The sequence below is a fragment of the Sphingobacterium sp. LZ11T8 genome (assembly GCF_024261425.1).
Classification (GTDB): Bacteria; Bacteroidota; Bacteroidia; order Sphingobacteriales; family Sphingobacteriaceae; genus Sphingobacterium.
Genome location: NZ_JANBZY010000003.1, coordinates 115,344 through 173,014 on the forward strand (window position 1 = coordinate 115,344; position 57,671 = coordinate 173,014).

A 57,671-nucleotide genomic window follows, 5' to 3' on the forward strand; every position below is an offset into this window, starting at 1 on the left:
CGGTGATGATGTCTTCCGCCATCACGGATTGTAACCTGAGAATAGTTCCTTGAGTAACCATGATAGCGATCATGATAATGCCTATGGTTCCTCCAAGGCCTTGATTCATTGATCACCACTTTATAGGTTCTATGGAAGTCACGACCTCTATATCTTCTCGGTATATTCCTGTGTGACACCCATGTACGGCCATCGTAGTAGGTATAGTAACGATTAGAAACATCGTAATACATATCAAACTCTGGCATGTAATAATACCTGGCGTAGTCATAGCCAACTGGTCCCCATGAAGGTTGTACACCAATGTTCAAGCTTACATTTACTTGGGCATCTGCCGGTTTGACGAAGAATAATCCTCCAAAAACTAATGCTGCGTAGAATAACTTTTTCATAAAAACCTCCTTATATCTTTAGGACCAATCGTCCGGTTATGTTTAATGTTCTGACAGGCAATTTGAAGGAAAGGATTAATATGAAAATGTTAAAAAATGTAAATTCATAGCTACAGTATTCAGAATCAAGGCTTTAAAATTCATCTTTTTGTCATTTTTTACAATTTAACATTCAGCAAAACTCTCGAAAAATACTCTGTCTGCCCTACCCGATTCTATCAGCATTTTTGTTATCTTTGTCGCAATTTTAACAAAATAGCAATATGGCATTACAATGTGGGATCGTAGGCCTACCAAACGTAGGTAAATCAACCTTATTTAACTGTTTATCAAACGCTAAAGCGCAAGCTGCAAACTTCCCGTTCTGTACCATTGAACCAAATGTTGGTGTCATTACAGTTCCGGATGCTCGCTTGAACAAATTAGCAGAACTTGTCAATCCGCAACGTATCGTTCCTAATACCATCGAAATCGTCGATATCGCTGGTTTGGTGAAAGGTGCTTCCAAAGGTGAGGGTCTAGGTAATCAGTTTTTGGGTAATATCCGTACCACAAATGCTATTATCCATGTCTTGAGATGTTTTGATGATGGCAATGTGATCCACGTTGATGGTTCTGTTGACCCTATCCGTGACAAGGAAATCATCGATACGGAATTACAGCTTAAAGATTTAGATACCGTTGTAAAACGTATCCAAAAAGTTGAAAAAATGGCCAAGACTGGTGGCGATAAGGATGCAAAGAAAACCTATGAAGTTCTTTCTGTAGTGAAAACGCATTTAGAGTCTGGAAAATCTGCCCGTACTGCCCCTATTTCGGAGGAAGATTTCGAATTCATCGATGACTTGACCTTATTGACCGTAAAACCTGTACTTTATGTATGTAACGTAGATGAGGCTTCTGTAAACACAGGAAATGCGTATGTTGATCAGGTTAAGGAAGCTGTAAAGGATGAAAATGCGGAAGTATTGGTTATCTCGGCACAGATCGAATCGGAGATTGCCCAACTTGAAGACTATGAAGAACGTAAAATGTTCTTGGAAGATCTAGGTTTGGATGAATCTGGGGTTCACAAATTAATCCGTGCAGCTTACTCCTTATTGGACTTAGCAACTTACTTTACGGCAGGTGTTCAAGAAGTACGTGCTTGGACCATCGAAAAAGGATTTACAGCACCACAAGCTGCCGGCGTAATCCACACCGATTTTGAAAAAGGATTTATCCGCGCCGAAGTAATTAAATACAATGACTTCGTACAATTCGGATCAGAAGCAGCCGTTAAAGAAGCTGGTAAACTATCCGTAGAAGGTAAAACATATATCGTTGAAGACGGGGACATTATGCACTTCCGATTCAATGTTTAGGTAAATAAAAAAAGCGACTTTAAAAGTCGCTTTTTTTATTTAGACATAAGATCTGGGATTGGGGTCAGCTCCCCCTAGACTCCGCTCGGGGTTCATGCCCAAAATGGATGGCATTTTTGCCAAGATCTTGGTCCATCCTCCAATCCTTTGAATCCTGGCTCATTCCATAATCTTGGTCCATCCTCTCATCCCTTGAATCCTGGTTCAACTCATTTGTCTAAACCAGCCTTTTAACTATCCTCAACTTATGGGTAGTCTGTTGGAGGTCATGGTTATAGATACCTTCATTGTCGATGGAATCGATTCGGACCTTTTCTACGACATGCAGGATTTCCTCATCGGAAATGACGATTCCGAGATGATCTACTTCGCCTTCTTCGTTGATGAAAAAGGCTAAATCACCACCTCTTATTTCTGAAATAAAATCTATGGAAGTGCCTAATTGGAGAATGGAGGGAATGTCTTTAGGGATTTCAACACCGAAATGACGGTAAAACAAGCCGCATAAGCCTATATTATCGACTCCATGCACTGTTCTTCCCTTATAGGAAAATGGGGTATTCAGATAGCTTGCTACGAAGTTCTCCAATTGTTCGCGATCTCTTTCCTCTTCGTAACCTTCTTCGGTATCGCGGAGATCAGAGAGGATCTTGTAATTATCTACAGCAGTAATGATGCTCTTGTTTTCCGGAATTGGGCTACCATGAAAGATCTGCATGGTTTTGTTCTCCCCAGCGACGGCATAGCCCCCTACCTCATCGATGATAAAATCTGCGGGGATAATCTCTTCCACCAGTTCAAACTGTCCTTCCATGATCCAACCTTGGATCTCTGAATCGGGAAGCTGGATGAATGCCCATGACTTTTGTCGCTCAATAATGGTAAATGCTTCCGCAAATAGAAGTTCATAAACGCGGTTAGCTGAAAACTTTGGGGTCTCGAGAACCGAGATCGAACTTAAAACACAAATTCCTAATGCCATAAAATATGCTGTTTTTATAAAACAATTAAGCTAATTTAATCGTTTTTTATATATTAGATATACATTATAATCTAAATATCATGACTACAAAAAAGTTCAATCGAATATTATTAGCTATCGATGAAACCCCTTGTTCCCGTCGTGCCATCGACTATGCAAGAGAGATTGTTGAAGAAATACATCCAGCCCTTGCTTTAGTTACTGTCGTACCTCCCACTTCGCCAACATCTTATGGTGTGGACCCCCTATTGGGTCAACAACCCATTATTGTTCCCGAAGTTTCCGAAATACAGCAACAAGCTTCTCAGGATTTCCTAAATAGGCTAGCCACGGAATTTCAAGGTGCATCTGAAACATTCACTTTCAATCGCGTAGGTGATGTGCGGGATGAAATCCTTCAGGTTGCCAAAGAATGGACTGCGGATTTAATTATCATGGGTAATAATGGAAGAACAGGATTTGACCATTTCCTTTCAGGATCCGTTTCGGAAGCCTTGATCAGAAAAGCTACATGCCCTGTATTGGTCATTCCTTTAAACTGTGATTAGACCTTCACAAATTTCGCCACAAACATAGAGTCTGCTTTCTTATCGTAGCCGATAATGGGCTGCTGTGCAACTAACTGCAAACCCAGCGTATCGGAGATATATTTGCTGACCTCCTCGTTCTCTGCTTCAAAAACCGAACAAGTAATGTAAAGCAATATTTTCCCAGGCTTAAGGAATGGAACGACATGCTTGGCAATCTGTTTTTGCAAGTCAGAGAACCTTTGTAGTTCACTGCTCGTAAACTTCTGCAGCATTTCCGGCGTCCTGCCCCAAGTTCCAGAACCAGAACAAGGTGCGTCAAGGATAATGCCATCGAAAGACTCCTCGCCCATGATATGGTCAACTGGTTTGCTGAGATCCAATATTTTCTTGCGAAAATAGGTTCTCACGTTGGCTTTCTCGAAACGCTCATCTAAATTCCTTAGGATGCTCAAACGAACGTCTGAAACCAAAAGTTTAATATTGGGTTCCTTATCCAATAATAAAAGTGATTTCCCTCCAGAAGCAGCACAGCAGTCCCACCAAGAGCTCCTTGGAACAACCTCTAATTCATTGAGGCTCTGTTGGGATGAAAAATCCTGAACCTCATAATCTCCATCCAAAGATTTGATCTGTTGAAGGTTCGTTCCGTTCGGTAAGGACAGGGTCTGAGCAGAAAGTTCTACAAAGGGAATTTCATTCTTTTCCAAGGTCTTTTTCACCTTACTTTCCATACCCTTTTGGATTCGGATATACAGGTTAGGCTGGACAAAGTGGGATAGGATAAATTCAGTTTTATGGATACTTCCTGAAAGGAATCCTGAAAATGGAAATACCTCATCAAGAAAGTTTCCATATTTCGATTGGATAAAACTCACTTTTTCCTCTAAGGTCAAATTGATCTTATCGGACCAATCAGGCTGGAACACCTGGACAACAGCGGAGCTTTCCTCACATAGAAATTCAGCTATGCTAAGTTTTTCGGAGAGTTCCAGATCAGAAAAGGCTTTTCCTAAACGGAAGAAATTATAGCAGAACCGTGAGTTCATCCTTCTATCGGATGAACCCATTTGTCTGTTATTCTTATAAAACTGAGTTAAGAACCTAGAGAAAGGTTCTTTAAATTGATATTCGTTGATAGTACGTTCGAAGTTGCGAACTTGCTGCTGTACTCTTTTGCTATTGATTTCCAATGCTAATTATTGAAAAGAACCGTTACGGTAGGTCCTTATTTTTACTGCTTGGTTTACATATCCCCAAGTTGGATTGTAATTGAACTGGTAATCGCTGAAGATTCCGGAGAATTTTTCGTCAACTACTTTCTCGGCATATTCTGTACCGTATTTGCTCAACAGGGTTGCGAAGTATTTACCTGCGTCATAACCTTTATAGGCAAAGTCAGAAGGATCAACCTTAAAATTGTTCTTATAGTTTTTCTGGAAATTCTGAACATCGGAACTCCACACTTTTAAGTGGCTCTCAGAGCTGATCGTAGGATCCATACGGTAGAAGTTATCGTATGGTCTAAAGTCAACACGGGACCAAAGCGGGTGTCCGAATAAGCGAATGGCATAGCCTTCAGCCACTTTATCGTCCAAAGCGGTAACCAGCGATCGCAGTTGCGTCTTTTCGGTTGTGCCGCTGATCACAAGTGCGGTTCCTAGATCTGGAATGGTTTGCTTCAATTGCGCTACTGAAGTAACATGAACGATCTTCGCAGTTGGGTTCAATTTCTTGATTTCCTCATCAAATCCAGCGATGAAATTACGGTGATCGGTATCCCTCGCATCAAATACGATGATAACGTCATTGTCCATATATTTTTTCATCATTTCACCAGCGATAGCGCGCATATGGATACGGATCGGTGGAGTTAATGAAACAAGGTTTGCGATATTGAATTCCGTTGGCATGGTTGCAGCCAATGGATTTACCTGTAGGACTTTGGTGTTTTTATTGCCTTTGGCAAAGGAACGGATTTCCTTCGGATAGACTGGACCCACGATCAAACTTGCACTTTCCACTTCTTTAGAAGCTGCAATGCTCAGGTTTTTCATTTCATTATCCTGTGTGTCCATCACCTTGAGATTGAAATCGCCAGGTTTTTTGGCAACTTCATTGACGCCTAACTGGAAACCTTGGTAAAAATCCAATGCCAAAGCAGAGCGCTTCACATCGGCTTCCACCACGTTTTGGTTGGCGATCATATTCAGTTGAAAAGGTAAAAGGAGAGCAATGCTGTTCGCTTGCTCTGATCCTTTTACTTTATCGTCTTTTTTAGCATCCTCTTTCTTATCGCTTTCAGATGGGTTCTTTCCAGGGTCCTTATCTTTATTGCCATATACATTAGGGTTTTTCAAAACGCCACCCGTAGTTTTTGGCGAACAGGAACTTACTGCAAGGACAGCACCTAAGCACAATGCGGCGAGGGTACCTCTATAAATGTTTTTCAAATTATTATTCCCACTCAATTGTTGCTGGTGGTTTTGAGCTGATATCATATACGACTCTGTTGATTCCTTTGACATGATTAATAATCTCGTTTGAAATTTTAGCTAATAAATCATAAGGCAAATGAATCCAATCAGCTGTCATTCCGTCTAGGGAACCTACAGCTCTAAGCGCTACTACGTGTTCATAGGTACGTTCATCCCCCATCACTCCAACTGACTGAACCGGCAAGAAGATTGTTCCAGCTTGCCAAACCTTATCATACCAACCTGATTCTTTCAGGTTACGAATGTAAATGTCATCAGCTTCTTGCAAAATCCGTACCTTTTCTTCCGTAATATCACCTAAAATTCGAATTGCTAATCCTGGACCTGGGAAAGGGTGTCTTCCAAGGATCGCTGGATCAACCTCAAGGGACTTTCCAACACGACGAACTTCATCTTTAAATAAAGTTTTTAAAGGTTCGATAACCTTTAATTTCATGTAGTCTGGCAAGCCACCTACGTTATGGTGTGATTTAATGGTAGCTGAAGGACCTTTCACTGAAATGGATTCAATAATATCTGGGTAGATAGTTCCTTGACCCAACCATTTCGCTTCTGTGCCTTCTGGCAATTCTTTTTGTATTTCTTTCGCAGCCTCATCAAATACATCGATAAATGATGCGCCGATGATCTTACGTTTTTGTTCTGGTTCTGATACGCCAGCCAATCTAGAATAGAAAAGCTCTTTAGCATTAACACCTTTGATGTTTAGGCCCATGTGTTTGTAAGATGCCAATACTTGTTCGTATTCATCTTTACGTAATAGTCCATGGTCCACAAAGAAACAGTGTAGCTTATCGCCAATGGCATGGTGCAATAAAACTGCCGCCACGGTGGAGTCAACACCACCAGATAAAGCCATAATAACATGGTCATTACCTAATTGTTCTTTAAGTTCCGCTACTGTTGTGTCAACAAAAGCATCAGCAGTCCAGTCTTGGGTACATCCACAAATATCGATAACAAAGTTTTTCAATAGAACTTGGCCATCTGTACTGTGCGTAACTTCAGGGTGGAATTGGATACCGTAGGTCTTGCTACCTTCGATCTGATAGGCAGCAACACGTACCTTATCGGTACTCGCAATAATCTTAAAGTTTGATGGAACCTCTTTAATGGTGTCACCATGTGACATCCATACTTGAGATTGGGAAGGTATGCCTTTCAATAAATCATTCTCTTGATCAACAAACTGCAAATTAGCACGACCATATTCACGGATTTCAGATGGAAGAACCTCACCATTGGAATGCTGAGCAATATATTGCGCACCATAACAAACTCCTAATAATGGGAATTTTTCCTGAATGGCTTTGAAGTCTATCTGAGGAGCGTCTTCCTGACGCACTGAATAAGGGCTACCTGAAAAGATCACACCTTTTACAGATCCATCAAATTCAGGAAGGTTGTTGAATGGGTGAATTTCACAGTATACATTTAGTTCCCTAACGCGACGCGCAATTAACTGGGTATATTGCGATCCAAAATCGAGAATGATAATTTTTTCTGACATGGCGCAAAGTTACAAATCAATACACAATTTATCAGAGGAAATGTTAACTTATTGACGTAAAAAAGAAAGCAAGCATTGATTCAATGCTTGCTTTCCTAAAAAATCTTATTTTTTATTGATGGAAAACTATCTTTCCACCGGCAATTTTCTTATCTCTTTTATTCTTAGGGTTTCCATAGACATCAATGGTACCACCCATTCTAGTCTCTACATCAGCAGATTCTGAAGCATTGACCTCAGTTTTTCCACCAGCGTTGACACGTACATATACGATATCTGTCTTCAGGTCCTTTCCATAAAAGTTACCACCAGCTGTAGTCTTGACATTCAACTTGGTCGCAGTTCCCAAAAGGTCAATTGATGAACCTGTATTGGAGGATACATCAACCCCTACCGACTTGATATAGGCCCTGATTTTTGATCCCTCCGTCGCCGTGAAGATCATCGCTTCTTCTTCCATGGCGGTCTCCTCAATATTTACTTCTGAACCTTTCTTGGCAATGATACTGGAAACAGAAGGTGTATAGACCACCACATTGGCCTGATTACCCTGCATAATATAGCTGCCCTTCATCTTTAATCGAAGCTCGCCTTTTGAATAGACCGCTTCAACCTTGTCTGCCAACTCACCATTGATAACGATTTCATGCTTATCACTTGGAACCACACTCACCCATAACCTATCGGTTACTTCCAACACGGAAAATTCATTGATGCTCTGCTTGATCTGAGCCTGCACCGAATGAACTAACATGGACACTGCAAATAATAAAATGTATTTCATCTTCATAACGCTAATATAGATATTTACCTACCTAATAACGCTAATTCGTCCTGAGTATACATATTTGCACCCTTTAAATATTTGTAAATTTTTTCTTTGGTGAATTTATCCGACATTTTATAGAGGTTATTCATTACAAAATCCTTGTCAGATTCAATTTCGTTGTGGTAGCCCAAGTATTTGGGGATATGGTACTGTATACTGAGACGGATAAATCTCAGTTCCACATTGTTAGGGTTGGATTTGAGTTCTTTTTCCAACTTGTTTTTCCCATCCTTGAAATAACTCATTTTTTTGAATGGATTAGAGGTATGTTTGGCCATAAACATATGAAATGCGGCGGCATATCCGCGTTCAACTGGTGAGTCCGCATTTTCTTCCAAGGCTTCCAAATGCCTTTTACACAAATCCTCATCCTTAACTCCCTTGTTAAAATCATTTCGAACGCTGTTCAAATCCAAGTCTTGAGAACGTATCTCATTGGAAATCAACAGAACAATGGCTAAAATCATTATTCTCATCATAATTAAAAATGGTTTATCTCCCATTAATTTACAAAAAACACGCCAAGTAGGATAAATTTTAACACTTTCAACTAAATTTTATTAAACGGAAAACTCATTTTTCCCATATTCAGGAATAAAATTTAACCCAGCGCCAATAATTATTAGTAAATTGTATTGTAAAAATTAAGAACCTAATTAATCAACTTATGGAAAACGATGAAAACAACTTCGGTCAACCGGAAAACATCAACCCGCAAAACAACCCGTATCAAAACTACGATTTGAAAATCGGACCTGTTGCCATTGAATATCTGCGAGAGACTGCGAAATGGACAAAATTCCTATCGATCCTCGGCATGATTGGCATGGCCATTTATTTGGTGGTGGCATTTTTTATGTTCCTATATTTTGTTGGAAATAGTTCGACAAGCCGCGAACAGGTTAATGCTTTCGCCATGATACCTTTCCTACTGATGATGATCATAATGATTGCCTTATACTTCGCTCCGATTTTATGGTTATATAAATTCTCCAAGAACTTACAGGAGGCAATCAATTTGCGCAATTCAGATCACCTGACGACAGCATTTAATTTCCTCAAAAAGCATTATAAGTTCATTGGCATCTTGGCCATTATAATGGTAGGACTGTATTTATTGAGTTTCTTTGGTCTGCTGGCTACAGGTATTCTATCGAAAATGGCTGGAGGCGGGGGATTGTAAGTTTAAATAAAGTATACATAGAAAATATGAAGAAAGAAGAGGTTCAGTAATTGCTGGACCTCCTTCTTTGTGCCTCATACTTGGCATTCCGGCAAAGGAACCTATTGACCAGAATAGATAAAATATAACTCTTGATAACAAAAAAAATCTCTTTAAGAACATCTTTAAAAACATTGATTAAAATTTACTGTTTTATCTACATAGACTTATGATAAACAATAGATTATGAAGACATACATTTCAATTTTCACAAAAGCAATGGTTCTATTCGGCCTCATTGCAGCAAGTTCTTGCCAAAAAGAACAGATCCCTAGCCCTGAAGGCGATCAAGCTAAAGAAAACGCTAAGAACACCAAGGCTAAATTACCAGGTGATGTTTCAGGCACTTTAAAATCGGCTAAAATTTATTTCAACAGCACAACGAAAACTTACACCACGGGTTATGCAGGCGGATTGGATTATAGCACCATGTTCACTCACCCTACAAACAAGTACGATTATCCAGATTACTCCCCTTGGAGCCCTGTAACTGGTCCGGTTACGGGTAAATCCAGCTTTATGGATTATCATTCGGATGGGAATAAATTCGTTGTGGTCTTAGGGACGGTCCCTGGAGGCATGATTTACAAGTATGATGCAAAAAAATACATAGACAGTCTTTCCAAAGGCTATATGCCTAGTGTGAATGGGTTTATTTCAAGGTCTGGTGGTGGTGCCGGTGGATCAGGAGGCAGTGAGGATTTCTATATCGTCCTTTCGGGACAATATGTAATCGACCATTCCTCGCCTACTGGGGTAGCCATTGTAGATATCAATACGAAATTACCGGATTCAAAACCGAAACCGCCAATTGAATCGGTTCAATAAAAAGATCTGAAAAAACGAAAAGCTCATCGAATGATGAGCTTTTCTGTTGTACCCAGGGCCGGGATCGAACCGGCACGAATTGCTTCATTGGTGTTTGAGACCAACGCGTCTACCAATTCCGCCACCTGGGCTTATTCCCTTTGGAACGATGCAAATATAGGTACTCTCGTTTATTTTCCAAAAATAAAATTACTCCCACAGCTAAACTAACTGATTTTTAGTCCATTTATTTTTCAAAAGCCCTCCAAAAACCATCAAATGGTTGCATTAACAATATTTAACATGGATCAAAATAAACCATTCCCCCACTTTTTCATCTTACCAATAAGCAAAACGAAAAAGGACAGACACAATCTTGAATCCGTTAACATTCTTTAACTAAACTCGATTTAAACGTTTGCCTCCAGATTTGCTCAAAGAATAAAAGGACAATAAAAATAGATAGACTATGAAAAAGATATTAACATTTGCTGCTTTATTTGCTGGATTAAGCTTTGCAGCTTCTGCTCAGACACAAGATAGCGTAAAGAAAGATAGATCTGAAGTACGTCAGGAGATGAAACACAGGAAACATGTTCGTGGCGGTGATAGAATGGGTAAAATGACAAATAAAACCCCTGAAGAGATCGCTAAGATGAAAACAGATCGCTTGGACAAGGAATTGAAGTTTACTGATAAACAAAAACAAGATGTTTATTCGTACAACCTAGACCAAGCAAAGAAATGGAAGGAAAAACAAGAAACTAGAAAAGCTGATCGCGAGGCTCGCAAGAATGAAATGAAAGCTGAGCGTGATGAGTTCATGAAATTGTTGACCCCTGAACAGCAAGAAATATTAAAGAATAAAATGGCTGAAAACCGCAAAGGCAGAATGGACCGTGGCGACAGAACGCAACATCGTCAGATGAAACGTAGGGATATGGACCGTAAGCCGGTGGAAAAACCAGCGCAAGAGACTACAAGCGTAGAAAGTTCAAATGGATAAATAGTGATTAAGGTTTTTTATTAGTTAGTGGTTATATGTTTAATTGATGAAGGTCCCGTGCTTACGGGACCTTCATATTTTATGCTATATCATGAAATTCATCAATTCCATGATGCTTTCACCTTACTTCCCAATTCCTGATCTTTCTCCACCGAAACAGACCTCGGAATCCGTTCCTTCAATTCGTCGACATGGGAGATTATCCCCACTACCCTATTTTCATGATGTAAATATTGCAGGGTATCAAAAACGGTATTGATGCTTTCAGAATCTTGGGTACCGAATCCCTCGTCAATAAAGAAGAAGTTTCTGTCTGATTTATTCAGGGACTGAATATTTTCAGCCAACGCTAATGCTAAACATAGTGAAGCCTGGAAACTCTGCCCTCCGGATAAGGTCTTCACAGAGCGTCTATAGCCGTTATTGAGATAGTCGATCACCTCAAACTCATTGTTCTCGTTGATGGTAAGGCTAAGTTGGTTTCTGGTCAACCGATGGAAACGGTCATTTGCCATTTCGCACATCTGCCTTAAGTGGATGCTGGAAACATAATTCACAAATCCATTTCCTTTAAACAGGTTCTCCAGAACCTTTAAATTTGCAGCTCTAGCATTCAGTTGATCAAACTCTTCCATTAACTTCTCTTTCTTACCTATCTCTAAAGTCAGGTGAGCTAATTCTTTTTCTAATCCGCCCGTCAATGACAATTGCAGTTCAAGCTCCTCTTTTTTAAATTCAAATAACTTGCTGCTTGTTTCCAATTCCTCTTCGGAGAAATCTCTATCTTTCAAGAACTCTCTTAACGAGTTGATCTGAGTCTCTAGGACCTCCAATCTTACGTAGAACTGTTGAATTTCCTTACGCAACTGCTCCACTGGCATTGGCCTCTGAATAATATGCTGCACTTGGGTAATGTCTGCAAACTGATATTCACGCAATAATTTGGCAAGTTGTTCCTGCCTTACCTTGATCTGCTTGTTGAAATTGCTCAACTGCTCTTTCGCAGCACTATATTGACCAGCGATCTCCGCCAGTTTTGTCTTGTAAGTATTTAGTTTTTGGTTCAGGGTCAAATAATCACCCTCAATCTGTAAAATCCGTTGGTCAAGGTGCAACTTCAATCTTTTCAACTCTTCAAGATCAACTTCAGTGAATTCCTCAAAATTCAATTGCTGAAGCGAGTTCCTACTGTGCAAACTTACCCCCTTCACAACGGCTATCTCAGCTTTGATGCTATCCAGTTCCTTCTCAAATTTCTGGATATTCTCCCTGCTCTTTTGCAGATCTAAACGCATCTGCTTGATTTCAGCTTCTAGACCTGAGGTAATCTGTTCACTTTGCTTAACACGCTCTTTCTGAGCCTCGAAAGCATCTGTGTCTTCTGAGGAATAGCCAGACCATGAGAATGCTGACAGATGCTCATTCAAATTACTGGAATGCCCATCATTATCTTTCTGCAACTGTTCTAAACTTGTCCTTTTGGTATAAAGGGAAATACTGGTCCTTGTCAGCTGTTCTTTTAGCTTTTGAAACTCAGTCCTTTTTCCATCCAAACTATATTTTTCTTGCGTAATTTTATTCAGCTCTTCCTGCACATGTGTTGCCACCATAGGTTCAGGATGATCTAACGCCCCACAAAGCGGACAAGGCATACCTGACTGAAGCTCAGTAGCAAATCGACTCAATTTCGCTTGAACCTGCAGATGGGTCTCTTGCTCCCTCAACTTATTCAGATCGTTTTCAATCAATTTCAGCTCATTCCCTATCATCTGCTCCCAGTTGTCCTCGGTATAACCCAACTTATTGAACTGGCCTTGTTCTACCTCTGCCTCTTGGGTCAATTGCTCCAACAGTTTATTAGAATTTTTCTGTTGCTGTTCGATGGTATCCTTCTTATGGTACCATTTTTCCATTTCAATCAATTGGGAAGTATCGATTTTCTCTGATTTCAAAGCCTCTAGCCTTTCCTCAGCCTCTTCCAACTTCTTGGCAAGATTGACCTCAGCTTCTTTCGTTCTTTCTACAAAAGGAGTTCCCTTTGTCAATCGCGTTTCCAGTTCCTTTTCCTTCTTATCATTCTCCTTGATCTGGATCAGCCTTTTATAATCTTCGGTTTTAGCCCTGAATACATTGAGATTAAGGTAATCATGCTGAACAGAAGCTATTTCCTTCTCAACGACATCGATCTCCCGCACCTGACGTTCTTTAACCACCTGAAAATTCTCGATCTTATGGATCAGGGTCTCCCTTTCCACATTTAATGATTGTAGATAATTCAAAGGCTCCTTAAACGCCTGAGAGGTTCTTTCATATCGATTGACCTCAGCTTCCTGCTGCTGAACCCGCTCCTTTTTGCTATTCAGCTCATTGAACTGAGCCTCTTTTTGATGCAGTTCAATACCTTTATCCCTATATTCCTGCAAGGACTGAACCTTTTGTTGCAGCTCTTGATAATCAGTTCTTGTAATCTCAAGCGTCTTTTTAGCCTCCTCGACCTCCAGTTTTTTCTGATTGAGAACCTCCGTTGAAATGCTTTCAAATCCTGACAGAGCACCTTTTAGATTTTCGAGCTTCCTATTATTGCCAGCCTGTAGAAAACCAACCTTAGGACCAAGATCAAATTTATTGAGGTAAAAGATCTCCTTCATCATTTCAGAACGGTCCTTACCCTTCAATTCCAAAAACTCCTTAAACTGACCTTGTGGAATGATGATGGTCCTTCTGAAGTTTGCATAGGATAAATTGGTTACCAAGGCTCCATCAGCAGATTCCATAGGCACCCATTCTCCAACAATCCATTCATAGGCGGTACGTTCAATCGGGGTGGTGTCATCAAAATTCTTTCTTCGTCTCCATTGAGCAACAAATCGGAATTTACGCTTTTCAAAGTTCAGGAACTCAAAGACTATCATCGCTTGATTAGACTTTAGGTTCATCATATTATAAGCGCGCTTATCCGTCTTATTCAGGCGTTCAGTATCACCATACAGCGCAAAACTGATTGCTTCCAATATGGATGACTTTCCAGAACCAACCTTACCGAAGATTCCAAATAACCCCGCTTCCGTTAATTCTGTAAAATCTATAGATTGTTTTTCTTGATAGGAATATAACCCTTCAATACTTAAAAATAATGGCAACATACTTAATCTTCTTTTTCTAAGGTATTTGCTGCGACCTCGTTAAATAGGGTCATTAATTCTTCATTGGGCTCCTGTCCATATTTCGATTTGAAATAATCCTTGAACAGGTCCTTCATATCTTGATCCAGGTTTACACTTGGCCGCCCATTTTGCAACTCCTGTTTTTTAGTCAATACTGGGATGACATGGATAATGCCATTGTGAGCTTCATGGACACGCTTTAGATCACTCGAACTTAAAAAGTTATCAGACTCCAAGGTTAGCTCTACTAAAACACTGGGATTATCGTGCAACCATTTAACGGCCTCGTCAATATCATTGAACCTTACTCGCACCAATGGTCGTCCTTTCTCCAGATGCACGGTCCTATACTGGGCAATTCTATTAGGCTCCAAATCAACGATAATAACCTGTTTAGTTTGTCCACTTTCGGAAAAAGAATAAGCTAATGGACTCCCTGGATAGATCACAGGCGCTGTTCCCTGCCCAATTTCATGGAATTTATGCAAATGCCCCAAGGCGGTATATTGTATCTGCGAAGGGATGCTGTCAGAATACACCAGATCAGCAAAACCTAGGCGTAACGGTTTTTCACCTTCAGGCTCCTCCAATACCTCAGCACCTCTTTTCAACATATAAAGATGCGTGGTCAATAAATTAACCCCATAAGTATCACAATATTGATCAGCAGTATCCTGCCACTTCTTTTTCAATAACTCCTGTAACTGACTTGCCTTATCCGTATCTCCCAAATATTGCTTCAATCGGATCTCATTAGCAAATGCAGTACTCAAAATCCGAATGGGATAATAATACTTAGGCAGCTTAATCTCCAAAAAGCCTTCATCTACCCGGATCACATCGAAACTGCCTTCTACGGTAATTGGATTGATCTTCAGACTGGGTTGTCCAAAGAAGAATATCCCCAATTCCCTGGCCAATGAATCCGGCGAATCAATACGATCCGGCGAATCATGGTTGCCGGCAATGGCAATAACAGGTCTTTTCCCATTCTTGGAAAGACGTTTTAAAGTTCGATAAAGTAATTCGGTTGCTTCTACTGGGGGATTAAAAGTATCATAAAGATCTCCAGAAACGACAACAAGGTCAACTTCTTCGCGGTCGGCAATCTGACAAATTTCTTCCAAGACTTCTTTCTGCTCTTCGATCCTAGAAAAGAAATCAAGCTTTTTACCCAGATGCCAATCTGCTGTATGTAATATGCGCATTTACGATAAATCTGTTATGGTGAAAGTTAAAAATACAGATTTTTCTTTTTGTAAAGGGTTAAGAAATGTGAAAGATTTAGCGTCTTTACCCGCTCTCGATTACCTTAACGATCGGAGTGACCAAGGTCTTTTTCGGGATTAACCCTATTGCGAACCAATTGCTTAAGTTCTTTGATTTCCGGGAAACGGCTTTCGCGTTTTCTGTCAAAAATTATTTCATCATCCACGAAAACCGTGTAACGACCACTGATCTCGCTAGGCTCCAAATTTACCGAGTGCAGGTCATCAACAAAAGTGGTCAGAAGCTCCTGAGCCATATAGGCAGCCCGGAGCATCCAACCACATTTGGGACAGTAAGTTATGCGAACTGTTGCTTTCAATAGATTAATACAACTTATTGTTTAACAACAGTAAACGCTTCGGTTTTTCCGTTATGACAGGTATTACAGGATATATTGTAAACCACCCCATCATAGGCATGCTTGAAATGTTTTTTATTGATCTGTTTAGTCATTTTGATCATATGTCTCGCAATATCTTTCTTCGGATTCGCATCTGAAGCAAAGTCCAAACCTTTCTCACCGTTAGGCTTAGGGGCATGACAATGGTTACACTTCACGCCTAATGCCATATTGAAAGATTTCATGGTGCTATCCAACTCTTCATGGCTGATGTTCTTTGGAAGTACTTTTAAATTCTGAGGTCTTTCCTCCTGTCCCCCAATATGAAATGCACTCAAGCCAATGACCAAGGCAAATAAACTTAACAGTGTGATAGCTTTTCTCTTCATATCTCTTTGATTTTTAATGGTACAGCAATTTAATAAAAAATACATAGAATTGTAATATAAATGTCATGAAAAAATATAGAACACTACACAACAAGCACTTATAGCACAGCATTTGGTTTAAAACTTCTTTGTTTTTATCTTGCGAGCCTTGATTTCTAACTGATTCAAGCCGGCTCGAAGCCTCTCTTCTTGCCAAAAACATGAAACGATAGCTATGTACAAACATTTTTTGCTCTTAACCTGCTTTTTCTTGGCGATGACCTTATCATCTTCTGCCCAACTAAAAGCGATTAAATCCAAAACAGGGTATTCCTATTGGGTGAGAACTCCAGAAAACATCGAAAAGAATGAAAAACTGCCCGTTATTGTCTTTTTGCACGGCCGAAGCCTTTCAGGCCATGACTTAAACCGTGTTAAGCGTTACGGCGTATTAAGGGCAATTGAAAGAGGAAAAGACCTTGAAGCCATTATCGTTGCGCCTCAGACCTCCAATGGCTGGGATCCAGACAAAGTTATCGACGTATTGGATGCCGTTCTTAAGGACTATCCAGCTGATGAGCACAGAGTGTATGTTTGCGGCATGAGCATGGGTGGCTATGGCACCATGGATGTTGCCGGAAAATACCCAGACCGATTTGCGGCAGCAGTCGCTATCTGTGGCGGCGGAACCGTGAGTTACGCCTGCAACCTGACCCAAGTCCCGCTGTGGATTCAACATGGAAGTGCCGACCGCGCTGTCCCGGCTTCTGAATCCAAAAAGATCTACAATGCCATCAAAAAATGTAACAAAAACGCCGATGCAACCCTCACCATCATACCAGGTGGAACCCATGGAAGCGTTGAACGATTATTCCATGGAGAAAAGATTTACGACTTCATGTTCAAACACAGCAAAGGCTCTTAATCAATATTTTGAGATAAAATAAGTTAAGAACAACTTTAACAAAAACTATGCTGATTCATGTCTACGATAGTATGCAAAAAGACTATTCCTATGAGCTTACGGAACCTATGGGCAAAAACTTTGACCCAGAATTCCAACCTCAGTTAAGCCCACAGGAAATGCTTGAATTAGGCGTCTTCAATGGTAAGTACCTCAATGACTGTCGAAATGAATTCCCTAAAGAATGGTTTGAACATGCGAAGCTGTATAAAGGTGAAAGCAATGCTGGAGACCCTAGCCTAAATTTCTTTAAAATAAAGGCTTCCCAGCCCCTATCAGAATGGCAAAGAAAAGGCTGGATACACCCCCAAGATCCTCGAGGGTGGTTCCAGTGGTACTGCAGATATTTTATGGGTCGAAGATCTGAAGACGATGAAAGACAGATCAAACGTTGGAAAGCTTTTAAAAGACATATTGCCCAAGTAAAAGGCAATTGTACATTTGGTGATTTTCAATGTCGTCCAAAGCAGAGACAGGCACTTTTACACTGGGCATATGATAGCATCAATCTTTAAGCCTAGAGACTGCTCGCAAAGCTCAACATAAACTGTTTTCCGTTGTATGAAGGCATTAACAAATATGGGTGCTTCCTTTTTTGGATGCGCTCCTCTAACTTTGGCAGCATCCAGTAAGCCATTTTCGTGCTCAATATTCCTATGCCTGCCCCCATTACTACATCTGACAGCCAATGCCGATTATTGTACATCCTGAAAAATCCTGTCCCAGCGGCAATGGTATAAGCTCCTATTCCATACCAAACAGACTGATGGCTATACTCTTGCCAAATCAGTTCTGCTCCCACAAATGCTGTAGCGGTATGTCCTGAGGGAAAAGAGTTCGAGGCTGAGAAGTCAGGTCGCATAATCGGAACACTCTTTTTCAATAGATTCACTGAACTCCCCATGATAATATGGGCTACAGATGCCACGAACAACCTTGATTTAAAATCATGCTTCGCCCTTATACCCATGAGATCAAAAGCAAAATAAGATCCAGTGGCAGCATATTGGGTAAAATCATCTATCCTTATCCTAATTGGTCGCGCAGACTGTAAGTTATCTTTTATTAATTCATTCTGTTTCTGCAAGTAAGGATTTTTAACTGAAGTAACACCATAACTAATAAAACCAATAGGAGCTATCAATCCCTCATTCAACATCAATTTTGAAAAACTACTTCGCTTAACCTGATTTAACTGAGCGAGTACACTGTCTTGCTGACAGAAACAGCAATTTCCATTGAAATGCAATATGAATAGAAGGAATATACGCAGAAACAGCATTCCAGGCTCCAATGATGACTTCATATAAGAAATAGATTAGATCTACAGGCTAATAATTGTTATTTATTATAATTTATTGTCTTATTATTCAATATTTAAATTATAAAAACTAATATATTATTAAATTGCAATAAAGGAAATACCCAAGACAAGGTATTTTTTCGAAAGTCACCTACAATCTACATGTTAAAAGAAAAAACACAATCTTATTTAATTCAGCAAAATAGCCTTCACAGTATTCAAAACTGGTTCATTTATATAATTCAACCATACTTCGGCACAATATTTCTACCATTTCAGACATTCATCATGTAGCTTTAAGGTAATACAGCTAAACATAGATAATCCTATTTTTTTTAAACATGAGCAATCCCCCGTATTCAAATGATACCCAGGCAACCCAGTTCTTAAAGAAAATGGGAATATTAGATCAACTTTTCGAAGCCATTGCACCTTATAGGCCTCAAAACATAGCTACCGAGGCAAAAAACACGGAAATGTTTTTGGACTACGAACAGAAATATGCTGATTTAGAAATTGAAAAGAGGTTATTATCATTGCTAAAGCAATTCTATTCTGAAGCTGACCTCCAAAAATTCAGCGTAATGGATGCCGATTCTATCTATGAAGCCGATAAATCAACATTTAAATCATTCGAAAAACAGATTGAAAGCTTATATGACGAAATCTATTTAGCAGGCAACAGACTATCCTCAGGGGTAAAAATCGTTGGAAACCCTGATCAATCAAGACCCTTTGAATTTTTCACTGTAGAACGCCAAAACGGCATCTATGTGGCCAAAGCCTTTGATAGCTTTATGCCTCAAAACATACAACTCAGCCAAGTAGCATTGGTGGATCCTATGCACTTCGTTTCCATAGAGGCAAAAGACCAGGAATTACGGATCGAACTTTCTGCTGAAGGCCAGGAATTATTTTCCAAGCATTTTCAAGACAATCCTTACGAACCATTGGCTCTTTTGTTAAATCAGAGAATAATAAATATCGTCAGAGATACAGCAAATCTTCAAAACAACGTTTTATTAATTTGGAGTCCTTGGTCGGCTCAAGAACTTATTGAATTCACAAAATCAGCTAATAACGAATAAAAACAACATAATTAAACTATATCCTATGTTTGAAAAGACTCCATTAATTCAGGCCATTGACAGTGGCAACTTCGACAACGCCGTTGAATTGTACAACCAAGGCGAAAGAATCCCCCATAGCCAACATGCCTACGATTATTCCCAGCTTTACGATACCCTAATCAGAAAAAAAGGCTACGAACTTATTAGCCTTATGCTTCAGAACAATGAAATCGAGAAGGACATCTATATGCTCGATAAAATTGATGACAGTATTTTTTCTAAATTGATCCGAGTTAAAAATCCAGATGAAGAATTTATTTCATTTTTCAAGGATCTATTAGAACAAGCTGAAAACATCAATGATGAAGTAGCCGGACAGACCTTGATCAGTTTCGCTGCTGAGAATGCAGCCGATCCGCAAATTATACAAGCCTTAATTGATGCTGGCTGTAGGGTTGATTTCAAGAACCAAGCGGAGGACAATTTGCTGAACATTAGCATTAGAAAACATGGCATAACTCCCGAACAGATAAATCGTTATATTGACATATTCCTTAAAGAAGGTTTAGATGTAAACGAAGCAAACAAGGTTGGCAAAACTTCCTTGCACGTCGCCTTGGAGAGCAACAATAAACATGTTTTGGAAAATCTGTTGCAGAATGGAGCAAGCCCGAACCAACAAGATCATGAAGGAAATTCAGCATTCTTTATTGCCGTTGCACATAAACATGATTTTGAACAATACAAACGGCTTTCAGAATATGAGGGCATGGATTTCGAACAATCCAACAAACGTGGCGAAAAAGCCCTGCACGCCCACCTTAGAGTGACAGATGGTGCGGATAACACGGAATTAATTTTGCAGATGATTGAAGATGGTGCAGATTTAAACAACACCGCCCCCCATTACGATAAACAGCTTTCTGCCTGGCATTGGATCGCCGAGAAAAAAGCACCATTTTTTGAACAGGTTTTTAAGGCCGCTCAACCGGACATCAATGAACAGGACGACTTGGGCAACACCTTATTACATAAAGTCGTTATGAAGGACAGCAACTATGATCAAAATGCTGCCAAGGAAACTTACAAAAAAGTAAAATTCCTATTGGATAACGGGGCAACAGCCAGCATCCTGAACAATAAGGAACAATCAGCCATGATGATTGCTTCGGAAGATAATTTAAAAGCAAAGACCGTCGAACTGCTATTAATCGCTCAACAAAAAGAAAACTAAGAAATTATGTCCATGTCATTTATTATCGCCTGTGAGGGCGGCAAACGTAAAATAGCCGAATTACTATTAGAGAACAATGAAGTCGATGTCAAGTATACAGATGAAAAAGGCAGAACCGCCATGCATTATGCAGCACATCGTGGCTACCTTGACCTGGTCAAACTATTGGCAGAAAAAGGTGCTGAACTAGATTATGAGGATCAACAGGGCGAAACTCCCCTATTCTTCGCATGTCTCCAAAAGCAGAAACAAACGGCCATATATCTGATTGAAGAAGATGCAAGGGTTGACATTAATGACCTCAAAGGCAACAGCCTCCTTCATTTGACAGCTTCAACTGGTCAAGCTGATGTCCTCAAGACCTTGATCGAAAAAGGACTTGACGTCAATGCATTAAACAACAGTACCGAAAGTCCTTTGATGCTAGCTGTATTGAACAGAAGCCTTGAGGCAGCCAAAATCCTACTTGAGAATGGTGCTAATCCAGAAGCTAGCAACAAATCAGGAAACACGCCTTTATTAATTGCCGTAAAGAACAGGCACCTCCCTATGGTTGACCTGTTATTGGAAAACGGGGCAGATGTCAATCAGATCAATCAATTTGGCGAATCGGCCATCTTGGTTGCATGTTACGAAGGCAACAAAGCCATGGTTAAGACCCTGTTAGAAAATGGTGCTGATGTATCAATTAGCAGTTCTGAAGGAGTTTCTCCTATTTGGTATGCCTGCAGCCATAACCAAAAAGAAATCGTCTCCCTGCTTCTTGATAACGGCCTGGATGTAAACCACAGCCGACCAGTCACTGGAAACAGCCAAGCCATGTATGGATATCTGGACTTTGTAGAAACCAACAACAACCTGTCTATAGATGCCCAATTCAATTTTAATGTCAATGAATCCCAAGGTGGTGAAAGTTTGCTACAACATGCCGTTAAGAATGGACACCTAAGTATGGTCAAATTACTGATTGAACGTGGTGCCAATATCAATCAACAGGACGAGTCAGGAAATACAGCCCTGCACTATGCCGCAGCAAATGGCAAAAAAGATGTGCTCAAATTCCTTTTAGAAAACAATGCTGACCCGCAATTGGTCAATGTAAAAGAGCAAAAAGCGATCGATTACTCCAACATCAAGGGTTTCAACGAAATCACGGCCTTGCTGATCCAATTTGGATCTACCCAAGGAAAGGAGCAAGCAAATACCGCAGCACCAAGTCCAGCGGCAAGCGCAGCAGCACCAGTGGATAAGAAAAAAGCCCTGATGGACCTAAAGGACCTAATGGATGCCGGCATTTTGACACAGGAAGAATTTGATGCTGAAAAGAAAAAGATATTAGCAGGTTAAAATTGTAAAAACATTTTTAACTAATTCATGTTGCATTGGGAAAAAGTTATTTATGACCAACACATCATTTGGAATCCTTCTTCTTCGAATTTTCATAGGCTTAAGGCTTATGTACGGCGTATCGGATAATCTGATCAGCTGGGACCATATGCAGGAATTTGCTGGCTTTTTGGGAAAATATAAATTCCCATTCCCAATGGTTTCTGCTATTAGCTCAGTTGCTGTACAGATGATCGCTGGCTTCCTAATGTTGATTGGTTGGCAAACAAAGCTTTCCGCAGCAATTATTTTTATAAACTTTTTAATCGCCATTTTCATGGTTCACTTCCCTAATGGCGATAGCATAGACCTTATGACACCGGCTCTAGCTATGCTGTTTGTTTCGGCAAGCCTCTTTTTCACTGGGGCTGGAAAATATTCAATAGACAAGGTATAATTAAACTATAAAACAATGGAATTGACAAACTTTAAATACAATCAGAAAAAACTAAACAATATGGCCATGATATTTCTGCTATTGGGAATTGCAGGCTTAGGTTTTGCATACTATAAATGGTTTGTAGACACATCTTCCTACGTGGTTTCGATGGGGAAATATGGCAGTATATTTATTGCCATATTGGGCTTTGGGGCTTTTACCTACATGAAGTTATTTGGCAAAAAAGCGGATGAAATCGCCCTAAGTATTGGCACAAATGGAATAACGTCCAATACGACGCCGATTGCTAAGGCAGCGGAATTAATTGAATGGGATGATTTAGTAGATATCAATTTCCATGGAAACTACCTTGACATCCATGTCAAGGACCCCAAGAAATATGCCGACAGAATGAATAACTTCTTTGTCCGTGACACCTATCTAAAAGGCATGAAAGGAGTCATCCGTATTTCCATTGCCGAAGTTGATGGTTCTCCGGAAGAAATGTCCGCAGCCATAGGGAAATATTTAAACCTTTAGCGAGATTACCTGATATCGATACCTGTATACAGGTAATTTCCAATATTTTCTGTCCCTAACTCTTTTATTATTTTAGATTTGCTAGAAACAAAATCTATCCTAATATGAAAAAACAGTTTTTTATGGCATCACTAGTTCTGGGATGCAGTCTATTTGTCGCATGTGGCAGTTCGAATAATTCAGAGGAAGAGGGAGATTCAGAAGATACGGGGGTTATTGAGAACCTAAGCAATGCCGGCGAGGCCATCAAAGGTCTAAGTGGTCTTGAAAAAGCCATGAAGGATATTGAGGTTCAGATGAATGCCTTAAAAGAAAAGACACCTGTAAGTAACGATGAATTAAAAAAGGTCCTACCTGAAACATTAGAAGGCTTGAAAAGGACTTCCATCAACCTAGGTGAATCTGCATCCATTGGGATCTCCAGTGCAAATGCGACCTATCAAGACGAAGGTGCTACAAAAACAATTGAAGTATCCATCTTGGACGGAGCTGGTGAAGCGGCAAGCTCTATTACTGGTCTCGCATTTTATGGTTTCAACCAGGATTCGGAAAGAATCACGGACGATATGACCGAAAAAACGATGGAATATAAAGGTCAAAGAGCAAAACTAACAGAAGAAAAATACTACGATAAGCAGACCTCAAAAATTGAATGGCTCCATAAAAAAAGATACTTAATGAAGGTACAGGGAGAAGGATACAGCATTGACGAGGTGTGTAAGATCATGGATAATTTAGCGTTAGGAAATTTACCTGAATAACAACTACACTACATAACACAGATAAGGGGCAATGAAATTCATCGCCCCTTATCTTTTAATTTTATATTTCTTATTATTTTTTAGGTTTGGATGCCATTACAAACTGCAACTCTCCTCCATTTGAAATATCGGCATGCGAAATCTTAAAATCTTTCAGCTCTTGTCCATTCCACAATACCTTGCTCACATATACATTTTTCTCCGATTGGTTCTTTGCAAAAACCTTCAAGGTCTTCCCATTATCCAATTGCACTTCAGCTGATTTTACCAATGGACTACCCAACCAATAATGTGGATCTCCAGGCGCTACAGGATAGAATCCCAAAGAACTGAAGAGATACCAAGCAGACATTTGCCCACAATCATCATTTCCTCCTAATCCAGCAGGACCATTATGATATTGGTTACGAATAATCTGTCTGATTCTTTCCTGAGCTTTCCAAGGGCTTTTGGTGATATTATACAGATAGGCAACATGGTGCGACGGTTCATTCCCATGCACATAGTTCCCAATGATGCCTTCACGGGTAATATCCTCGGTATTTTCAAAATACTTATCTGGAAGGTGCATGGTAAACAAGGAATCCAAATAAGTTTCAAATCGTTTCTGTCCGCCCATTGTCTCCATCAATTGAACTGGTTGGTGTGGTACATATAAAGAGTAATTCCAGGTATTTCCCTCAATAAAACCTTGCCCATGGGTATCTAGCACATCAAACTTCTCTCTGAACACCCCTTTGCTATCTTTAGGACGCATAAAACCAATTCGCTCATCATACAGGTTCTTCCAATTCTCGGCGCGTTTGTTAAATTCTGCAGCGATTTCCGCCTTACCCAATTTTTCTGCCAATTGAGCAATACACCAATCATCATAAGCATATTCCAAGGTATTTGACACTGAAGTCCCATTTTTATCATCCGGAACATAGCCCAAGTCGATGTAATCCCCAATACCTTCATATCTTCTTGCATTTGCCGTTTGAACACAGGCTTTCAAGGCAGCTTCCGCATCTCCTTTATATACACCTTTCATAATAGCGTCTACCACCACCGATACCGAATGGTACCCACTCATACACCAGTTTTCATTCGCATAATGCGACCAGATTGGCAACATATTCAAGACCGACTGTTCATGATGCGCCATCATCGAAGAAACCATATCTGCATTTCTTTTCGGATCGACCAAATTCAGCCAAGGATGAAAAGCCCTAAAGGTATCCCATAAAGAAAAGGAGGTGTAATTCGTAAAACCCTCAGCTTTATGGATTTCTTGATCCAAACCCTTATACTCGCCATTTAGGTCCATATATACGGTTGGCATCAGGTTCGCATGATAAACGGAGGTATAAAAGTTAACCAGATCCTCTTTGTTCAACATATCGACCTTAAACTTCTCAAGCTCCTTATTCCAATCTGATTTTCCTTTGTTTACAATTTGTTCAAAATTCCAGTTTGGAGTCTCTGCTTGCATATTTTCCAATGCATTCTTCATGCTCACTGGACTCAATGCCACTTTCATCATCACTTGCTCCCCCTCTTTGGTATCAAAATCCAGGTGCATCTTGATATTATGCGCCGCTAGATCTGGAAAGTTATCCTCTTGGTTGAATTTCCGCCAAAAGCCTTTGTACTGCACATTTTTATCCAAATACTTCGCTCCATAATTTTTGAATGCTTTGGAAGTTTTGATAGCAAAATAAACGGTTCTGGTTCTTGCCCAACCATTGGTCTGCCTATACCCTGTTATGGTGGAGTCATTCAATACCCTGACCACGGTCCAAACATTTTTGCCATCATAGTTATAGATACCCGCTGTCAAGTCTAAGATCAAATGGGAATGATCGGAAGCTGGAAAGGTATAGCGATGAACTCCAACACGGGTACTTGTAGTCAATTCCGCCTGAATATTATGCTTATCCAGTTTCACTTTATAGTAATTGGCTTCGGCAATTTCATTATCATGGCTATATGCCGATCTATACCCATCTTGTGGCCTATCGGCTGTCCCTGGGTTCAATTGCACCTTTCCTTGAGTAGGCATCACCAATATATCGCCAAGATCGGAATGTCCTGTTCCCGAGAAATGCGTATGACTGAAACCAACAATGGTTGGATCATCGTATTGATAACCTGCACAGTATTTATATACATCACCCGTATATTGTCCGTTGACTGCATATGGGATGGTATCTGTCTCAGGGCTCAATTGTACCGACCCAAAAGGAACCGTTGCTCCAGGGAAAGTATGCCCCATTTTAGCCGTTCCGATCAATGGTTTGACGTATTGACTCAGGTTTGGCTGCTGGGCATTCGATAATACCGGAATGACCATAAAAGCCAATACCTTGGCAAAATTCATATAGTTCATTTTCATCATTTTAAATTGCGGGGTTTAAAGCATATTCTGCCCAAAGTTCATCGATCGTTTTTCCGGTTTCATTTGCCCAAAAAGAGTCCGAATAGGTCTTATTGCGCATAGCCAGGTCTAACTTTTTGACAAAGTTCTTTTTCTTATTATGCTCAATCCAATTGAAGAACCGAGCAGTAATCCTGTAAGAATCGGTATACTTCTGTTTTTCATTAAATTCAGGAAGCCTCCAATTGCCTGCTTCATTGGCGACACCATATTTATATCGAATATAATCAGCAATCCCTTCTGTAATCCACCAAGGACCCGATCCATTTGGATAAGCCTGAACGATATGCATGACTTCATGCGTCACGACATCGATATCATGTGGATTTTTCTTCAACCAATTTGGACTATATCGAACAATCCCTCCTGCAGTGGCTGCAACACCATCATATTCAGGGTCAATGACAAAAGTCACTTCTTTTCTGGTTTTCTTATTGAATTTTTTGACCAATTTAGGATAGTTGATAAAATAGGTATCAATAAGCTGCTGTTTAGTTTCTGCACTAAATTCTTTATCCTTATTGATCCAGATCAGTGTATATCCCTTCTTCTTTAACGTATCTACTTCTACTGCAACCTTGCGGTCGGCATCAGTATGTTCCCAGCTTTGTGCATAACTTGAAGAAACTGAAATACCCAAAAATATGCTTAAAGCAAATGTTAATGTGTTTTTTCTCATTGGGCTAATTGATTTATAAAAATTTGAGTCAACTCTAGTCAATAATTGCTGTTTTGAGCTAACTAAAACGAATAATCTAGTATTCAAATATATTTAAAAAGATTAGTAATACTATAAATTTCTAGGATTGTTACAACAATATTTATTAACCTAGGTTCATTTTTTGAGCTTTAATTCTCCTGCATTAAAAAGCAACAAGGAAATGAGTCAAGAGGCTAAGCTAGGAAGTGGATTATTTTCTATTATTTCTATAATCAAAAAAGGGTCATATCATTCTGATACGACCCTTTTTTGATTACTTAACGGTAAACCAAGTATAACCCTTTGCAGGAATCTTGACCGGTAAATTCACTTTATAATCTCTTGCTAACTGATACTTTTTCGGGTTCTCTCCTTCAAAAGCAATCTGTACATCCTTGTCCAAACCGGTATAGTAAAGCGGCAGGTCTATTTGAATAACCATCTCGCTATCAGTTGGATTATACAACATCCCCAAACCTTTCTCCTTTCCATTTGGATCAACATGCAGTATCCCATCCCAATTTCTGCCATCTGCCCTTCGCAAATGGATGATATCCGCATTCAAGATATCTCTATATTTTTTGTACCAATCAATGACTTCTATGACCGTAGCCTTAGTCCTTTCAGTGTCATACAAACGGGGGCCTCTGTAACAGGCTTGAACCCCGGCTCCATAATATTGCATCATCAATTGTTTATAATCATCCAAATGATCATTTAAGGGTTCTAAAACGGCATCAGCGCCACCACCATGATAGGCCGTCAGGGGTACAAAACCCCAACCCATCGAAGGAGTTTTTTCCCAAGTACCATCGTAGATATTTTGTCTGTTTAAAATCTTCTGTTGGTCTCGCGACAAAGAAAAATTCACCTCCCGATAACCCAACGCAATTTTATTCGTTCCATCTAGAAAATACCAGTCCGGGGCATTGATATAAACTCCCATCTGATTCAATTCGTGGAAGATCGACTTCTGTATTTCCATCTGCGCAAATTGGGAATCTTCCAACCCATGGTGACCTGGGTGATCATGGGACGCACAGACATCGCCCGGATATGGCCCATCCATTTCTAAAATACTGAAACCAGTATTCCTGAAAAAGTCTTTAATGGCTTGCGCATAATCTAACCCCCACTGACTGCCAAAACAGGGTGCATTGCCAAAAAATGCGCCCCCTGGCTTTCCTGTTTTCGGATTGATCACATCCGTTTCAGCGTTAATAGTCCTGGAACTGAATAAGGTGTAACCGCCCAATTTCACGCCTTTTGATTTCGCATAATCCGCCAGTTCCCGCCATTCTTTATGATTCTCTGGGGTATTTAACTCCATTTTCAGATGGCTTCCAAAACTCAGGATAACCGCCTCATAACCTGTTTCAGCACATTGATCGATAGCTGTGATCACCTCCTCCCTATTTTTACTGACTAAATGCATAAAGATTGGGTTAGCATTGATCCAAGGAGTTAATTGACGGTACATTTTCCGTACAGCAAGCCCTCTACGCTCCTGATCATGGCTATCATGCAACAATTCAAAAGTCTTGACCGAGGTAAACTTCTGTTTCGGTAAAACATCAATCTTCGATACATCCTTCGGATAGATTAAGGCTTTTGCCGGAGTGGTCAGATCATAATTAACTTGAGAGGTATAGCTGCTATCCTGCTCCCAATGCAAAGTCTGTTCAGATAGTCGATATTTCATGGCATTGTTAAAAGCGTAATTGGTTTCAAAATAGATACCCGATTGCTTTTTCATATCCTCTGTACTTCCTACGACCGCTGATTCCTCTTCTACCAAGGAGAGGATTTCATTGACTAAGCGGTTTACCTGAATTTTGTTTTGACTCTCATTTCGCACTACTACCCATTTTCGAAGAACTGGCAATCCATCATAGATTTCATAATGTACATCCACGGAAACCCCAGCTAATTCAGGATGCTGAAATTCTAAAACTAAACCTATCCCTTTTGCCTTTTCAGAATTTGAGGACCAAAACGGACTATTGCTGTTCAAGGCCTGTTCTAGTGGCAGTTCCTTGGCCGACTTAAAGACAAAAGCATCTGGATTCGCTTTTAAGGAAGGAAACCATTCTGTCAAGAAATAAGCTTTTTCTTTCTGTCCCTTCAACCCGCCTATCTCATAGTCCTTCCCATTAATATTGACGATTGCCTCTGGTTCTATCGCACGTATCAATTGCTGACCATTGCTCAGGTTGCTAAAATCATAACAAGCTAGGTTGGCAGCTTTCTTAAAGGCTCTTCTGATAAGTCCATTTTCAAGGACAATCCCATCCTTATTGTTAACAATTTTCGATTGAAAGCCTGTTGATTGGATTAACCAATCTTTGTGCTCGGATTGTGTTGTCTGCCCTTCTGCGTATTGTACAGTTGAAACTGCCAATAAGGCTATCAGGATTAGTTTAGTGTTGATTCTCATAATTCAAAAAAATAGGCAGTAGAAAAAGGATACTACTGCCTGATGCATAATTAATTTTATAATCTAAAGACTTCTTGACAAATCGTTCAATAAGGTCTTAGCATTGTTCAATTCCTCATTCCACCCATCAAATCGCTGATTGGCCTCCATTTTATTGATTGCGGTCTGAAAGCTATCTATGGCTTTTTGATCGTTTTTCTCTTTCAGCGCTTTCATCACAATTCTCGCTTTTTCATAATCTTGGATACCTTCCAACATCCTTTCGTATCGAATTGATGAACGTCCCTTAGGATAGACGATATAGGTATCACCAGCAGGCCAGGTCCTGAACCTGGAATCCGTTAAAGGGTTTTCTACCCATGAATTATAGGCCCACCTCAACATCCCATCAAAGCCGGTTGCTAAAGCATACCAACCTAGGTAGGTCGATTCCGCAGGTTCTGAAAATGTAAACTGATTCGGAAAACCATCCGAACAACAGATATAAAAAGTACTGTTTAACCCTCTTTTATGGCGGTCCATGATATCGGCCTTTGAAAATGGATGCCCCACTGAAATGCTGATATCTTCCGAATTTGGAAACCTTTGATAGGTTTTTTGATTATCAGCATACGAAATCCCGATTTCCGGTGCTACCTTCTCCAATAAAGCAAATGCAGCATCCATTTGTTCCTTTTCGCGTTCATCCATGGCAATATTGGTTTTATCCAACCAGCCCTTTGCTTCAAGATGCTTAACGAAATCCTTTAAAAAAGGTGTCCAAAGTTCTTCAAAAATAGCTGTGCCCGGTTTTGTGACCACATTGACCAACTCTGCTTTAGTGGCATCCTTATAATGGATTTCATTGTTCCAAGGAATAATTGAATAACAGTTTATCATATCATCAACACCCAGATCCATCATAAATTGCACCCAACGGTCAAATACGGTATAATCATAAGTCCATTTTCCATTGCTATTTTTGGTCCATGTGATCATATCGGCATAGGGATCATAGGTCTGAACATTCCAGGGGTCTTTGTTCAATGTGGTGGTTATTACTTTTTGGCCAGCATCAGCCAGCATTTGCATCACTGGTTTCATCGCTTCAAAATGGGCATCACTCCACATTTCCAATCCTTCAACACGAGCCACGGCTGATGGATGCTGCCATTGGTCTAGGTGATAGCTCCATTCCGTTGCTTTCGGCAAGGTTTGATTGATCACATCCAGCTCCAAGGCCAATTTTTGTGCAGGTTGACCTTTGGCAGAAATTGTTACAATAGCATTGTATGTACCTGCCTGTGCATTTTCGGGAATCTTTACACTAACCCAGACAGGTCTAGCTGTTTTCTTAGGGATATCGAAGGACTTTAAATTATCCAACATATCCGGAGCTAATGAGGAGGCGAAATCCTCAGGTTTCCGGTACCCACATCCGCCTGCAAACTCATCAGTCATGACATAGCGGACAAATCGTGCATCCGTCGCTGCTTGGGGAATCACCGCCTTATTTTTCGATACTAAATCCGAAATATCTACATGAACATCAGCAATATCGGAACTGGTCCATAAAAGGATCTGTGCAGATAGCTTCTCCCCTTTCCAACCTTCAATTTTCACCCTGTTTTGCTTGGCAATTTCTGGTGCCAAGGATTTGGCAAATCGCTTATCGATTGTTACAAAAGAGCTATGCAAACCTGGACCAACCTTTGACCAATCCGAATTGACATCGGCCGTGGGATCTGCTAATTCGATAAATGTTTCTGAAAGCGCAGTTTTACTTTGGGCGTTTGCTTCTTCAACGTTCAAGAACGCTAGGCCTAAACTCAGTAGAACCACCCATTTAGGAGTGTTGATTTTCATTTATTAAAAGTTTAGTTGATTAATCTGCAGCAATGTCTACTGCAAGAATATAGTTAACAATATACAGGAATTTAATTAAAAGTCGCCTTCAATTAGGCTCTGTAAACAAAATATTATCAAACCTTTCAAATACCGAAACAGCTTTATATCATCATGCAATTAACTGAACTTCAATTAATTTATTAATTATATAAAAATTGTTGCAAACAAACATTTTCATTCTATATTTGTACTTGTTTTTAATGAGTCTAAATAAACTAACCTCTACCTGTTAGTTTCGTTTATATTTTAGCACTATAATTCTTCATGTTTGTGGAGGGACGGTTTAAAGGACTGCTTATAAAACAAAATAGCGCCATGCTAAAGACGGCAATCTCTGCATGACGCCAAAAATCTAATATCAGCTGTAACTGCTATTAGTTGATTGACTCAATGAATCAATCACCTTTAACACACTGTAAGTATGAAAGGACCTGCAAGATAAAAAAAATTGGGCGCTCTCCCTATTTATTTATCCCAAGGTTCTTTCATAAACAGTTAATGGAATTTTTAACACTATACATTAACATTTATGATTTACAATCTTTTTTCTAATCACTCCCCTACGAGTAAAACTAGTTTTTTTACAAATCTTTTCTTTTCAGGGACTTGCAATGTACTTTTTCAGACCCTCATGTTTATTCTTTTTCCTTCTATTCTAAAATCGATCCAGTCCTATAATGAAAACTAACCTCTTAACCACTCTATTTATAATATTCTTAATAACATCCTCATACGCCCAAAATGGCATTATCAAAGGAACTATCCTGACACAGAAAGGAAATCCAGCCAAAAATGTGGTTGTCAAATTGAATGGCTCTCAAGAGATGGAAGTCGATTCTCTAGGAAAATACCAGTTCATTAACCTACCGGCAAAGACTTATGAGGTTAGGGCAAAACATATTGGTTTCACCTCCCAAGTCAGCACTATCGCATTAAAGGAAAATGAAACCCGAGTATTAGATTTTACGCTTGAAGAAGGGACCAATACTCTTCAGGAAGTAGTCATAAGTGCCAAGAAACCCATAGTGGAACATGAATTATCCAATTCCTTAAGGGTTCAGACTCCAATTCTAGAACTTTCCCAGAATGTGCAAACCATAAATGCTGAAGTGCTTGCAAAACTACAAGCATTCAATTTAGCGGATGGTGCATTCAGGAATATCTCCGGGGTAAGCCGACAAACGCATTGGAATGATATGTACGTCAATATCCATATGCGTGGGTCACAAATACAGGCTTTCAGAAATGGGATGAATATTGTCAGTTCCTATTGGAGTCCACTATCTGAAGACATGGCAACCGTAGAAAAAATTGAATTCGTAAAAGGACCAGCCGGATTTATGATGTCCAGTGGAGATCCTGCAGGAATCTACAATGTGGTTACCAAAAAGCCAACCGGACAAAAAAATGCCGAGGTAACCTTTAGCCTAGGAAGTTTTGAAAATTACAGAACCACCTTAGATTTGGATGGCAAGGTCTCAAAAGATGGCAGGTTATTATATCGATTGAATATTGCCGGTTCTTCAAAAGCTTCATTCCGCCCGAATGAAGACAATAAAAGACTTGTAATCGCTCCTGTTCTATCTTACAAAATCAATGATAAGACAACCGCAACATTAGAATACACCTATCAGAAAGCAATCATGACTGATGTTGGATCCGGTTATTTAATGTCTCCTTTTGGTTATAAAACCCTTTCTAGAGAAACCTCCTTTTCTCAAAAAGGAACCGAACCTATGGACATTGATGAACACTCCGCATACATCAATATCGAGCATAAATTAAATGAAAATTGGAAATTAACTGCTCAGGGTGCCTATTTTAATTACAACCAAATCGGCGCAAGCAGTTGGCCAAAAGATATTCTTCCCAATGGCAAGGTCATCAGGAAATCAGACACCTGGGATGCACAAAGCACCATGTTATTAGGCCAAGTCTTCTTAAATGGTTCATTTAACACGGGACAAATCAAACATCAAATATTGGCAGGGATTGATCTAGGTAGTAAATCCTATTTGGCAGACTGGAATCAAAGTATTGTTCTGGATAGTTTGAATGGTGGTGAGTTTGATCCTAAGAATCCTGTTTACGGATTTGACTTTGGACTTCAGAATTTTGACCGATCACATTCCTTGGCCCAACGCGCAGCTGTAGGCGGTGGTAGTATGGCCACGGATTACACCTCCGCCTATGTGCAAGATCAAATGAGCTTTTTTGATAATGCTTTACGTTTGACTTTGGCTGCTCGCTATACCTCCATGTCTATCAGTACCTGGGGCGGAGCACCAGTAAAAAGCGAAAAAGTCACACCGAGAATTGGTCTATCCTACTCCATTGATAAAAATACCGCAGTCTATGCATTACTTGACCAAGCTTTTCTTCCCCAACAAGGAATTTTATTTGACGGTTCTAAAATAAAACCAATCACAGGTAACAATTATGAACTTGGTATCAAAAGAGATTGGTTCAAAGGAAAATGGAATAGTACCATCGCGATCTATCAAATCACCAAAAACCATGAAATAACATCCTATGGACCTAGACCTGAGATGTCAGTCGAAGTTGGGCAAAAAAGAATCCGCGGGCTCGAAGTCGATATCCGTGGTGAGGTATTAAGGGGATTGAACCTGATTGCGAACTATGCATATACCGACGGACAAGTAACCAAAATCAATGAAGGTGTTGATGCCTTTTTTGTTGGACAAAGACTTGATGGTGCCGATGTTCATATCGCCAACCTATGGCTGGACTATGAATTGACGCGAGGAAAGGCAAAAGGTTTGGCCTTCCAATTTGGAGGGATGTCAAATATCCAACGTGCCTTGGAATTCTATTCCAAGGATGAACCCGAAAAAAATATTGAAGACTATTTCCGCTTTGATGCCGGAATGGGCTACCGCATCGACAAATTCAGTGTCAATCTAAATGTACAGAACCTTTTGGATAAATACTTGATTGAGGGCGGTAGTTATTACACCAGCTACTTCAGTACCCCTGTTTACTCTTGGCAAGCCGGTGCACCAAGAAACTATAGATTAACATTTGCATATAAATTCTAAAACCATGAACACAAAAACATTATTGACAATTTTAATAAGCCTTGTAAGCCTTCAATTTGCAAGTGCACATGCATTATGGATTGAAACCCAAACAAATGGCAAATTGAACCAGAAACATACGGTCAAAGTTTATTACGGTGAATATGCCGAAGGTTTGGTAGACCCAATCGATAAATGGTATTCAGATGTCAAGAATTTCGACCTGATTTTAATTGCGCCAGATGGAAGTAAAAAAACCTTAGAGAAAACTGCATCAACGGACCATTTCGAAGCTTCATTTTTACCTACTGAAAATGGATCCTATATCCTTTCAGTGGTAAAAGCTGCAAAAGAAGCCTATGAAACCATGAAATTCGAATTTTCTTCTACAGCCTTCGTCCAGGTCGGAAACGGATCGACTAAATTAAATAGCCTTCCTTTCCATGTTGAATCAACAGTCCAAAATCCAAAAGTTGGTGCAAGCCTGGAAGTCCAGGTATTGGAAGATGGTCAGGCTGAAAAAGAAAGAGAAGTGATTATCATGGGACCTGAAGGTTGGACCAAAACGCTCCATACCGATATTCAAGGAAAAGTTTCCTTTAAACCCTTGGTAAAAGGAAAATACATTATCGAAGCTTCTAAAACTGATGATAAAGTTGAAGATTGGCATGGCCAAAAGATTGAAAAAATCTGGAGAGGCAGCACTTATTCCATAAATGTAAATTAAGCTTATGCCTAGTAAAATGCTTGCCGGCATTTTACTAGGCTAATTTCCTTCTCAAATATTATGTACAGCCTGATCATATTTTTCGTTTTCACCGGTTCCTACTTCCTTTATTGTAGCAGCAAAAAAATGAAGAGCATCCATCAAGTAGAATTCAGTATTTTAAAAATTTTTCACCCCAATCAACTGAAACTCGCAGGATTTATCCTTTTGGCAATTGCCGCTATCTTAACTCTTTGGAAACAAGGTCTAGAAGCGGGAAGTTTTGCGTTTAGCGTTTATTTAATGACTTTCCTAAGTCTTTTGAATTTGCTCTTCCCCTATAAGACCATTAACTGGAAACATATCCTTCTTCTTTTTTCCATATCACTGACAATTGAAATTATTTTTTTCTAAATCCATCTTTACCCATGCCCGCAAACAAGAAATACCTAAGCTCTCCTTTCCAACGCTTTTTAAAAATCACCGCAGGCTTCTTTGCAGGATATATGCTCATGCTTGCCTTCCACAATTTCTTGACCCTATTCTGTGAAAGGAAAAACATTGTTATGCTGTCTGGTTTTTCTGGGTATATCATTTGGGCAATCCTGCTCCTATTGGCTTTTTTATCGAAAAATGGTTGGTACATCTGGGGAATATATCTTTGCCTAACCTTCCTTTTATCAATCCCTTTCATCTTTTAATTCATAATGAATACCAGAAATTATAACATCTACTTTAATACCCATACCATCAGTGGGATTATCATCTGTGCGATTCTCTATGTCATATTCTTTGCTGGATCATTTTCATTTTTCAGAAATGAAATTGCAGCTTGGCAGCAAGGGGATTCGTTCTCAAAAATGACTACTGCCGATGTAGACTGCGATTATTTATTGGATTCCCTCGGACAGGACATGGAACTAAAGGGAAGAGATATTACCTTTTCCTTTTATCATAAGAATGCTCGATCCTACATGAGCTATACCGAATCCAAGGACAGCTTGCAACATGAGAAAAACTTAGCCATAATCAATGAAAAAGTAGCCAACAAAGCAGATTGGACGACTACTGATTCAAAATATTTCGGATATAACTTTATCAACAGGAAGTCCGGCAGTTACAGTGAAAACTATGACCTTGCCGAATTTTTATATAGACTGCATTTTTTGGCTCAATTGAATGAGCTGCCCATCAATATAGGTATTGGCCCATTTGGTTATGTGGTTGCAGGATTTACCTCCTTTATCTTTCTCTTTGCGCTGATCACGGGCTTATTGCTACATTGGGACAAGATCGTTTCCAATTTCTTCATCTTTCGTCCCTTTTCCAAATGGAAGACGGTCTGGACCGACTTGCACACTGCCTTAGGGGTTGTAGGCTTCCCTTTTCAATTTGTCTATGCCGTGACCGGTATCTTCTTAATCTTAAATTCTGTCTTAGCTATCCCATTTGAAAAGATAATCTACAAAGGTGATTCAGAAACCATGTACACTGACCTTGCCTTTAACCATAAAGTCAACCTGCCATACAGCTATTCAGCCTTAGTTCAAACCCCAACGGTCAATCCTTTATTGGATTCAGTAAAGAGAAAATGGCCGGATAGTCGTGTATTTCGTCTCAGCATAAAGAACTATGGGGACCAAAATATGCAAATCATTGCTGAAATTAGCCCAACCTACTCCAAGCACATGGCTGGTTATGGAATCTATAACATACGGGCGATGGATGGGAAAATACTGGAGGAGAAGACCCCCATGTACAATTCCACTTTTGTAGATCATGTCAAGAGTCTCTTGTATAGGTTACATTTTGGAGATTATGCTGGTTACCCCCTTAAATATCTTTCCTTTATTATGGGAATCATGGGTTGTTTGGTCATTTCATCGGGAATCATGATCTGGTTAGTCGCAAGAGACAAGAACAATGTACCAAAGCATAAAAGAAAATTCAACTTCTGGTTGGCGAACATATACCTAGCCATCTGTTTATCCATGTTCCCAACGACTGCAATTACCTTCATAGCGGTAAAATTAACTGCAAATGTAAATCAGGAATTCCTATATCAGGTTTATTTTTGGACTTGGCTCCTATTTAGTGCTTATTATATCATCCGTAGAAATATCAACAGAACGAATAGGGAAACCCTATTGATCGGAAGCATCCTTGCCTTTATGGTACCCATCGTCAATGGGGTCTTTGGTAAAAATTGGGTATGGAATAGTTTGATTGAAGGAAATATAGATCTGTTCAGTATCGATTTTCTTTGGATCTGTATTGGTCTGGTCGGAATATTTATCTATAGAAAAATCAATAAGCAGAACAACGCAAGAGCATAAGGTCAATTACCTCAATAAAGTCTCTTTAATTAAGATATATAAGCCTACAATAAGGATCATATATCCAAAGCCTTTTTTGAGGTTTTTGTTGCTGATTTTCTCTGAAAGGTAAAAACCAATGAAAATACCGATCACGGTACCACCGGTATAACCGATCAATAATTCCCAATCAAAGAGTTCAAACTTCTCCAGATCACCCATTACGCCAAAGAAAGAATTAATACTGATAATGATCAAGGAGGTAGCCACGGCCTTCCGCATGGGCAAATGGTAAAAATTGACCAATGCGGGAATAATGAGGAATCCTCCTCCAGCACCGACCAAACCTGTCACCAATCCAACCAAAGCTCCTTGAAACACAATAACCTCTATGGGCGTTTTCACATATTCCGGAGGCACTTCAGGGTTGTATTTAGCAGAGCGAATCATACTCAACGAGGAAGCTACCATAACAAAGGAAAACAAGATCATCAACAGTACATTTTGATGAAAGCTATATCCTGCTATGTGGATGACCTCTGGAACCAAAGGAAGAATGAAGGAACGCGTAATAAATACAACAATCAGAGAAGGAACACCAAAGGTCAAGACCTTTGGAAGGTCTGCTTCCTTTTTTATAATCCCCCGCACGGCACCGATCAATGAAGTGATACCAATGGCGAAAAGCGAATAGGTCGTGGAAAGTGTTGGTTCGACTGCCATAATGTAGACCAAGATCGGCACAGTCAATATGGTACCACCACTGCCAATTAACCCTAAAGTTATTCCGACCAAAATTGCTAATACACAGCCAAGGATTATCATATAATCAATAGATTGGTTAAAATATCATTATTCTTCCCACTCATAAAAGTAAAGGAAATTAATTAAAATAAACCATTTCCAAATCTTTTTCCTGAAAGCTGATAATTTTTATTCTTTTCCTTTAAATTGCATTTAATCTATACTACCCTGATCTAAATTTCCCGGAAAAATCGCAGCACATCAGAAATTTATTGGACAACAAAGGGGACTTGTTTTGGACACATTGCTAACCACAGCAATATCTCTCGAATATGCCTCGAATAAGGCCAGGCTAATTCCCGAAAAAAACATCCAAAAGTAGAATGTTCACCCCATCAGATTGGTCAGAAAAAAAGCCTGAAATTGGAAAAATCAGGCTTTGACTAACAAAAATATAAAAGAATGTGATTATTGGGCAGTATCTTGAACTGTAGTATCGACCTCCGTTGAATCTAAATTGATAACTTCAGCATCCGGAGCGTTTATGTTATAGCGTTCTGCATCTCCCCCCTGTTCAGGGTCTGGAAGAACTTCAGTTTCTGTTTCTGTATTTTCGCTATTGTTACAGCTGGTCATAGTAAAGAATCCCATGGCAAATATTCCAATTACTAATTTTAACTTATTCATATGCTTGTCATGTTGATTTGTTAATAAAACCATCCAAAAGAAGAAATGTTTTAATGACGATAAAAAAAAAAAACCTGACCTTCAAGAAGAAAGCCAGGTATCATTCAGGTTATTTTTAGTTAATAAAGGTCACAACTTTTCACCATGTTGGGAGATATCCAGACCAACCTCCTCATCGGCATCAGATACCCGTAACGGCGTAATCATATCAGTAAGCTTCAATAAAATGAATGCCATTAAAAGGATAAATACCGCAGCCAGAACCAGTCCTAGCATATGGGCTGAAAACAATTTCCATTCACCATAAAACAATCCATTATCTGGGATAGCGGGGTTAATGGCATTCGTGGCAAATACACCGGTCAAGATCATACCTACCATACCGCCTACACCGTGGCTTGGGAATACATCCAAGGTATCATCGATCCTGGAGCGTGTTCTCCAAGCAATCACTACCCTGCTGATCACAGCGGCAACAGCCCCTATGACCAGGGAATGTCCAAAAGTGACGAAACCTGCCGCTGGTGTAATGGCGACCAATCCCACAACGGCGCCAATGCAGACTCCCATTGCGGAGGGTTTGATTCCCTTGGCTGCATCAAAGAATATATAGGTCAGGGCAGCCGCTCCAGATGCGGTAGAAGTGGTAATCAATGCTGTCGCTGCTAATTCTGAAGCCGAAAATGCCGAACCAGCATTGAAACCTATCCAACCAAACCATAGTAATCCAGTACCCAATAGCACATAGGTGATACGTGCCGGGCTATGACTATGCATATCTTTTCCTTTTCTCAAATATATTGCAGAAGCCAATGCCGTTAATCCTGCAGACATATGGACCACTGTTCCGCCAGCAAAGTCCAATACACCTAGCTTGAATAGGAAACCTTCGGGATGCCAAGTAGCATGTGCCAATGGCGCATAGATAAAAACAAAGAACAAACAGATAAAGAGCACATAGGAAGTAAATCGAATCCTTTCTGCAAATGCACCTGTAATCAGTGCAGGCGTAATAATGGCAAATTTTAACTGATAGATGGCAAAGAGTGCAAATGGGATGGTTGGCGCTGCATCCCAAGGTCCGCGCTCCAATACATTATTGAACATAAAAAATGTGAAAGGATTGCCAATAACCCCTCCTATTGACTCGCCGAAGACCAAACTGAACCCAAAGATTACCCAAATCACGGCAACCACAGCCATACAGATAAAACTTTGCAACATGGTGGAAATAACGTTCTTTTTTTTGACCATACCACCATAAAAGTAAGCCAAACCGGGAGTCATGATCAAAACTAGGGCCGTAGAAGTCAACATCCATGCGATATCGGCATAATTATACCCAGAATTTGAATGGATTTGAGGTGTTTTTGAAAAAACAAGCGATATTAACACTAAAACACTCATAAAAACGAGGGGAACATAAGACTTTTTACCTGACAACACCATAATTATTAAATTTTGTTCAACAAAAATACGTTTTTATTGATTTTATCAAAATTTATTTTGATTTTTTATGAAAATAAATCAATTATTTCGTTTAAACTTTAAATATATACCAAATTAAATTGAACAAAACCATCAAATAACAGCAAACAGCAATAATTAACAGTGTATTTCGAAGTTTAAAATTGATAATTATTAAAATATTGTAAAAACCTAACCGATTTTAAATAAAGACTAGAAAATACTAGGTTAATTTCAATTACTACCCTATTTTTCCAATTCTATTTGAGTTAAAAAGCTGAAATTTTGATTTTGGAACAAACAATTCGACAAAAATTGAGATATTTAATAGAAACATTGGCTGATACATGGAAGATCTGTTCAAAATATATAAGGTAGATAATAAAGAGGCATTATACATACAAAGCCAGAGCAATGAGCCCCATAATCATCAATTTGAGGAACTCATCATTGGAATGAAAGGAAAAATTGAGCATTTCATCGATTTCAAAAATGAGACCTATACAGCTCCGTTTGTTTGTTTTGTAAGTCGAGGGAAAATCCATCGGATAGTGCCGATGTTGGAAAATGGAGCCTGTGATTTTTGGGTACTGCGATTTAAAAGTGAATTTATTCCTGAAACCACCTTTAACCTATATGGTTATTTCCATGATAATGCGAACCTGGCTTTCCCTACGGGACGGTGTTTTGAACGGCTGGAGCAAATCTGCAAAATGATATACGATGAGATGCAACAGGAAAAGCCTGAACTTGCCATTGTAAGGGAATTATTGAACAGCTTATTTACCATGATCGAAGCAGAAAGGAAAAAGCAACAACCCGACCATTTGAACCTCTTTAAAAATCAAGACATTACGTTCAAGAACTTCCTCAACATTTTGGAAGAGAACTTTCGCAGGCCTGAAGGCGTAAATTATTATGCAGAGAAGCTCTTTATGAGTCCCCGGAACCTAAACAGCATCACCCAAAATATTCTCCAACAGAGTGTTTCCGAAATTATTGAGACCCGAAAACTCATTGAAGCCAAAAACCTGTTGATCAGCAGCAATAAAACCATTTCAGAAATTGGTTTTGAATTGGGTTATTCCGACAAGGCCTATTTTACCAGTGTTTTCAAGAAGAAGTCAGGACAGACGCCCACGGAATTCAGGGAAGAAATGAACCGCTTGATTTCCTAATTCTTATACCTTTCTTCCAAATTCTCATACCACCGACCAACATATCCTAGCGATATTTGTAAATACATTGGAAAGGTATTTATAATGGAAGATATGACAAGAAAACAATTTTTAGCTGCAGCCGCCACCTTGCCTTTGGCAGGTGCCGCAGTGAAGTTGAAAAGTCTCAATAAATTTATAGATGGACTGAACAGTAGCAGCAATATGCCGGTGCTGTTTTTGGGCCATGGTAGTCCGATGAACGCTATTGAGGACAATGAATTTGTTCAAGGGTTCAAAAATATAGGTAAGGAAATCGAAAAACCAACGGCTATCCTCGTTATCTCGGCTCACTGGGAAACCAAGGGAACCTATGTAACGGCAATGGAAATGCCAAGTACCATCCATGATTTTGGTGGATTCCCGCAAGCACTGTTCGATGTACAATATCCGGCTCCCGGCTCTCCTGAATTGGCAGCGGCAGTAAAAGATATCGTGCACAGCAAAGAGGTTCACTTGGATGATAAATGGGGCTTGGACCATGGATCTTGGTCGGTAGTAAAACACCTCTACCCCAATGCCGATGTTCCCATTATCCAAATGAGCATCGACTACAGCATGCCTGCCGCCCATCATTATGCATTAGCCAAGGAATTAGCTGCCCTACGCAAGAAAGGTGTATTGATCATCGGGTCAGGAAACAATGTACATAACCTGAGAATGGTGTCTTGGAAGCATCTCAACACGGTTGGTTTTGCTTTTGATTGGGCACAAGAGGCTAACGAAAAAATGAAGGAATATATTTTGGACGGCAACCACCAACCTTTGATAGACTTTCAAAAGCAAGGTTCTGCCTTTCAAATGGCAATTCCTACAGCAGAACACTATCTGCCAATGATCTATGCTTTGGCCCTGCAAGAGAAAAATGAAGATCTACAGATATTCAATGATGCCGCAGTAGCTGGTGCATTGACCATGACATCCTTTAAAATAGGTTAATAACTGATATTTAGAAGGTTAATTGTTAAGAAGCTATCGAGAATTCGATAGCTTCTTTTTTGTTTTCTATTCCTGCCATTCACCGAAACGAATTTTTTGCAGGGTTTTTTCGCCGAATAATCTTCAAGTTTTACCGAGTTTTCCAAAGGCCTTGCCTATTCTCCCTGTTCGCGCCTCTGTTTTACATATACCTTTGAATCAAACAATTACAAACATAAAAAACTAATAAATTAAAAATTCAAAATCATGAAAACGCTAATCTCACTAATCGCAGCAACAGTATTTACACTTGTCAGTTCATTTGTATTTGCTAACAGTAAACCAGAACCTGTAAAGTTCATTAAGGTAGAATCTATTATCGATCACTATATCGATGCCACCAACAATGGCGAAGTAGCATTGGTAGACCATCTATTCACTGAAAACTTCAAATACGCAACGCCAAACAACGGTCAACGTGAGCTTATTGGAAGAAGTACCTTGGTCAATCACTTGAAAAAGCAAAAAGGAGTAAAATTAAGAGCTGAAACATCCTACAATTTCGTGGAGAAAAACGATGACTGTAGCATTGTAAGAATCGCTACTAAATTTGAGCATTTCACAAGATATGATTATGTTACCCTATGCAACAACAAAGACGGATGGAAAATAAGCAATGTAACCGTAACATACCCTGTAAAATAAGTCCCTCTTCGTTTATAAGTAGATTTTTGCCCAAAAGGTGTAACTGAACGTTATGCCTTTTTTCTTTAATACCCCAACCCATTCTTAGTCTAGGCTTAACCTAGTTCCCAAGAGCTAGAACCAATGAATTTGTAATCAGGGAAAATTTCTGTATTTTCAAATTCTTAAACCTATTTAAAAAATGAAAAACACTATTCTTTCACTGGCAGCAGTAGGCCTATTATTTTGCAGCACAAGTCAAGCACAACAAAATCCTGTTTTCGAAGGCTGGTATGCCGATCCTGAAGGCATCATTTATAATAATGAATATTGGATATTCCCAACATATTCTGCTCCGTACGAAGAACAGATTAAGTTTGACGCCTTTTCCTCAAAAGATCTTGTAAATTGGAAAAAGCATCCCAACATCTTGAACAATACGGAGGTAAAATGGGCCAACAAAGCTATGTGGGCTCCATCTGTAATTGAGAAAGATGGAAAATACTATTTCTTCTTTGGCGCCAACGATGTGCATGAAGGAGAAATTGGTGGGATTGGGGTAGCAGTAGCAGACAAACCTGAAGGTCCGTACAAAGATTTAATTGGAAAACCATTGATCAATGAGATCGTTAATGGCGCTCAACCCATAGATCAGTTTGTATTCAAGGATAAAGATGGTCAACACTACATGTTTTATGGTGGTTGGGGACATTGTAATGTTGTGAAATTAAGTGATGATTTTAAGAGCCTTGTTCCATTTGAAGATGGAACCATTTACAAGGATGTAACTCCAGAAAACTATACCGAAGGTCCATTCATGTTTATCAAGGACAATAAATATTACTTTATGTGGTCTGAAGGCGGATGGACAGGTCCTGATTATAAAGTAGCCTATGCCATTTCAGACACACCATTTGGTCCATTTGAAAGAATAGGCACAGTGCTTCAGCCTGATCCTAAGATCGCATATGGTGCAGGGCACCATTCGGTGATCAAGATCCCTAATGAGGACAAATACTATATGGTATACCACCGTCGTCCATTGGATAAAAAAGGTGCCAATGAACGCGAAACCTGTATCGATGAAATGAAATTCGATAAAGACGGTAAGATCCTGCCTGTACAGATGACATTTGAAGGCGTAAAACATGTACTGAAATAATGGATAAGAACCAAAAAGAAAAGCCATTCCTATACATGGGAATGGCTTTTCTATTTTTAACCTTATCTTAGTAGCCTCAAAGCATTTAACATGAAATTCGGAAAAGTAGACGATCCTAGCCATATTGATTTTTCTCTGCCAGCGACTCCCATAGAGACCGTCAAATTGTTGAACAAATATAAAAAAGATGATGATTTTGAAATATTTGTGGGCTACCCGAAATGGTCAAAGGCTGATCTGAAAGGCTTTTATCCACGCGGTACGAAAGATGAACTGAACCTCTATTCCCAAAACTTCAATGCAGTTGAATTTAATGGCACATTCTACCGAACACCGAGCAAGGAACAGGTATTGATCTGGAAGAACAGAACAACGGAAGATTTTAAATTCTGCCCGAAGTTTACCAATAGCATCAGCCATTATTCTAGATTAAACAATACCGATGAAAAGGTTGCGGCCTTTGTGGATTCTACGGTGCTTTTTGAAGAAAAGTTGGGCATGGCATTTCTGCAAATGCCAGAGAACTTTAGACCAAAGGCATTTGAAAGGTTGGAAGGTTTTTTGGAACGATTTCCAAAAGGATACCCCCTCGCCTTTGAAGTTCGTCATGAAGAATGGTATAATGACAAAGAGGTTTTAGAGAAATATCTGAAACTGCTGACCAGCACCAGGACAACGAACATCATTGTGGACACACCCGGGAGAAGGGATATGCTGAACTTTAGGCTGACCACTCCGGTAGCTTTTATTCGATTTGTGTCATCTACCGAAATACTTGACAAAGAACGGCTTGCCAATTGGGTCCTGAAGCTAAAAGAGTGGAAAGATGCGGGTCTGAAACAGGCTTATTTCTTTATCCACCAAAAAATTGATCCTGCAACTTCTTTCTTATCGACTGATTTTGCTGAAGAACTCAACAAAGAACTGCACTGCAATATTCCAATAGCAAAAAAGACGCTCTAAAAGCGTCTTTTTGTATTTCTGTTAAGGATATACCAAAGCTCCCGAGACGTTCCAAAAGCTAAAGCTATCGCCTTCGCGAGGTCCTTGTGGAATCTGTACTCGTACGGTATGTTTTCCAGCTTTCAAATCTCCCAAATCTATAAAGACAGGATTGGTAACTGTTCCTGGGCACTAATTCGACCTGCTCAAGTCGGAAGAAGACAATCCATCTTCAAAATTCCCACTGACTGGGTTATATAGTCGGTAGCTACCGCAATCTAATCGCCAAGGAGTGAACTGTGCCTGCAATTTACCATCCATAAAAATCTTATTGGGTTTAGGGACAAACTCATCTCCATTCCCCCAACCACCATGGCCAGTAGTAATATATCTTAGCTTCGCCCCTTTGATATCCTCTGTTAGGTCAAAGGTCAACTCCAATCCCTTTTCATCAGCAAACATGGTCGGATAGATCTGACCGCCCATTTCCATGATATTAGTCGTATTGAACAATGGCATAATCTTCATACCACTTGCATAATTGGATCCACCGGGATGAATGGTCAGCTCTAAACTAACCTTGTGGCCACCTTTGTCATAGTTTCCAATATAAGTACCGATATATACTTCCTTGCCTGAAAGCACGGAAAGGAATTCGGAAATATCTTGCCGGTAGATTACGCTATCTTGCCAGGTTTTACCCTTTAAAGCCAATCGATCATTAAAGTGAGAGACTCCAAATGGGGTAAAAAATCGCATGAGCTCAAATACTGGCGAGAATTCTGAAGTACGGACCATACCAGGATAACTGACCCCTGCAGAGTCTGTGACCTTTGGAAGGGTTTCCATTCCATTTTTCATTCCATCCAAAAAACTGATTTTTTGATCTTCAGCAATCAAGAAAACCGAGCCAGTCCTGTCATAGGCATCGCCATTTGATTTTTCGATCAACTGGATAAAGGCTTGGCTATTTTCGTCGACCTGAGGAACCTGTACTTTTTTGAGTATGACGGTACCTTCTGCAAACCTGAAAATAGAATCAGATTTGATTCCCGGTTGAAAACAGATCTGTTCATTTTGGAAAATAGGAATATGTACGAACCTACTCTTCCAAAGCTCGTCCCTATAGGATAGTTCATCTAGCAAATCTGCCTTATTAATTTCCGGAAGGTCCTTTGGCCAAGCTTTAAGCTTCTCAATTGAAGCAGCGACTAGCCCAGAATTGCCATTTCTGCGGTATTCTAGTACCAATCCTAAGCCTTGCCCCAAGTCATTTGGAGCTGCATTGATCGATAGATCATTACTGTATAATAATTCAATCTTATTGGAATTGACTGAGGTAACCACTTTTTTAGTCTTATGCTTTAAGATTTCAGTTCCAGCACCCTGTTCTTCATAAGCATACTTAGTCAAGGTTGTACTATCCACGGTACTGATCTGCTTTGAGGCAGATAAATAGGCAATCCGATAGACCTTTTTATTGGAATAATCAAAACTGGAGACCTCTGCAGGATAGCGTGCAGAACCCGAAACCAAACTCTCCTTGGTAATGAATGATTTTCCTTTCGTGGCGAAAACCACCACTGGATCTTGCTTCATCATGGCACCATCACGAAAATAATGGTAGGTGATTTTATAGGTTTCTTGGCCAAAGACCAGGTTGGCCAGTGAAAGAAACATTATGAGTACGAATCCTCTTTTCATTTTCAAATATTAATAGACTTCAATAGTAGTACCGTTTTCCATGGGATGTGAGGTACAGATCAAGCATCTTCCATTGTCCACCTCCCTGTCTGTCAAAACCTCATTGTAATCCATCCTGACAGCTCCTTTGGTAACTTGGGAGATGCAGGTGCTGCACATTCCCGACTTGCAGGAATATGGCAATTTGATCTTATGCTCTAACCCGATGTCCAGGATCGTCTTATCGTATGGAATGGTCATTGGATAGTCCTTGCCCTGAAACTTCAGAACAATATCATAGCTAGTCATGTCCACCGGTTCTTCTTCCTTCTCGTCCTCGTCTTCCTCTTCTTCAGGGAAATGAAAAGTTTCCCTTTTGATATCCGCTTCCGGAACACCCATTCCCAATAAGGTAAAGCGGACCAAGTCCATATAAAACAGAGGCCCACAGGTGTAGAAAACAGCTTCCTGCCCATCATTTAAATGCTCACGGATAAGATTCAAGATATAATCCCTGTTCAATCTTGCTGTCAAAAGGTTCTTGCTGTTGGACCAGATAAATTCAACATGCAATCGGTCCGGGTAGTCAGCTTGCCATTTTAGGAGCTCATCATAAAAGATGGTCTGCTCCTTGGAGCTATTGCTGTAGACCAAGACCACTTTAGTGTCAGTTTCCGCCACTAATGCAGTTTTCAGAATGGAAAACAAGGGAGTTACCCCTACTCCAGCCCCGAAAAGAAAAATTGTTCTTTTATTGTCTTCCGAAGGGATATAAGTAAATAATCCCTGTGGGTCCATTACTTGGATTTCATCGCCAACCTGCGTTTTATGGTGAAGCAATCTCGAAATCTCGCCATTATCCACCCGCTTTACGGTAATCTCATAAGGCTCATCAACCACCGGACTACTCGAAAAGGAATAGGAACGTCTAACTTCGCGCTCGCCAAAAGCAAAAGCCAAGGTTAAAAATTGCCCAGCTTTATAAGGGGGATAGTTCCCTGAAATATCTTCAAATCGAATGGATATATTGTGATTGGGTTGTTGAATGATCTCTGAAATCCTGAATGTAAACATGATGTTAAAGATAACAGCTTACAATAGAATTTTCAAATAGAAATAGTCAATAGGACATCAATAAAACATAAGTAAGCAGCATTTTCCATAAATAATTGCGAAGCGGAGGTATTCCATAGTAAGTTTAAGTTGGCTCAGCGAGTTAGGCACAAAAAAAGAGGTTTAACCTTGCGGTTAAACCTCTTGTGTTATTTTGTTGAAGCCTTGGATTAAAGCTTACGTTTTACTTCTACTTGTTCGAATGCTTCTACAATATCTTTCTCTTGGATATCGTTAAATCTCTCAATGCTCAAACCACATTCGTAACCTTGTGCAACTTCTTTCACGTCGTCTTTGAAACGTTTCAATGAAGCTAATTTTCCGGTATGGATTACTACACCTTCCCTGATTATGCGCACATCGTTATTTCTGTTGATCTTACCATCAAGAACCATACATCCGGCGATTGAACCGACTTTGGAGATCTTGAATACCTCACGGATTTCAACCTCAGCAACGATTTTCTCTTCAAGTTTCGGTGCCAACATTCCTTCCATCGCAGATTTGATCTCTTCGATCGCATCATAGATGATGGAGTAAAGACGAATATCAATCTGTTCGTTCTCTGCCAACTTACGGGCATTTTGAGTAGGACGAACTTGGAAACCGATGATGATCGCATCTGAAGCAGAAGCTAATAATACGTCTGACTCAGAGATAGCACCAACTGATTTGTGAATGATATTAACTTGGATTTCATCCGTAGACAGTTTCAATAATGAATCGGATAATGCTTCGATTGAACCATCCACATCACCTTTAACAATGATGTTAAGTTCTTTAAAGTTACCGATCGCAAGACGTCTTCCGATTTCGTCAAGGGTAATGTGCTTAGTAGCACGCATACCTTGTTCACGTTGTAATTGTAGACGTTTGTTAGCAACCTGACGAGCTTCAGATTCACTTTCCATAACGTAAAGTTTATCACCCGCAGTTGGAGCACCAGACATACCTAAGATCTGTACCGGCATGGAAGGTCCTGCTTCTTTTACGCGTTCGCCGCGCTCATTCGTCAAGGCCTTAACTTTACCAGAATAAGATCCCGCTAAGATTGGATCACCAATTTTCAAGGTACCTCCCTGTACAAGTACAGTCGTTACAATACCTCTACCTTTATCTAAAGCAGCTTCGATAACCGAACCTACAGCACGTTTTTTAGGATCTGCCGTCAGTTCAAGTAATTCTGCTTCTAATAATACTTTCTCTAATAATAATTCAACGTTCTCACCCGTTTTAGCGGAGATCTCTTGAGCTTGGTATTTACCACCCCAATCCTCAACTAAAATGTTCATGATGGATAGTTGCTCACGGATCTTATCTGCATTTGCACCAGGCTTATCCACCTTGGTGAAAGCAAATACGATAGGAACGTTTGCAGCCATCGCGTGGTTGATTGCTTCTTTTGTTTGAGGCATCACCGCATCATCCGCTGCAATCACGATAATAACGATATCCGTTACTTGAGCACCACGAGCACGCATCGCCGTAAAGGCTTCGTGACCTGGAGTATCTAAGAATGTGATTTTCTTACCACCTTCTAATTGTACGGCATATGCACCAATGTGCTGGGTAATACCACCGGCTTCACCTTTGGTTACATTCGCTTTACGGATGTAGTCAAGTAAGGATGTTTTACCGTGGTCAACGTGTCCCATTACCGTAACGATAGGCGCTCTAGGAACCAAACGAGTTTCATCGTTTGCTTCTTCTAGTTCTGTTGTTTCCTCATCCTCAGGTTTGATAAATTCAATTTGGAATCCGAATTCATCAGCTACGATTGCCAATGTTTCAGCATCCAACCTTTGGTTGATCGAAACGAACATACCCAAGCTCATACAAGTACCGATAACCTGAGTAACAGGAACATCCATTAAGTTTGCCAATTCATTCGCTGTAACGAATTCTGTTACGCGCAATACTTTTGACATTGCTGCTTCTTCCATTGCTGCTTCTTCAGCAGAAAGCGCTATATCATCACGTTTTTGACGGCGTAATTTCGCACGTTGAGCAAATTTACCGGATTTACCAGCACCGCTCAAGCGAGCAAGTGTTGCTTTGATTTGATCTTGGATTTCCTTTTCAGTAGGTTCTTCCTTCGGTGTATCAGGTTTTCTGTTTCTATCATTACGACCTCTGTTGTTACCATGTCGGTCGTTGTTAGGATGATTTCCACGGTTTGGTCTGTTTCCACCTTGGAATGGAGGGCGATTTCCGCCATCTTGTCTGTTGCCATGTTGTTGTCCATGTCCCTGTCCAGCTTGACCTTGGTTTTGACCTTGTTGGCCTTGTCCTTGATGTCCTTGACCTTGATGGCCTTGACCATGTCCAGGACCACCATGTCCAGTGTTAGGTTTGTTCGTACGCTTGCGCTTACGTTTGTTGTCATGTTGGTTCCCACCAGCATTATTTGACGATGAAGCAACTGGCTTGTGTGGTTTAGATACAGGCAACTGAATCTTGCCAACTACTTTAGGACCGCTTAAAGTCTCTGAACGTGCGCGGATTACATCATCGACAGGTTCAGCTTTAGCAGCAGGTTTTTCTACTTCTTTATTTTTTTTCACCTCTTCAGGTTGTTTTTCTATCTTTTCAGATTTCTGTGGCTGTGCAACCTTCTCAGGCTGTACTGGCTTTTCTGTTTGAACTGGTGCCTCTTCTTTCACAGGTTGAGCAGGTTTTACAGGTTGTTCAACAACCGGCTTCTTCTCTTCAACTTTGGCGACCTCTTCTTTCTTAGGCTCTACTTCCTGTTTCGCAACTGGAGCTTCTTCTTTCTTAACCTCTACTTTCTTCTCTGGTTCAGCAGGTTTTTCTTCTTTAGGCTCAGGTTTAGCAGCTGGCTTACCACGCTTCAAACTATCCAAGTCTATCTTACCTACCACCTTCAGCGCTGATCCCGAATCTTCTTTCTTCGTATCCTCAGCAGGCTGGGCATTCTCCGTAGAAGCATTTTTAATCAGGATTTCCTTCACATCAGCAGGGTTTTCCTTTTCTTCAGTAGATTCAGGGCTAGAGCTAGCAGTGCCTGTGGCTGGACCTTCTTCACGGCGAATCTTGCCGATAACTATTTGTTTAGCCTCGTCTTTAACAATCTTATCACCCTGAAATTCTTTCAAAAGAACGCCATACATCTCAGGGCTCAACTTCGAACTTGGTTTAGAGTCTACATCAAACCCTTTCTTAACCAAATATTCTACAGCCGTGCCTATCCCAATGTTGAGCTCTTTTGCCGCCTTAAGCAAGTTTATACTTTTACCTTCTGTCATCTACTATTTCCTAAATATAATTTCGTACTACAAAAATATGTTTTTTTACAAGGATTTAACAATTTATTATAAATTGTTAAACCCTCAGATTCGAACTTTTTATTATTCGAATTCCGCTTGTAAAATACGTAGGATCTCGCGAATGGTATCTTCTTCTAAATCCGTACGTCTTACAAGTTCTTCTTCGGACAGTGCTAATACAGATCTAGCTGTATCTAAACCAACGCGTTTAAACTCGTCGATAATCCATCCGTCAATTTCATCTGCAAATTCTTCGATGTCCACATCTTCCTCTTCTTCTCCGCTCTCACGGTAAACATCGATTTCATAGCCAGTTAATTTACCGGCCAATTTAATATTGTGTCCACCACGACCAATTGCCAAAGAAACCTGATCTGGTTTCAAGTAAACAGCCGCGGTTTTGTTTTCTTCATCAATCTTGATTGAAGTAATACGCGCAGGACTTAATGCACGCGTAATATATAAAGAGTGGTTGGTTGTAAAGTTGATTACGTCGATGTTCTCATTGCGCAGCTCACGAACGATACCATGGATACGAGATCCTTTCATACCAACACAAGCTCCAACAGGATCGATACGGTCATCATATGACTCTACAGCTACCTTAGCGCGCTCTCCTGGTTCACGAACGATCTTCTTAATGGTAATCAAACCATCAAAGATCTCAGGAACTTCTAATTCAAACAATCTCTGCAAGAATTCCGGAGCAGTACGTGAGATAATAATCTTAGGATTATTGTTCATCATGTCCACTTTGTCAACAACCGCACGGATGCTATCTCCTTTTTTGAAATAATCCGCAGGGATTTGCTCACTCTTAGGAAGGATCAACTCATTTCCATCCTCATCTAATACTAAGATCTCTTTTTTCCAGATCTGATAAACCTCACCAATCACCAACTCACCTTCACGATCTTTATATTTCTTGAAGACTTCGTCTTTCTCAAGCTCAAGGATTTTAGAAACCAATGTCTGACGAGCTGCTAAAATCGCACGTCTACCAAAGCTTTCTAAAGTAATTTGCTCAATGTAATCATCTCCTACTTCTAAATCTGGATCATATTTGTGCGCTTCTTCCAATTCGATTTCTAGATCATCATCTTCTGAGAAACCATCTTCCATAACTACACGCGTACGCCAGATCTCTAAGTCACCGTTATCTGGGTTGACAATAACGTCTACATTCTCGTCAGTTCCAAAACGTTTGCGGATCATACTGCGGAACACCTCCTCCAAAACGGTAATTACGGTTGGACGGTCGATGTTCTTAAAGTCTTTAAACTCTTGAAACGAGTCAATCAAGTTTATATTAGTACTCATTCTTATTTAAATGAAATTAACACCTTTGTTTCCTTTATATGTTCTAAGGGAATTTCAGCTTGTTGCAACACAGCTTTCTTTCCTTTTTCTTTTACTTTCTCTTCTATGCTGATCGACCCGTCATTGATTGCCAATAACTGTCCTTCTCTTTTCGTTCCATCCTGCATCTTAACCTGAACATCTCTACCGATATTCTTCTCGTACTGTCTGTTCAATAACAAAGGGGAATCAATTCCTGGAGAAGAAACCTCCAAGCGATAGGCTTTATCAATTACGTTTTCTTCTTCTAAATGAAAACCAACATGGCGACTCACTTGAACACAATCTTCAATTGCGATCCCATTATCTCCATCCAGAAGAATCTCTAAAACGCCATTCTTTAAAAACCGAACACTTACAATAAATAAATCCGGTCTGTCGGCGATTTTCTCTTCTACTAACTCGATTACTCGATTTTCAACCTGCATATTTTAAAAAATGAATTAAAAAAGGGGGCATACCATGCCCCCTTCCTTTCAGATAGTACAAAGGTACAAAATGTATTTCTTATTTACAAACCATGAATTAGATGTTAATTTTTATCGACTACTGAATTGATAGTTTTCTGCATTTGCGCCATCATGGTAGACAAAGCTTCCAAGGTCGGCTCTGGATTAGGCTCAGGCAATTCTGTACTCACAAACCCTTTCGCCTTCCACACCTCCAATATCTCATTTGCAGAAACCCAATATGGTTCGTAGGTCTTATTGTCTGATACCAGTTTCAGACCTTTATCTTCTTTAAACTTCTGACCAATCCTCTTATAAACGATCCCCTCGTCTGAAGACACGATCACATAAGTCTGGCCAGGTTTGATATCATGCCAATTCTCTACATATTCAGCGATGATCAAAGATCCCGAGGCTAACGGCAACATGGAATCACCTTTGATCTCAAAAGCCCTATAGGTACCTTGATTAAACATTGGCAAAGAAAACTTTGGCAGCTCACTAACATATTCAGGATCTGCATAGCCATTCAAATATCCAGCACTCGCCTTAACCGGAACTAACTCAATATTTTCTCTATCATTGGAATCAACGGTCACACTTAGTACCCTCAGGTTGGAGGCATTGCTTTTTGGCGTAGGCTTCCATTTATCATCAATCTCATCATTGGCCAATTCATCCATACTCAAATCGTAGAACTCTGCTATCTTTTTTAGCAACTCATATTTAGGCTCTGCCCTATCCTCTTCATACGCGCCTACAGAAGCACGCTTAATTTCCATTAAATCAGCAAACTGCTGCTGGGTTAATCCTTTTTTCTTCCGAAGATATTTAAGATTTGATGAGATATTAGCCATAGATTTTTTTTATTTAATTTTTGGAATACTAAATTTATTAGTAATATTGTGCCAATAAAATTAGCAAAACGATTGCAAATTACCAAATAATTTAGCTAAAACAAGAATAAAATGAATAAATACTATACTTATATCGCAACAGATTCTAATCGCAAATTCTTACAGGCGGGATTTAGCCAAGATTTAAATTCAGTTTATCAGGATTTTCAGAGCACACAGGAGCCTACGCTCTTTTCCTTTGCCATGTTAAACCGTATCGTTCTAGTGGAAACCCATAACAGTTTGTTTGAAGCCGACAGAAGATTGCAGGAACTAAATTCTATGGGAAGGATTGTTAAAGAAAGATTGATCCGCAAGTCAAACCCAAATTGGCTTAGCTTATGTCCCCATCTATCAAAATTCGGCGCAAACAAAAAAGCCGTTGTTTATGCATAAGCTATAAACAACGGCCTTAACAACCTTTCCCTACACTAATCTCACTCTGCTCTCGCTCTTTTCTAAGTAGTTAGACTACCAACCCGGCGCAAAGTTTAATCCAAAGGTTCCAAATTTCTCCCTTGTAGGATTATTCAACTGAATAGCATAATAAGGCTCTAATATCATTGCCCCAAACAGGTTCACACGAAGTGATATACCAGCACTGAACACTGGCATGGTTACCCTTGGGTCATAACTGCTATAGGTCTGTCCATTGATGTTTTCACTAACGATATCATCATCTGTCTTCTTCCATTTCACGATACTGTTATTGCTCCAAGCCAAACCGCCATCAATAAAGAAGTTCAGGTCTGAAAATAGCAACCCCGAAGGAATTACGGCCAGTTTCTCAGGCCCTGTAAATGGCAATCTCACTTCAAAGTTTCCAACGACCATCTTAGAACCTGACAGGTCATTGTAGCCAATCATACTGTTAGGACCAAATGAATTGGACTCAAATCCACGGACCATATAAGGATAACCTATATATATATTGTAAAGCCTGTCGGCATCGGTACCCATACGCATATAAGAATACACCCTTGCTGCGATTGTTACCGGTTTGATCCTTTGGTATTTTCTCAGATCGACATTCAGTGCAGTAAAACTATAGGTACCGAAATACTGCTCCGCTCCTAGCCTATATCTGAAGCCCTGCAAAGGAGCTGCAATACCGAAAACGGCGTTATCACCGACAAAACCTGCGTTTACCTGCATGAGGTTAAAAGGATCCAGATTAGACACACCTAAAGCTTTTGCGGCCTCATCATTAGGGACACGCTCGCGGTTGCCATAGTAGTTATAATAGCTTTGGGTAAAACGGTCAACACGGTAGGAGTTATAAGAAATGGCTCCACCAGTTTCAAAACGATGGTGCCTGTTAAATGGATAGGCCACGAACGCATCAGCCTGGCTCTGGAAAGACCTCACCAAATACTGATCGATCACCGGCTCTACGCCATTACCTAAATCCCTTTGATCAAAATTATAGAAGCCAAAGCGGTATGGAATATGCGATAAAGATCCACCCCAATTCCAACGGCTTCTCTGATTGATATAAGCTACCTGTCCACCAAAATCATAGATTTCACCATTGATGTTCAAGGCTGCAAAAATCTGGTTGTAACCTAAGATATCTGAAAACATCCCTTGGATACCAGAGTTTATTCCTGCTCCGTACCTAGAACCCACGGACATCCCGACTCCACTATTCGCCAAGTAATCCAATTTGAATTTTGGTTTATATGGGATGTTCTGAATTTGCGAATTTGAGATCCTTCCATAAGCATTGAAGTTATAAAGGTTGGTATTCACCACATCAACCCCTCTACTCTGAACTGGTGGCAACATGGCTGCCTCAAGGTTCACGACACCCGGATCAACGGATTTGGTTTCAAACTCAGAACTTTTCGCTTTATAAATCGAGAAGGAATTATTCTTGAAATAAGAATAGATGATGTCATCATTGGCAGAAACGCTCATTGCCGGTGAGTATTCCGTAATTCCACTGATCCCCGTAAAGAAATCAGTCATTCTCTCCACATGACCACCGTCTATCACGATACGGTACATATTTCTAAACCCATCACTATTTGACAAGAAATAGATCTCTTTTCCTGAAGATGAAAAATGAGGGTTTAGATTATTTGCCCCTGGAAAAACAGGGATATTTTTTATTTCTTTCGTATTGACATCGACAACAGCCAAGCCCATTGGAATATCAACGCTTCTGCTTGAAGATTCCAAGGACATCCTGTCCGTACTGAATACGATATACTTTCCATCCCTTGAAAAACTAGGTTGGAAATCTGAATATTTATCGTCAGTTAACTGCTTTAGATCTTTTGACTCCAGATCATAGGTATAGATATCGCTTCTTCCATTCTTCAAACCGGAGAAAGCCACCAAACTTCCATTTGGCGCCCAAGTAATATTGGTAAACTCTGTAATGTCACCCATTGCCTGCACCGTCAAAGTCCTACCCGTACCAATATCCACGATCATCAACTTATTCTTGCCCTCACTGAAGACAGAGAAAGCAAACTTCTTGCTATCTGGAGAAAATGTACCGGCAGATTCTATAAAACTAAATTCATCGATATCCTTATTGGTGAGTCGGCTACCCAGCTTCCTTACAATATTACCCGTTTCGGCATCGGCCAGGAACAGGTCGATACTGAACATATCCATCTCTGACAGGAAAACCACATATTTACCATCAGGAGAAATTGCAGGAGACACATTCATCCTTCCTGCATTCTTGGTAGATAGCAATAACTTACCAATCGGATTAGAAGTCGTATCCTTACCTATATTTCTATAGGAGTTCTCCATACTGTTCTTCCACAAGGTAGACATGGTCTGCGCATCATAGCCAAAAACACGTTTTATTGCGTTCTCATATCCGTATTTTGCAGTCTCAATAAATAGAGGCATAATTACGGTATCTCCATAAGTGGACCCTAAATACGACCAGAAAGCCTGGCCATACCGATAAGGGAAATACTTGCTTGACTGTTCTGTCATCTGCCTCAAGCTAGGCAGGTCATTTCTAGCATACGAATCACGCATCCACATGGATGTAAAAGCATCTTTCTTTCCAATGGAAAAGTACTCAGCCATCCCTTCTACCATCCACAACGGCAGGTTTGCAATATTCTCCAATCGCGTTGAATCCCCACCTTCGATCAACACCCTATACTGGAATGCATGGACCAATTCGTGCCCCAATACATGCCTAGTCTGTTGGTTGATCTGCATGATCGGCATCACGACACGCTGTTTAAAAGCTTCCGTAACACCACCCGTACCTACACTGATCTCTCCCGATATGGCGGTTGTTTGCTGGAATTCAGGATGGTTATTATATAGGATAATTGGGTTTTTTCTCGAAAAGGTATCTTGAAAGACCTGTTGATGCAATTCATACCACACCTCAGATTCCTTTGCAAGCCAATTCATCATGGAATCATTTTGCAAATAATAATAAATATTGAAATGTGGGGTATCATAAACTTTGAAATCAAGCTTCTTATACCTCATCTTATTCTGCCCGAAATATTGGGCACTAGCTTGTCCTGGCATCAAGGCCATACATACTGCCAAAACAAGATTAATGCATAAAATTCTCGCAAATAGCATATGGTTAAATTTCATAACTGATTATTAGTCAATAAAAATAATAAAATCAATTCACTTCAGTCGATTA

49 protein-coding genes, 1 tRNA gene and 1 pseudogene (2 of these 51 cut by a window edge) are annotated in these 57,671 nt (G+C 39.9%); 22 read left to right on the top strand and 29 right to left on the bottom strand.

Annotated features, from left to right (window positions below):
• Nucleotides 1-392, bottom strand: partial view of a hypothetical protein gene (locus NLF99_RS08695; RefSeq protein WP_185213805.1) — the 5' portion only. 97 nt of this gene lie to the left of the window's left edge; 392 of the gene's 489 nt are visible here — the first part of the coding sequence; its start codon is at nt 390-392; the stop codon falls past the left edge of the window.
• A 263-nt stretch (nt 393-655) separates the two neighbouring features.
• Here NLF99_RS08695 and ychF point away from each other — a divergent pair, with 263 nt between their 5' ends.
• On the top strand, nt 656-1,756 hold the full coding sequence (gene ychF / locus NLF99_RS08700; RefSeq protein WP_185213804.1) for a redox-regulated ATPase YchF: 1,101 nt from the start codon (nt 656-658) through the stop codon (nt 1,754-1,756).
• Between the two features lie 217 nt (nt 1,757-1,973).
• Here the strand turns inward: ychF and NLF99_RS08705 are convergent, their stop codons facing one another.
• Nucleotides 1,974-2,738 (bottom strand): NlpC/P60 family protein, encoded by a 765-nt coding sequence (locus tag NLF99_RS08705; protein WP_185218340.1) that lies wholly within the window; start codon nt 2,736-2,738, stop codon nt 1,974-1,976.
• A gap of 80 nt (nt 2,739-2,818) precedes the next feature.
• Between NLF99_RS08705 and NLF99_RS08710 the strand changes: the two genes are divergently transcribed.
• The gene (locus NLF99_RS08710) at nt 2,819-3,286 is read left to right on the top strand and encodes a universal stress protein (RefSeq protein WP_185213802.1); all 468 of its coding nucleotides are present in this window, start codon (nt 2,819-2,821) and stop codon (nt 3,284-3,286) included.
• Here the strand turns inward: NLF99_RS08710 and NLF99_RS08715 are convergent.
• The 5 genes from NLF99_RS08715 to NLF99_RS08735 form a co-directional block, all read right to left on the bottom strand.
• The gene (locus NLF99_RS08715; protein ID WP_254527763.1) at nt 3,283-4,458 is read right to left on the bottom strand and encodes an RsmB/NOP family class I SAM-dependent RNA methyltransferase; all 1,176 of its coding nucleotides are present in this window, start codon (nt 4,456-4,458) and stop codon (nt 3,283-3,285) included. The genes NLF99_RS08710 and NLF99_RS08715 overlap by 4 nt on opposite strands.
• 6 nt (nt 4,459-4,464) lie before the next feature.
• Nucleotides 4,465-5,766: an ABC transporter substrate-binding protein gene (locus NLF99_RS08720; protein WP_185213800.1), complete on the bottom strand. Its 1,302-nt coding sequence runs from the start codon at nt 5,764-5,766 to the stop codon at nt 4,465-4,467.
• Nucleotides 5,723-7,273 carry a glutamine-hydrolyzing GMP synthase gene (gene guaA / locus NLF99_RS08725; RefSeq protein WP_185218342.1) on the bottom strand — a complete coding sequence of 517 codons (1,551 nt, stop codon included), beginning with the start codon at nt 7,271-7,273 and terminating at the stop codon, nt 5,723-5,725. Before guaA ends, NLF99_RS08720 begins: the two co-directional genes overlap by 44 nt.
• 112 nt (nt 7,274-7,385) lie before the next feature.
• Nucleotides 7,386-8,063, bottom strand: a complete 678-nt coding sequence (locus NLF99_RS08730) for a DUF2807 domain-containing protein (RefSeq protein WP_185218800.1) — start codon at nt 8,061-8,063, stop codon at nt 7,386-7,388.
• 17 nt (nt 8,064-8,080) lie between these two features.
• Nucleotides 8,081-8,581 carry a hypothetical protein gene (locus NLF99_RS08735; RefSeq protein ID WP_254527765.1) on the bottom strand — a complete coding sequence of 167 codons (501 nt, stop codon included), beginning with the start codon at nt 8,579-8,581 and terminating at the stop codon, nt 8,081-8,083.
• 188 nt (nt 8,582-8,769) lie between these two features.
• Here NLF99_RS08735 and NLF99_RS08740 point away from each other — a divergent pair, with 188 nt between their 5' ends.
• Nucleotides 8,770-9,285: a hypothetical protein gene (locus NLF99_RS08740; RefSeq protein ID WP_254527767.1), complete on the top strand. Its 516-nt coding sequence runs from the start codon at nt 8,770-8,772 to the stop codon at nt 9,283-9,285.
• Between the two features lie 225 nt (nt 9,286-9,510).
• A complete protein-coding gene (locus tag NLF99_RS08745; protein ID WP_254527769.1) occupies nt 9,511-10,152 on the top strand; it encodes a hypothetical protein in 642 nt (213 codons plus the stop codon).
• 49 nt (nt 10,153-10,201) lie between these two features.
• On the opposite strand, the gene NLF99_RS08750 is transcribed toward NLF99_RS08745, so the two are convergent.
• Nucleotides 10,202-10,283 (bottom strand) — tRNA-Leu (locus NLF99_RS08750).
• A 317-nt stretch (nt 10,284-10,600) separates the two neighbouring features.
• Here NLF99_RS08750 and NLF99_RS08755 point away from each other — a divergent pair.
• Entirely contained in the window at nt 10,601-11,137 is a 537-nt protein-coding gene (locus NLF99_RS08755) for a hypothetical protein (protein WP_185218346.1), read from the top strand.
• Nucleotides 11,138-11,238: 101 nt separating this feature from the next.
• Here NLF99_RS08755 and NLF99_RS08760 read toward each other — a convergent pair whose 3' ends face one another.
• The 4 genes from NLF99_RS08760 to NLF99_RS08775 all read right to left on the bottom strand — a co-directional run bounded on the left by NLF99_RS08760 (nt 11,239) and on the right by NLF99_RS08775 (nt 16,299).
• The gene (locus NLF99_RS08760; protein WP_254527771.1) at nt 11,239-14,280 is read right to left on the bottom strand and encodes an AAA family ATPase; all 3,042 of its coding nucleotides are present in this window, start codon (nt 14,278-14,280) and stop codon (nt 11,239-11,241) included.
• A gap of 2 nt (nt 14,281-14,282) precedes the next feature.
• A complete protein-coding gene (locus NLF99_RS08765) occupies nt 14,283-15,509 on the bottom strand; it encodes an exonuclease subunit SbcD (RefSeq protein ID WP_254527773.1) in 1,227 nt (408 codons plus the stop codon).
• Nucleotides 15,510-15,613: 104 nt separating this feature from the next.
• Complete coding sequence (locus NLF99_RS08770) at nt 15,614-15,889, bottom strand: SelT/SelW/SelH family protein (protein ID WP_254527775.1); 276 nt, start codon at nt 15,887-15,889, stop codon at nt 15,614-15,616.
• 14 nt (nt 15,890-15,903) lie between these two features.
• Entirely contained in the window at nt 15,904-16,299 is a 396-nt protein-coding gene (locus NLF99_RS08775; RefSeq protein WP_185213745.1) for a c-type cytochrome, read from the bottom strand.
• 214 nt (nt 16,300-16,513) lie between these two features.
• Here NLF99_RS08775 and NLF99_RS08780 point away from each other — a divergent pair, with 214 nt between their 5' ends.
• The gene (locus NLF99_RS08780) at nt 16,514-17,203 is read left to right on the top strand and encodes a prolyl oligopeptidase family serine peptidase (RefSeq protein WP_185218350.1); all 690 of its coding nucleotides are present in this window, start codon (nt 16,514-16,516) and stop codon (nt 17,201-17,203) included.
• 47 nt (nt 17,204-17,250) lie between these two features.
• Entirely contained in the window at nt 17,251-17,757 is a 507-nt protein-coding gene (locus tag NLF99_RS08785; RefSeq protein ID WP_185218351.1) for a hypothetical protein, read from the top strand.
• Between the two features lie 2 nt (nt 17,758-17,759).
• Here the strand turns inward: NLF99_RS08785 and NLF99_RS08790 are convergent, their stop codons facing one another.
• Nucleotides 17,760-18,548: a phosphatase PAP2 family protein gene (locus NLF99_RS08790; protein ID WP_254527777.1), complete on the bottom strand. Its 789-nt coding sequence runs from the start codon at nt 18,546-18,548 to the stop codon at nt 17,760-17,762.
• A 338-nt stretch (nt 18,549-18,886) separates the two neighbouring features.
• On the opposite strand from NLF99_RS08790, the gene NLF99_RS08795 reads away from it, so the two are divergent.
• The 6 genes from NLF99_RS08795 (at nt 18,887) to NLF99_RS08820 (ending at nt 23,915) form a co-directional block, all read left to right on the top strand.
• Nucleotides 18,887-19,633: a hypothetical protein gene (locus NLF99_RS08795; RefSeq protein ID WP_254527779.1), complete on the top strand. Its 747-nt coding sequence runs from the start codon at nt 18,887-18,889 to the stop codon at nt 19,631-19,633.
• Between the two features lie 25 nt (nt 19,634-19,658).
• Nucleotides 19,659-20,849, top strand: a complete 1,191-nt coding sequence (locus NLF99_RS08800) for an ankyrin repeat domain-containing protein (RefSeq protein ID WP_254527780.1) — start codon at nt 19,659-19,661, stop codon at nt 20,847-20,849.
• Between the two features lie 12 nt (nt 20,850-20,861).
• Nucleotides 20,862-22,196 (top strand): ankyrin repeat domain-containing protein, encoded by a 1,335-nt coding sequence (locus tag NLF99_RS08805; protein ID WP_237235633.1) that lies wholly within the window; start codon nt 20,862-20,864, stop codon nt 22,194-22,196.
• 52 nt (nt 22,197-22,248) lie between these two features.
• Nucleotides 22,249-22,632, top strand: coding sequence for a DoxX family protein (locus NLF99_RS08810; protein ID WP_254527781.1), 384 nt, complete (start codon nt 22,249-22,251; stop codon nt 22,630-22,632).
• A gap of 15 nt (nt 22,633-22,647) precedes the next feature.
• A complete protein-coding gene (locus NLF99_RS08815) occupies nt 22,648-23,154 on the top strand; it encodes an STM3941 family protein (RefSeq protein WP_185213737.1) in 507 nt (168 codons plus the stop codon).
• A 122-nt stretch (nt 23,155-23,276) separates the two neighbouring features.
• Nucleotides 23,277-23,915: a hypothetical protein gene (locus NLF99_RS08820; RefSeq protein WP_254527782.1), complete on the top strand. Its 639-nt coding sequence runs from the start codon at nt 23,277-23,279 to the stop codon at nt 23,913-23,915.
• A 73-nt stretch (nt 23,916-23,988) separates the two neighbouring features.
• On the opposite strand, the gene NLF99_RS08825 is transcribed toward NLF99_RS08820, so the two are convergent.
• From NLF99_RS08825 to NLF99_RS08840, 4 genes are all read right to left on the bottom strand, one after another.
• Nucleotides 23,989-26,286 (bottom strand): GH92 family glycosyl hydrolase, encoded by a 2,298-nt coding sequence (locus tag NLF99_RS08825; RefSeq protein ID WP_254527787.1) that lies wholly within the window; start codon nt 26,284-26,286, stop codon nt 23,989-23,991.
• A 10-nt stretch (nt 26,287-26,296) separates the two neighbouring features.
• The gene (locus tag NLF99_RS08830; RefSeq protein ID WP_254527789.1) at nt 26,297-27,013 is read right to left on the bottom strand and encodes a basic secretory family protein; all 717 of its coding nucleotides are present in this window, start codon (nt 27,011-27,013) and stop codon (nt 26,297-26,299) included.
• Nucleotides 27,014-27,308: 295 nt separating this feature from the next.
• Nucleotides 27,309-29,471, bottom strand: coding sequence for an alpha-galactosidase (locus tag NLF99_RS08835; RefSeq protein WP_254527791.1), 2,163 nt, complete (start codon nt 29,469-29,471; stop codon nt 27,309-27,311).
• 63 nt (nt 29,472-29,534) lie between these two features.
• Nucleotides 29,535-31,316 (bottom strand): glycoside hydrolase domain-containing protein, encoded by a 1,782-nt coding sequence (locus tag NLF99_RS08840; RefSeq protein ID WP_254527793.1) that lies wholly within the window; start codon nt 31,314-31,316, stop codon nt 29,535-29,537.
• A 719-nt stretch (nt 31,317-32,035) separates the two neighbouring features.
• Between NLF99_RS08840 and NLF99_RS08845 the strand changes: the two genes are divergently transcribed.
• Together NLF99_RS08845 and NLF99_RS08850 are read left to right on the top strand one after the other, a co-directional pair.
• The gene (locus NLF99_RS08845; RefSeq protein ID WP_254527795.1) at nt 32,036-34,417 is read left to right on the top strand and encodes a TonB-dependent siderophore receptor; all 2,382 of its coding nucleotides are present in this window, start codon (nt 32,036-32,038) and stop codon (nt 34,415-34,417) included.
• A 4-nt stretch (nt 34,418-34,421) separates the two neighbouring features.
• Nucleotides 34,422-35,123: a DUF4198 domain-containing protein gene (locus NLF99_RS08850; RefSeq protein WP_254527796.1), complete on the top strand. Its 702-nt coding sequence runs from the start codon at nt 34,422-34,424 to the stop codon at nt 35,121-35,123.
• 379 nt (nt 35,124-35,502) lie between these two features.
• Here NLF99_RS08850 and NLF99_RS08855 read toward each other — a convergent pair whose 3' ends face one another.
• Nucleotides 35,503-35,796, bottom strand: coding sequence for a hypothetical protein (locus tag NLF99_RS08855; RefSeq protein ID WP_254527797.1), 294 nt, complete (start codon nt 35,794-35,796; stop codon nt 35,503-35,505).
• Between the two features lie 13 nt (nt 35,797-35,809).
• Here NLF99_RS08855 and NLF99_RS08860 point away from each other — a divergent pair, with 13 nt between their 5' ends.
• Complete coding sequence (locus NLF99_RS08860; RefSeq protein WP_254527798.1) at nt 35,810-37,438, top strand: PepSY domain-containing protein; 1,629 nt, start codon at nt 35,810-35,812, stop codon at nt 37,436-37,438.
• Nucleotides 37,439-37,444: 6 nt separating this feature from the next.
• Here NLF99_RS08860 and NLF99_RS08865 read toward each other — a convergent pair whose 3' ends face one another.
• The 3 genes from NLF99_RS08865 to NLF99_RS08875 all read right to left on the bottom strand — a co-directional run bounded on the left by NLF99_RS08865 (nt 37,445) and on the right by NLF99_RS08875 (nt 40,255).
• A complete protein-coding gene (locus NLF99_RS08865; protein ID WP_214648505.1) occupies nt 37,445-38,242 on the bottom strand; it encodes a sulfite exporter TauE/SafE family protein in 798 nt (265 codons plus the stop codon).
• Between the two features lie 387 nt (nt 38,243-38,629).
• Nucleotides 38,630-38,848: a hypothetical protein gene (locus NLF99_RS08870; RefSeq protein ID WP_185213726.1), complete on the bottom strand. Its 219-nt coding sequence runs from the start codon at nt 38,846-38,848 to the stop codon at nt 38,630-38,632.
• A 129-nt stretch (nt 38,849-38,977) separates the two neighbouring features.
• Nucleotides 38,978-40,255 (bottom strand): ammonium transporter, encoded by a 1,278-nt coding sequence (locus NLF99_RS08875; RefSeq protein WP_254527800.1) that lies wholly within the window; start codon nt 40,253-40,255, stop codon nt 38,978-38,980.
• A gap of 407 nt (nt 40,256-40,662) precedes the next feature.
• On the opposite strand from NLF99_RS08875, the gene NLF99_RS08880 reads away from it, so the two are divergent.
• The 5 genes from NLF99_RS08880 to NLF99_RS08900 all read left to right on the top strand — a co-directional run bounded on the left by NLF99_RS08880 (nt 40,663) and on the right by NLF99_RS08900 (nt 45,259).
• Nucleotides 40,663-41,493 (top strand): response regulator transcription factor, encoded by an 831-nt coding sequence (locus tag NLF99_RS08880; protein ID WP_254527801.1) that lies wholly within the window; start codon nt 40,663-40,665, stop codon nt 41,491-41,493.
• Between the two features lie 93 nt (nt 41,494-41,586).
• Nucleotides 41,587-42,471 (top strand): 4,5-DOPA dioxygenase extradiol, encoded by an 885-nt coding sequence (gene ygiD / locus NLF99_RS08885; protein WP_185218367.1) that lies wholly within the window; start codon nt 41,587-41,589, stop codon nt 42,469-42,471.
• A 246-nt stretch (nt 42,472-42,717) separates the two neighbouring features.
• Entirely contained in the window at nt 42,718-43,155 is a 438-nt protein-coding gene (locus tag NLF99_RS08890; protein ID WP_254527802.1) for a nuclear transport factor 2 family protein, read from the top strand.
• Nucleotides 43,156-43,336: 181 nt separating this feature from the next.
• On the top strand, nt 43,337-44,296 hold the full coding sequence (locus NLF99_RS08895; protein ID WP_185213721.1) for a glycoside hydrolase family 43 protein: 960 nt from the start codon (nt 43,337-43,339) through the stop codon (nt 44,294-44,296).
• Nucleotides 44,297-44,386: 90 nt separating this feature from the next.
• Nucleotides 44,387-45,259, top strand: a complete 873-nt coding sequence (locus NLF99_RS08900) for a DUF72 domain-containing protein (protein ID WP_254527803.1) — start codon at nt 44,387-44,389, stop codon at nt 45,257-45,259.
• A gap of 21 nt (nt 45,260-45,280) precedes the next feature.
• Here NLF99_RS08900 and NLF99_RS08905 read toward each other — a convergent pair.
• The 6 genes and pseudogenes from NLF99_RS08905 to NLF99_RS08930 form a co-directional block, all read right to left on the bottom strand.
• Nucleotides 45,281-46,942 (bottom strand): annotated as a pseudogene (locus tag NLF99_RS08905) (PNGase F N-terminal domain-containing protein).
• 9 nt (nt 46,943-46,951) lie between these two features.
• The gene (locus NLF99_RS08910; protein WP_185218371.1) at nt 46,952-47,995 is read right to left on the bottom strand and encodes a ferredoxin--NADP reductase; all 1,044 of its coding nucleotides are present in this window, start codon (nt 47,993-47,995) and stop codon (nt 46,952-46,954) included.
• A gap of 209 nt (nt 47,996-48,204) precedes the next feature.
• Nucleotides 48,205-51,300 carry a translation initiation factor IF-2 gene (gene infB / locus NLF99_RS08915; RefSeq protein ID WP_254527808.1) on the bottom strand — a complete coding sequence of 1,032 codons (3,096 nt, stop codon included), beginning with the start codon at nt 51,298-51,300 and terminating at the stop codon, nt 48,205-48,207.
• Between the two features lie 102 nt (nt 51,301-51,402).
• Entirely contained in the window at nt 51,403-52,641 is a 1,239-nt protein-coding gene (gene nusA / locus NLF99_RS08920) for a transcription termination factor NusA (RefSeq protein WP_185213717.1), read from the bottom strand.
• Between the two features lie 2 nt (nt 52,642-52,643).
• Nucleotides 52,644-53,108, bottom strand: coding sequence for a ribosome assembly cofactor RimP (gene rimP / locus NLF99_RS08925; RefSeq protein WP_185218373.1), 465 nt, complete (start codon nt 53,106-53,108; stop codon nt 52,644-52,646).
• Between the two features lie 104 nt (nt 53,109-53,212).
• The gene (locus NLF99_RS08930; protein ID WP_185218374.1) at nt 53,213-53,986 is read right to left on the bottom strand and encodes a LexA family transcriptional regulator; all 774 of its coding nucleotides are present in this window, start codon (nt 53,984-53,986) and stop codon (nt 53,213-53,215) included.
• A 111-nt stretch (nt 53,987-54,097) separates the two neighbouring features.
• On the opposite strand from NLF99_RS08930, the gene NLF99_RS08935 reads away from it, so the two are divergent.
• A complete protein-coding gene (locus NLF99_RS08935) occupies nt 54,098-54,421 on the top strand; it encodes a hypothetical protein (RefSeq protein WP_254527809.1) in 324 nt (107 codons plus the stop codon).
• Between the two features lie 75 nt (nt 54,422-54,496).
• Here the strand turns inward: NLF99_RS08935 and NLF99_RS08940 are convergent, their stop codons facing one another.
• Together NLF99_RS08940 and NLF99_RS08945 are read right to left on the bottom strand one after the other, a co-directional pair.
• A complete protein-coding gene (locus NLF99_RS08940) occupies nt 54,497-57,619 on the bottom strand; it encodes a DPP IV N-terminal domain-containing protein (RefSeq protein ID WP_254527810.1) in 3,123 nt (1,040 codons plus the stop codon).
• 49 nt (nt 57,620-57,668) lie between these two features.
• Nucleotides 57,669-57,671, bottom strand: the 3' end of a protein-coding gene (locus NLF99_RS08945; RefSeq protein ID WP_185218376.1) for a transglycosylase domain-containing protein. The gene runs 2,328 nt beyond the window's last position; only the last 3 of its 2,331 coding nucleotides appear in the window; its start codon lies off the right edge, out of view; its stop codon occupies nt 57,669-57,671.

Coding starts and splice junctions, on each gene's coding strand:
- ychF (WP_185213804.1), top strand. CDS start 656: ATGGCATTACAATGTGGGATCGTAGGCCTACCAAACGTAGGTAAATCA.
- NLF99_RS08705 (WP_185218340.1), bottom strand. CDS start 2,738: ATGGCATTAGGAATTTGTGTTTTAAGTTCGATCTCGGTTCTCGAGACC.
- NLF99_RS08710 (WP_185213802.1), top strand. CDS start 2,819: ATGACTACAAAAAAGTTCAATCGAATATTATTAGCTATCGATGAAACC.
- NLF99_RS08720 (WP_185213800.1), bottom strand. CDS start 5,766: ATGATATCAGCTCAAAACCACCAGCAACAATTGAGTGGGAATAATAAT.
- guaA (WP_185218342.1), bottom strand. CDS start 7,273: ATGTCAGAAAAAATTATCATTCTCGATTTTGGATCGCAATATACCCAG.
- NLF99_RS08730 (WP_185218800.1), bottom strand. CDS start 8,063: ATGAAGATGAAATACATTTTATTATTTGCAGTGTCCATGTTAGTTCAT.
- NLF99_RS08735 (WP_254527765.1), bottom strand. CDS start 8,581: ATGATGAGAATAATGATTTTAGCCATTGTTCTGTTGATTTCCAATGAG.
- NLF99_RS08740 (WP_254527767.1), top strand. CDS start 8,770: ATGGAAAACGATGAAAACAACTTCGGTCAACCGGAAAACATCAACCCG.
- NLF99_RS08745 (WP_254527769.1), top strand. CDS start 9,511: ATGAAGACATACATTTCAATTTTCACAAAAGCAATGGTTCTATTCGGC.
- NLF99_RS08755 (WP_185218346.1), top strand. CDS start 10,601: ATGAAAAAGATATTAACATTTGCTGCTTTATTTGCTGGATTAAGCTTT.
- NLF99_RS08760 (WP_254527771.1), bottom strand. CDS start 14,280: ATGTTGCCATTATTTTTAAGTATTGAAGGGTTATATTCCTATCAAGAA.
- NLF99_RS08765 (WP_254527773.1), bottom strand. CDS start 15,509: ATGCGCATATTACATACAGCAGATTGGCATCTGGGTAAAAAGCTTGAT.
- NLF99_RS08775 (WP_185213745.1), bottom strand. CDS start 16,299: ATGAAGAGAAAAGCTATCACACTGTTAAGTTTATTTGCCTTGGTCATT.
- NLF99_RS08780 (WP_185218350.1), top strand. CDS start 16,514: ATGTACAAACATTTTTTGCTCTTAACCTGCTTTTTCTTGGCGATGACC.
- NLF99_RS08785 (WP_185218351.1), top strand. CDS start 17,251: ATGCTGATTCATGTCTACGATAGTATGCAAAAAGACTATTCCTATGAG.
- NLF99_RS08790 (WP_254527777.1), bottom strand. CDS start 18,548: ATGAAGTCATCATTGGAGCCTGGAATGCTGTTTCTGCGTATATTCCTT.
- NLF99_RS08795 (WP_254527779.1), top strand. CDS start 18,887: ATGAGCAATCCCCCGTATTCAAATGATACCCAGGCAACCCAGTTCTTA.
- NLF99_RS08800 (WP_254527780.1), top strand. CDS start 19,659: ATGTTTGAAAAGACTCCATTAATTCAGGCCATTGACAGTGGCAACTTC.
- NLF99_RS08805 (WP_237235633.1), top strand. CDS start 20,862: ATGTCATTTATTATCGCCTGTGAGGGCGGCAAACGTAAAATAGCCGAA.
- NLF99_RS08810 (WP_254527781.1), top strand. CDS start 22,249: ATGACCAACACATCATTTGGAATCCTTCTTCTTCGAATTTTCATAGGC.
- NLF99_RS08815 (WP_185213737.1), top strand. CDS start 22,648: ATGGAATTGACAAACTTTAAATACAATCAGAAAAAACTAAACAATATG.
- NLF99_RS08820 (WP_254527782.1), top strand. CDS start 23,277: ATGGCATCACTAGTTCTGGGATGCAGTCTATTTGTCGCATGTGGCAGT.
- NLF99_RS08825 (WP_254527787.1), bottom strand. CDS start 26,286: ATGAACTATATGAATTTTGCCAAGGTATTGGCTTTTATGGTCATTCCG.
- NLF99_RS08830 (WP_254527789.1), bottom strand. CDS start 27,013: ATGAGAAAAAACACATTAACATTTGCTTTAAGCATATTTTTGGGTATT.
- NLF99_RS08835 (WP_254527791.1), bottom strand. CDS start 29,471: ATGAGAATCAACACTAAACTAATCCTGATAGCCTTATTGGCAGTTTCA.
- NLF99_RS08840 (WP_254527793.1), bottom strand. CDS start 31,316: ATGAAAATCAACACTCCTAAATGGGTGGTTCTACTGAGTTTAGGCCTA.
- NLF99_RS08845 (WP_254527795.1), top strand. CDS start 32,036: ATGAAAACTAACCTCTTAACCACTCTATTTATAATATTCTTAATAACA.
- NLF99_RS08850 (WP_254527796.1), top strand. CDS start 34,422: ATGAACACAAAAACATTATTGACAATTTTAATAAGCCTTGTAAGCCTT.
- NLF99_RS08855 (WP_254527797.1), bottom strand. CDS start 35,796: ATGAAAGGGATTGATAAAAGGAAGGTTAGGCAAAGATATATTCCCCAG.
- NLF99_RS08860 (WP_254527798.1), top strand. CDS start 35,810: ATGAATACCAGAAATTATAACATCTACTTTAATACCCATACCATCAGT.
- NLF99_RS08865 (WP_214648505.1), bottom strand. CDS start 38,242: ATGATAATCCTTGGCTGTGTATTAGCAATTTTGGTCGGAATAACTTTA.
- NLF99_RS08870 (WP_185213726.1), bottom strand. CDS start 38,848: ATGAATAAGTTAAAATTAGTAATTGGAATATTTGCCATGGGATTCTTT.
- NLF99_RS08875 (WP_254527800.1), bottom strand. CDS start 40,255: ATGAGTGTTTTAGTGTTAATATCGCTTGTTTTTTCAAAAACACCTCAA.
- NLF99_RS08880 (WP_254527801.1), top strand. CDS start 40,663: ATGGAAGATCTGTTCAAAATATATAAGGTAGATAATAAAGAGGCATTA.
- ygiD (WP_185218367.1), top strand. CDS start 41,587: ATGACAAGAAAACAATTTTTAGCTGCAGCCGCCACCTTGCCTTTGGCA.
- NLF99_RS08890 (WP_254527802.1), top strand. CDS start 42,718: ATGAAAACGCTAATCTCACTAATCGCAGCAACAGTATTTACACTTGTC.
- NLF99_RS08895 (WP_185213721.1), top strand. CDS start 43,337: ATGAAAAACACTATTCTTTCACTGGCAGCAGTAGGCCTATTATTTTGC.
- NLF99_RS08900 (WP_254527803.1), top strand. CDS start 44,387: ATGAAATTCGGAAAAGTAGACGATCCTAGCCATATTGATTTTTCTCTG.
- NLF99_RS08910 (WP_185218371.1), bottom strand. CDS start 47,995: ATGTTTACATTCAGGATTTCAGAGATCATTCAACAACCCAATCACAAT.
- infB (WP_254527808.1), bottom strand. CDS start 51,300: ATGACAGAAGGTAAAAGTATAAACTTGCTTAAGGCGGCAAAAGAGCTC.
- nusA (WP_185213717.1), bottom strand. CDS start 52,641: ATGAGTACTAATATAAACTTGATTGACTCGTTTCAAGAGTTTAAAGAC.
- rimP (WP_185218373.1), bottom strand. CDS start 53,108: ATGCAGGTTGAAAATCGAGTAATCGAGTTAGTAGAAGAGAAAATCGCC.
- NLF99_RS08930 (WP_185218374.1), bottom strand. CDS start 53,986: ATGGCTAATATCTCATCAAATCTTAAATATCTTCGGAAGAAAAAAGGA.
- NLF99_RS08935 (WP_254527809.1), top strand. CDS start 54,098: ATGAATAAATACTATACTTATATCGCAACAGATTCTAATCGCAAATTC.
- NLF99_RS08940 (WP_254527810.1), bottom strand. CDS start 57,619: ATGAAATTTAACCATATGCTATTTGCGAGAATTTTATGCATTAATCTT.